The organism is Sphingomonas sp. R-74633 (assembly GCF_013416555.1).
GTDB lineage: Bacteria > Pseudomonadota > Alphaproteobacteria > Sphingomonadales > Sphingomonadaceae > Sphingomonas.
The window spans coordinates 54,928-111,009 of record NZ_JACCFG010000003.1 but is presented as its reverse complement, the minus strand read 5'-3'; the positions used below and the strand labels follow the sequence as shown (position 1 = coordinate 111,009).

The 56,082-nt window shown below is 67.2% G+C and carries 48 protein-coding genes (2 of these 48 cut by a window edge); 18 read left to right on the top strand and 30 right to left on the bottom strand.

From position 1 onward, the window contains the following. The 4 genes in view from HZY97_RS10610 to HZY97_RS10595 are tightly spaced (at most 44 nt apart) and all read left to right on the top strand, a layout consistent with a single transcriptional unit that may run on beyond the window. Positions 1 to 758, top strand: partial view of a hypothetical protein gene (locus HZY97_RS10610; RefSeq protein ID WP_180143388.1) — the 3' portion only. It extends 64 nt beyond the left edge of the window; only the last 758 of its 822 coding nucleotides appear in the window; the start codon falls outside the window, past its left edge; its stop codon occupies positions 756 to 758. 44 nt (positions 759 to 802) lie between these two features. Beyond that, positions 803 to 2,518, top strand: a complete 1,716-nt coding sequence (locus HZY97_RS10605; RefSeq protein WP_180143386.1) for a hypothetical protein — start codon at positions 803 to 805, stop codon at positions 2,516 to 2,518. Further along, positions 2,518 to 4,065 (top strand): hypothetical protein, encoded by a 1,548-nt coding sequence (locus tag HZY97_RS10600; RefSeq protein ID WP_180143384.1) that lies wholly within the window; start codon positions 2,518 to 2,520, stop codon positions 4,063 to 4,065. Before HZY97_RS10605 ends, HZY97_RS10600 begins: the two co-directional genes overlap by 1 nt. A 9-nt stretch (positions 4,066 to 4,074) precedes the next feature. Further along, complete coding sequence (locus HZY97_RS10595; RefSeq protein ID WP_257215003.1) at positions 4,075 to 5,853, top strand: hypothetical protein; 1,779 nt, start codon at positions 4,075 to 4,077, stop codon at positions 5,851 to 5,853. Here the strand turns inward: HZY97_RS10595 and HZY97_RS10590 are convergent. The 4 genes from HZY97_RS10590 to HZY97_RS10575 form a co-directional block, all read right to left on the bottom strand. Next, positions 5,850 to 6,989: a GNAT family N-acetyltransferase gene (locus tag HZY97_RS10590; RefSeq protein ID WP_180143382.1), complete on the bottom strand. Its 1,140-nt coding sequence runs from the start codon at positions 6,987 to 6,989 to the stop codon at positions 5,850 to 5,852. The genes HZY97_RS10595 and HZY97_RS10590 overlap by 4 nt on opposite strands. A 267-nt stretch (positions 6,990 to 7,256) precedes the next feature. Further along, a complete protein-coding gene (locus HZY97_RS10585; protein WP_180143380.1) occupies positions 7,257 to 8,528 on the bottom strand; it encodes a mechanosensitive ion channel family protein in 1,272 nt (423 codons plus the stop codon). Next, positions 8,525 to 9,724 (bottom strand): cystathionine beta-lyase, encoded by a 1,200-nt coding sequence (metC, locus tag HZY97_RS10580; RefSeq protein ID WP_180143378.1) that lies wholly within the window; start codon positions 9,722 to 9,724, stop codon positions 8,525 to 8,527. Before metC ends, HZY97_RS10585 begins: the two co-directional genes overlap by 4 nt. Further along, positions 9,721 to 10,545 carry a sulfurtransferase gene (locus tag HZY97_RS10575; protein WP_180143376.1) on the bottom strand — a complete coding sequence of 275 codons (825 nt, stop codon included), beginning with the start codon at positions 10,543 to 10,545 and terminating at the stop codon, positions 9,721 to 9,723. Before HZY97_RS10575 ends, metC begins: the two co-directional genes overlap by 4 nt. A gap of 54 nt (positions 10,546 to 10,599) precedes the next feature. Here HZY97_RS10575 and queF point away from each other — a divergent pair, with 54 nt between their 5' ends. From queF to HZY97_RS10560, 3 genes are all read left to right on the top strand, one after another. Continuing rightward, positions 10,600 to 11,046, top strand: a complete 447-nt coding sequence (gene queF / locus HZY97_RS10570) for a preQ(1) synthase (RefSeq protein ID WP_180143374.1) — start codon at positions 10,600 to 10,602, stop codon at positions 11,044 to 11,046. Positions 11,047 to 11,191: 145 nt separating this feature from the next. Then, a complete protein-coding gene (locus tag HZY97_RS10565; protein ID WP_180143372.1) occupies positions 11,192 to 13,453 on the top strand; it encodes a glycosyltransferase family 4 protein in 2,262 nt (753 codons plus the stop codon). Between the two features lie 40 nt (positions 13,454 to 13,493). Continuing rightward, the gene (locus HZY97_RS10560; protein ID WP_180143370.1) at positions 13,494 to 14,777 is read left to right on the top strand and encodes a glycoside hydrolase family 130 protein; all 1,284 of its coding nucleotides are present in this window, start codon (positions 13,494 to 13,496) and stop codon (positions 14,775 to 14,777) included. Between the two features lie 33 nt (positions 14,778 to 14,810). Here HZY97_RS10560 and HZY97_RS10555 read toward each other — a convergent pair whose 3' ends face one another. Further along, positions 14,811 to 16,838, bottom strand: a complete 2,028-nt coding sequence (locus HZY97_RS10555; protein WP_257215002.1) for an OPT family oligopeptide transporter — start codon at positions 16,836 to 16,838, stop codon at positions 14,811 to 14,813. Positions 16,839 to 17,041: 203 nt separating this feature from the next. Here HZY97_RS10555 and HZY97_RS10550 point away from each other — a divergent pair, with 203 nt between their 5' ends. From HZY97_RS10550 to HZY97_RS10540, 3 genes are all read left to right on the top strand, one after another. Beyond that, positions 17,042 to 17,374, top strand: a complete 333-nt coding sequence (locus tag HZY97_RS10550) for a helix-turn-helix transcriptional regulator (RefSeq protein ID WP_180143368.1) — start codon at positions 17,042 to 17,044, stop codon at positions 17,372 to 17,374. Continuing rightward, on the top strand, positions 17,371 to 17,799 hold the full coding sequence (locus HZY97_RS10545) for an SRPBCC domain-containing protein (RefSeq protein ID WP_180143366.1): 429 nt from the start codon (positions 17,371 to 17,373) through the stop codon (positions 17,797 to 17,799). The genes HZY97_RS10550 and HZY97_RS10545 overlap by 4 nt, the downstream gene beginning before the upstream one ends. Before the next feature lie 144 nt (positions 17,800 to 17,943). Further along, positions 17,944 to 19,038 carry an AI-2E family transporter gene (locus HZY97_RS10540; RefSeq protein WP_180143364.1) on the top strand — a complete coding sequence of 365 codons (1,095 nt, stop codon included), beginning with the start codon at positions 17,944 to 17,946 and terminating at the stop codon, positions 19,036 to 19,038. Here the strand turns inward: HZY97_RS10540 and HZY97_RS10535 are convergent. The 4 genes from HZY97_RS10535 to hflK form a co-directional block, all read right to left on the bottom strand. Further along, positions 18,997 to 20,664 carry a helicase HerA-like domain-containing protein gene (locus HZY97_RS10535; RefSeq protein ID WP_180143362.1) on the bottom strand — a complete coding sequence of 556 codons (1,668 nt, stop codon included), beginning with the start codon at positions 20,662 to 20,664 and terminating at the stop codon, positions 18,997 to 18,999. The genes HZY97_RS10540 and HZY97_RS10535 overlap by 42 nt on opposite strands. A 72-nt stretch (positions 20,665 to 20,736) precedes the next feature. Next, a complete protein-coding gene (locus HZY97_RS10530) occupies positions 20,737 to 22,233 on the bottom strand; it encodes a Do family serine endopeptidase (protein ID WP_180143360.1) in 1,497 nt (498 codons plus the stop codon). Positions 22,234 to 22,328: 95 nt separating this feature from the next. Further along, positions 22,329 to 23,180 carry a protease modulator HflC gene (hflC, locus tag HZY97_RS10525; RefSeq protein WP_180143358.1) on the bottom strand — a complete coding sequence of 284 codons (852 nt, stop codon included), beginning with the start codon at positions 23,178 to 23,180 and terminating at the stop codon, positions 22,329 to 22,331. Beyond that, positions 23,177 to 24,298, bottom strand: coding sequence for a protease modulator HflK (gene hflK, locus HZY97_RS10520; RefSeq protein WP_257215001.1), 1,122 nt, complete (start codon positions 24,296 to 24,298; stop codon positions 23,177 to 23,179). Before hflK ends, hflC begins: the two co-directional genes overlap by 4 nt. 277 nt (positions 24,299 to 24,575) lie before the next feature. On the opposite strand from hflK, the gene HZY97_RS10515 reads away from it, so the two are divergent. Next, positions 24,576 to 25,334, top strand: a complete 759-nt coding sequence (locus HZY97_RS10515) for an Mrp/NBP35 family ATP-binding protein (RefSeq protein ID WP_257215042.1) — start codon at positions 24,576 to 24,578, stop codon at positions 25,332 to 25,334. A 94-nt stretch (positions 25,335 to 25,428) separates the two neighbouring features. Beyond that, positions 25,429 to 25,857 carry a CoA-binding protein gene (locus tag HZY97_RS10510; RefSeq protein WP_180143352.1) on the top strand — a complete coding sequence of 143 codons (429 nt, stop codon included), beginning with the start codon at positions 25,429 to 25,431 and terminating at the stop codon, positions 25,855 to 25,857. Here HZY97_RS10510 and HZY97_RS10505 read toward each other — a convergent pair. Then, positions 25,842 to 27,428: a winged helix-turn-helix domain-containing protein gene (locus tag HZY97_RS10505; protein WP_180143350.1), complete on the bottom strand. Its 1,587-nt coding sequence runs from the start codon at positions 27,426 to 27,428 to the stop codon at positions 25,842 to 25,844. The two genes, HZY97_RS10510 and HZY97_RS10505, sit on opposite strands and share 16 nt — an antisense overlap. 163 nt (positions 27,429 to 27,591) lie before the next feature. Between HZY97_RS10505 and HZY97_RS10500 the strand changes: the two genes are divergently transcribed. Further along, entirely contained in the window at positions 27,592 to 27,867 is a 276-nt protein-coding gene (locus HZY97_RS10500) for a UrcA family protein (protein WP_180143348.1), read from the top strand. Positions 27,868 to 27,916: 49 nt separating this feature from the next. Here HZY97_RS10500 and HZY97_RS10495 read toward each other — a convergent pair whose 3' ends face one another. The 4 genes from HZY97_RS10495 to HZY97_RS10480 are packed head-to-tail and all read right to left on the bottom strand — an operon-like array spanning position 27,917 to position 31,330. Next, entirely contained in the window at positions 27,917 to 29,026 is a 1,110-nt protein-coding gene (locus tag HZY97_RS10495) for a class V aminotransferase (protein ID WP_180143346.1), read from the bottom strand. After that, positions 29,023 to 29,787, bottom strand: a complete 765-nt coding sequence (locus tag HZY97_RS10490) for a tryptophan 2,3-dioxygenase (RefSeq protein WP_180143344.1) — start codon at positions 29,785 to 29,787, stop codon at positions 29,023 to 29,025. Before HZY97_RS10490 ends, HZY97_RS10495 begins: the two co-directional genes overlap by 4 nt. A 56-nt stretch (positions 29,788 to 29,843) precedes the next feature. Then, positions 29,844 to 30,662 carry a 2,3,4,5-tetrahydropyridine-2,6-dicarboxylate N-succinyltransferase gene (gene dapD / locus HZY97_RS10485; protein ID WP_180143342.1) on the bottom strand — a complete coding sequence of 273 codons (819 nt, stop codon included), beginning with the start codon at positions 30,660 to 30,662 and terminating at the stop codon, positions 29,844 to 29,846. After that, positions 30,659 to 31,330: a pyrimidine 5'-nucleotidase gene (locus HZY97_RS10480; RefSeq protein ID WP_180143340.1), complete on the bottom strand. Its 672-nt coding sequence runs from the start codon at positions 31,328 to 31,330 to the stop codon at positions 30,659 to 30,661. The genes dapD and HZY97_RS10480 overlap by 4 nt, the downstream gene beginning before the upstream one ends. A gap of 119 nt (positions 31,331 to 31,449) precedes the next feature. Between HZY97_RS10480 and HZY97_RS10475 the strand changes: the two genes are divergently transcribed. Further along, positions 31,450 to 32,439, top strand: a complete 990-nt coding sequence (locus HZY97_RS10475) for an LLM class flavin-dependent oxidoreductase (RefSeq protein ID WP_180143338.1) — start codon at positions 31,450 to 31,452, stop codon at positions 32,437 to 32,439. A gap of 57 nt (positions 32,440 to 32,496) precedes the next feature. Here the strand turns inward: HZY97_RS10475 and HZY97_RS10470 are convergent, their stop codons facing one another. The 4 genes from HZY97_RS10470 to HZY97_RS10455 all read right to left on the bottom strand — a co-directional run bounded on the left by HZY97_RS10470 (position 32,497) and on the right by HZY97_RS10455 (position 35,774). Then, the gene (locus HZY97_RS10470; RefSeq protein WP_180143336.1) at positions 32,497 to 33,102 is read right to left on the bottom strand and encodes a hypothetical protein; all 606 of its coding nucleotides are present in this window, start codon (positions 33,100 to 33,102) and stop codon (positions 32,497 to 32,499) included. Positions 33,103 to 33,323: 221 nt separating this feature from the next. Then, positions 33,324 to 34,631, bottom strand: coding sequence for a HAMP domain-containing sensor histidine kinase (locus HZY97_RS10465; protein ID WP_180144480.1), 1,308 nt, complete (start codon positions 34,629 to 34,631; stop codon positions 33,324 to 33,326). A gap of 157 nt (positions 34,632 to 34,788) precedes the next feature. Then, positions 34,789 to 35,457 (bottom strand): response regulator transcription factor, encoded by a 669-nt coding sequence (locus HZY97_RS10460; RefSeq protein ID WP_180143335.1) that lies wholly within the window; start codon positions 35,455 to 35,457, stop codon positions 34,789 to 34,791. A gap of 20 nt (positions 35,458 to 35,477) precedes the next feature. Further along, positions 35,478 to 35,774: a hypothetical protein gene (locus tag HZY97_RS10455; protein ID WP_257215000.1), complete on the bottom strand. Its 297-nt coding sequence runs from the start codon at positions 35,772 to 35,774 to the stop codon at positions 35,478 to 35,480. A gap of 109 nt (positions 35,775 to 35,883) precedes the next feature. Between HZY97_RS10455 and HZY97_RS10450 the strand changes: the two genes are divergently transcribed. Next, positions 35,884 to 37,662: an ABC-F family ATP-binding cassette domain-containing protein gene (locus HZY97_RS10450; RefSeq protein ID WP_180143331.1), complete on the top strand. Its 1,779-nt coding sequence runs from the start codon at positions 35,884 to 35,886 to the stop codon at positions 37,660 to 37,662. Here HZY97_RS10450 and HZY97_RS10445 read toward each other — a convergent pair. The 7 genes from HZY97_RS10445 to HZY97_RS10415 all read right to left on the bottom strand — a co-directional run bounded on the left by HZY97_RS10445 (position 37,659) and on the right by HZY97_RS10415 (position 47,116). Next, complete coding sequence (locus HZY97_RS10445; protein ID WP_180143329.1) at positions 37,659 to 38,675, bottom strand: sensor histidine kinase; 1,017 nt, start codon at positions 38,673 to 38,675, stop codon at positions 37,659 to 37,661. The genes HZY97_RS10450 and HZY97_RS10445 overlap by 4 nt on opposite strands. A 72-nt stretch (positions 38,676 to 38,747) precedes the next feature. Further along, complete coding sequence (locus HZY97_RS10440; protein WP_180143326.1) at positions 38,748 to 39,560, bottom strand: ATP-binding protein; 813 nt, start codon at positions 39,558 to 39,560, stop codon at positions 38,748 to 38,750. Beyond that, on the bottom strand, positions 39,557 to 40,141 hold the full coding sequence (locus HZY97_RS10435) for a hypothetical protein (protein ID WP_180143324.1): 585 nt from the start codon (positions 40,139 to 40,141) through the stop codon (positions 39,557 to 39,559). The genes HZY97_RS10440 and HZY97_RS10435 overlap by 4 nt, the downstream gene beginning before the upstream one ends. Before the next feature lie 85 nt (positions 40,142 to 40,226). Continuing rightward, positions 40,227 to 42,308, bottom strand: coding sequence for a tetratricopeptide repeat protein (locus HZY97_RS10430; RefSeq protein WP_180143322.1), 2,082 nt, complete (start codon positions 42,306 to 42,308; stop codon positions 40,227 to 40,229). Beyond that, positions 42,292 to 43,662: a PEP-CTERM-box response regulator transcription factor gene (prsR, locus tag HZY97_RS10425; protein ID WP_180143320.1), complete on the bottom strand. Its 1,371-nt coding sequence runs from the start codon at positions 43,660 to 43,662 to the stop codon at positions 42,292 to 42,294. The genes HZY97_RS10430 and prsR overlap by 17 nt, the downstream gene beginning before the upstream one ends. After that, positions 43,659 to 45,728 carry an XrtA/PEP-CTERM system histidine kinase PrsK gene (gene prsK / locus HZY97_RS10420; RefSeq protein ID WP_180143318.1) on the bottom strand — a complete coding sequence of 690 codons (2,070 nt, stop codon included), beginning with the start codon at positions 45,726 to 45,728 and terminating at the stop codon, positions 43,659 to 43,661. Before prsK ends, prsR begins: the two co-directional genes overlap by 4 nt. Then, positions 45,728 to 47,116: a TIGR03013 family XrtA/PEP-CTERM system glycosyltransferase gene (locus HZY97_RS10415; RefSeq protein ID WP_180143316.1), complete on the bottom strand. Its 1,389-nt coding sequence runs from the start codon at positions 47,114 to 47,116 to the stop codon at positions 45,728 to 45,730. Before HZY97_RS10415 ends, prsK begins: the two co-directional genes overlap by 1 nt. A 160-nt stretch (positions 47,117 to 47,276) precedes the next feature. Between HZY97_RS10415 and HZY97_RS10410 the strand changes: the two genes are divergently transcribed. After that, positions 47,277 to 48,338 (top strand): mannose-1-phosphate guanylyltransferase/mannose-6-phosphate isomerase, encoded by a 1,062-nt coding sequence (locus tag HZY97_RS10410; protein WP_180143314.1) that lies wholly within the window; start codon positions 47,277 to 47,279, stop codon positions 48,336 to 48,338. Here the strand turns inward: HZY97_RS10410 and HZY97_RS10405 are convergent. After that, positions 48,310 to 49,425 (bottom strand): sulfotransferase, encoded by a 1,116-nt coding sequence (locus HZY97_RS10405; RefSeq protein ID WP_180143312.1) that lies wholly within the window; start codon positions 49,423 to 49,425, stop codon positions 48,310 to 48,312. The genes HZY97_RS10410 and HZY97_RS10405 overlap by 29 nt on opposite strands. Positions 49,426 to 49,474: 49 nt before the next feature. On the opposite strand from HZY97_RS10405, the gene HZY97_RS10400 reads away from it, so the two are divergent. Next, on the top strand, positions 49,475 to 50,062 hold the full coding sequence (locus tag HZY97_RS10400; protein WP_180143310.1) for an aspartyl/asparaginyl beta-hydroxylase domain-containing protein: 588 nt from the start codon (positions 49,475 to 49,477) through the stop codon (positions 50,060 to 50,062). A gap of 48 nt (positions 50,063 to 50,110) precedes the next feature. Here HZY97_RS10400 and pepF read toward each other — a convergent pair whose 3' ends face one another. The 4 genes from pepF to groES all read right to left on the bottom strand — a co-directional run bounded on the left by pepF (position 50,111) and on the right by groES (position 54,402). Beyond that, positions 50,111 to 51,970, bottom strand: coding sequence for an oligoendopeptidase F (gene pepF / locus HZY97_RS10395; protein WP_180143308.1), 1,860 nt, complete (start codon positions 51,968 to 51,970; stop codon positions 50,111 to 50,113). Between the two features lie 119 nt (positions 51,971 to 52,089). Then, positions 52,090 to 52,269: a hypothetical protein gene (locus tag HZY97_RS10390; protein ID WP_180143306.1), complete on the bottom strand. Its 180-nt coding sequence runs from the start codon at positions 52,267 to 52,269 to the stop codon at positions 52,090 to 52,092. 143 nt (positions 52,270 to 52,412) lie between these two features. Then, entirely contained in the window at positions 52,413 to 54,056 is a 1,644-nt protein-coding gene (groL, locus tag HZY97_RS10385) for a chaperonin GroEL (RefSeq protein ID WP_180143304.1), read from the bottom strand. 58 nt (positions 54,057 to 54,114) lie between these two features. After that, positions 54,115 to 54,402 (bottom strand): co-chaperone GroES, encoded by a 288-nt coding sequence (groES, locus tag HZY97_RS10380; protein ID WP_180143302.1) that lies wholly within the window; start codon positions 54,400 to 54,402, stop codon positions 54,115 to 54,117. Positions 54,403 to 54,624: 222 nt separating this feature from the next. Here groES and sppA point away from each other — a divergent pair, with 222 nt between their 5' ends. Further along, positions 54,625 to 56,082, top strand: partial view of a signal peptide peptidase SppA gene (gene sppA, locus HZY97_RS10375; RefSeq protein WP_180143300.1) — the 5' portion only. The gene runs 435 nt beyond the window's last position; the window shows 1,458 of its 1,893 coding nt (coding positions 1-1,458); it begins with the start codon at positions 54,625 to 54,627; its stop codon lies beyond the right edge, outside the window.

Here is a 56,082-nt window from a genome sequence, read left to right as displayed (position 1 = left end):
CCCAGGTAAGCGACGAGCAGCGCTTCGTTGCGGACATGATCCGGCGGATCAAGCAGCGCCTTCCCGACGTCGATGTGGTGCGACGGGACGATCCGCTATCAATATTACTCAAGCGCAGCGGCCTGCCCGAAACCACTCTCAACTTCGGCAGCGTCTACCGTTTCTGCGGTCAGGTGTCGGCGCGGGAGTGCCGGAAAATGCGCGAAGAGTTTCTCGAAACCGTGCTTCGGGTACCGCCCATGCCAACCGCCGCGTCCCTGCGGATCGCCGTACGCGATGCCCAATATGTGCGACATGCATCCAAGATAGTTTCCGAGCCGATCGGCGAGGATCTGTTCGCGGTGCTGGTGTCCGATGCGCCCGACAGCATCGCCACCGTGACGCCGGATACGTTACCGGCGCTGGGGCTGACACGCGATCAGGCCTGGACGCGTGCCTGGCAGCAGACCCGGGCGGGACTCCCCGGACTGCCAGATGGTGCCTCACTCGCGCGAAGTGCCGTTTTCTACACTGAGCAGGACTATCTCGCGACTCTGCTGGCCGACACCCAGGCGTGGCGGGCTATCGATGATGCCGCTGGGCCGAGCCTGCTTGTAACGGTCGTCGCAGACAGTTCGGTCTTTATCGCACGTATGCCCGATGGGCCGGGGCTCGAGCAGTTCAAGCAGACGGTGCGTGAGGACTGCGCCAGCCAGCCGCGCTGCATCTCGCCCAATGTCTATCGCTTCCGGGAAGGCCGCTGGGTGATTTCGCGCTAGCACCGCCTAACGCGGGATTAACCAAACTGCCCTAGCGCGGGGCGATGGAAACGAGCCTGCCCCGGGAAGCATGGCGCGACCACTTGGTCGCGCTGCTGCTTGCTATGGGGCTTTGCCTCGCCTGGACGCTGCGCGGCTGGCATGATCTGGCGGCGCTGCGCCTGCCCGATACCGACGATATGGTGCGGCTCCAGCAGATCCGCGACTGGATCGCGGGGCAGGGGTTCGGCGACCTTGCTCAGCATCGCCTGGGTCCGCCGCCCGGGCTGGAAATGCACTGGTCGCGGCTGCCCGACCTGGTGCCCGCGGCAGTGATCGCCGCGCTCACACCATTGCTCGGCAGCCATGGCGCCGAGCTGACCGCATTGATCCTGTCGCCGGCCCTGCTTTTCCTTGCCGCGCTGCTGCTGACCGGTTCGATCGCCCGACGCCTTGGGGCTCCCGCAATAACGGCGGTTCTGCTCGCAGGGCTCGCTTATCCGGCGACCAGCCTGTTCCTGCCGGGGCGGATCGATCATCACGCGCTGCAGATGGTACTGCTCCTGCTGCTGGTGCGCGCTTTGCTCGGCGCCGGCACGCTGGTGGCCGGGATCGTCGCGGCGCTGGCGATGACTGCCTCGCTCGACATCGGGCTCGAGACCTTGCCGTTGCTTGCCGTCGGCGGTGCCGCGCTCGTGGCACTCTGGGTGGCCGACGCGTCCGGCAGCCGCGACCGGCTGCTCGGCTTCGGCCTTGCCCTGCCGCTTGCGCTTGCCGGGACGAGCGTCGTGCTGCGGAACAGTGGTTGGGCAGTGCCCGCCTGTGACGGTTTCACCGCCTTGTTCTGGCGCGCGGCACAATGCGCATCGCTCGCACTGCTGGGGCTTGCGCTGTTCGGCGCCGCCCGCGCGACGACGCTGCGCACCCGCGGGATTGCCAGCGGCATTGCGGGTATCGCCGGGCTGGCGACCGTGCTGCTGCTCGCACCGCAATGCCTTCATCCCTATGGCCAGGTCGATCCGCTGCTCGCGCGGCTATGGCTGGCCGAGGTGGGCGAGGCGCAGGCGCTGTTTGGTACCTCGCCCGCCACTGCGATTGCCTATGCCGGCCTGGCGGTGGTCGGGCTCGTCGCGACGTTCATTATCGCGTGGAAGCGCCGTGACGCGGGCTGGTGGATGCTGGCGGCGCTGATGCTCACTGCGCTGGCGATCACCTGCTTCCAGCTGCGCGGAGCCTATGCCGCGGCGTTGCTCGCGGCGCCCGGGCTGGCGGTGATGATCGGCGCGGCACGGGTGCGCGGCGCGCCTGCGCTCGCGGCCGCCTGGATCGTTTCCACCGGGATCCTCTATCCGATCGCCGCCACTGCGATCTTTCCGCCAAAGCCCGAGCCGGGGGCGAATTGCACCGCGCCCGACAGCCTCGCCCGTCTCGCAGCGCTGCCGCCGGGCCGCCTGCTCGCGCCGCTCGACCTGGGCGCCTACGCGCTCGCCGCCACGCCGCATGCGGTGCTGGCCGCACCCTATCACCGCAACAATCAGGGGAATCGTGCCATGATTGACTTCTTCCTGGGGCAGCCCGCGCAATCGGAAGCGATCGCGCGGCAATGGGGCATCGACTATGTCGCCTTTTGCGATGACGATCTCGATCGCTTCGCCAAGGCAGCGGCCGCGCCGCACAGCCTGGCCGAGACACTGCGCGCCGGCGCGGTGCCTGCCTGGCTGGTGCCCGTGAACACCGGCAGCGAAAACCCGCGCGTCTATCGGCTGGCATCGCGCCACTGATGGAGCAGGCGGCGCCAAGCTGGTGGGAGACGCGTTGGTTCGCGATTGTAGCGATCCTAGCCTCGTGCGTGCCGCTGCTCTGGCCGGCGCTGCCGCCGCTGATCGACCTGCCCGGCCATGTCGGCCGGTTCCGCGTGATGCTCGGAACCGATACGGACGTGCTGGGCCAATGGTATCACTTTCAATGGCGGCTGATCGGCAATCTGGGGGTCGATCTGCTCGTCGCGGGCATTGCGCCGTGGATCGGGCTGGAGCCGGCCGTGAAGTTGATCACGATCGCCATAGTGACGCTCTCGGCGGCCGGCATCCTGTGGATCGCACGCGAGATACATGGCCGGGCTACGCCCTTTGCGCTGTTCGCGCTGCCGCTCATCTATAATTACGCCTTCCATTTCGGCTTCCTCAATTTCGCGCTGGCGATGGCGCTGGCGCTCAATGGCTTTGCGCTATGGCTGCGGCTCGGCCGGCTGGGGCGCACGCATCTGCGCGCGGCGCTGTTCGTGCCGCTGGCGCTGCTCGTCTGGGGCGCGCACATCATGGGCTGGGGCGTGCTCGGGCTGATGGTCTTCGGCGCCGAGCTTGCGCTGCAGCGGCAAAAGGGCAGCCGATGGAGCGCGGCGGCGATGCGCGCCGCGCTTGCGTGCCTGCCGCTCGCCTTGCCTTTACTGCCGATGCTGCTCTGGCGGCCCGATGGCGGGGGCGGGATTACCGAACGCTTCTTCAGCCCGCGCAAAATCTCCTGGCTTGCGGCGTTCCTGCGCGATCGCTGGTGGCTGTTCGACTTCGGCGCGGCGGCATTGCTCTGGGGGCTGATTTACCGGAGCGCGCGCGACCGGCGCTATGGCCAGGCAGCGCCGATGGTCGCAGCCTGCCTCGTGCTCCTCGTCGCCTTCGTGTTGATCCCCTACAAGCTGTTCGGATCGGCCTATGCCGATATGCGGCTGGCGCCGTTCATCCTGCTCTGTGCGCTGCTCGCCATTCGCGTTGATCGGATCGGCGCCCGCGAACGGCAATGGCTGGCGATTGCCGGGCTCGCCTTCTTCGCCGCGCGCACCGCTGGCACGACGATCAGCTTCTGGCTGTACGATCGCGAATATGCGCGCCAGCTCGCCGCGCTCGATCATATTCCGCGCGGTGCGCGCGTCGTGAGCTTTGTCGGCGAGCATTGCATCGAGCCATGGGGCCTTGGCAGGCTCAATCATCTCCCGGCGATGGGACTGGTGCGCCGGGCGGCGTTTTCGAACGACCAATGGGAGCTTGCCGGGTCCGCGCTGCTCACCGTGAACGTGCCTGCGATGGGCGGATTTGCCATTGATCCGTCGGAGATGGTCCTCGCCGAACCGTGTGAAGGCAAGAAGGACCTGATCACGATCGACCAGTCGCTGCGCAGCTTTCCGCGCGATGCCTTCGACTATGTCTGGCTGATCGCGCCGCCCGCGTTCGACGCCCGGCTGCTCGCCGGCACGACGCGGGTTTGGCAGGACGGCGGCAGCGCGTTGTACAAGATTGACAGGAACCGCTTGTCGGCTGGCGCCCGCCCGCACTAGAAGGCCGGGATGGACAGGGGCGACGCGTTGCATTGGTGGCAGACACGATGGTTCGTGGCGCTCTGCACCTTCATTGCCATCATTCCGCTGCTCTGGCCGCAGATCCCGCCGCTGGTCGATCTGCCCGGGCACATGGGGCGCTACCGCGTCCAGTTCACCTATGACCAATATCCCTTCCTCCAGCAGTGGTACGATTTCCGCTGGAGCCTGATGGGCAATCTGGGTGTCGACCTGCTCGTCATCCCGCTCCATTATATCTTCGGGCTCGAGCTGGCAGTGAAGCTGGTGGTGATCTCGATCCCCGCCATGACCGTGGCGGGGATGTTGTGGATCGCCCGCGAAGTGCACGGCAAGATTCCGGCGACCGCGCTGATCGCCCTGCCGCTCGCCTATGCCTTCCCCTTCCATTTCGGCTTCGTCAATTTCGCGCTGTCGATGGCGTTCGCGCTGCTCGCCTTCGGCTGGTGGCTGCGGCTGGCGCGGCTGGGCAAGACCATGTTCCGGACGCTGGTGTTCGTGCCGATCTCGGTGCTGATCTGGATCTGCCATACCTATGGCTGGGGCCTGCTCGGCATCCTTGCCTTCTCGGCCGAACTGATCCGCCAGCACGACCTGCGCCGCAATCCGCACGTCCACTGGAAGCAGGACATCTGGGGCGGCTGGGTCCTTCCCTGGTTCTATGCCGGCCTGCAGTGCATCGTGCTCGCGCCGCCCGCGGTGATGATGGTGCTGTGGCGCTCGGGCGACCATGTCTCGGGCCAGACCTTCGACATGTTCAACTGGCGCGCCAAGATGCTGTGGATCACCCAGGTGTTCCGCGATCGCTGGCAGCTGTTCGACCTGGCTTCGGTGGGCGTGCTGTTCCTGCTGCTGTTCAAGGCGGTGCGCGACCCGAACATCCAATATTCGCGCAACCTGGCGCTGTCGGGCATCTTCCTGACGCTCGTCTACATCTTCCTGCCGCGCGTCGTGTTCGGATCGGCCTATGCCGATATGCGGCTGGTGCCGTTCCTGCTGGCGATCGGCATCCTCGCGATCCGGCCCAAGCCCGGCCTGTCGATCCGCGGCGCGGCGACGATGGCGGCGCTCGGCATGGCGTTCTTCTGCGTGCGCATCGCCGCGACGACGTGGAGCTTCGCGCTCTACAGCGGCACCTATGATCGTGAGCTCAAGGCGCTCGATCACCTGCCGCAGGGCGCGCGGCTGATCACCTTTGTCGGCGAGACCTGCCGCTACGAGTGGAAGCAGACCCGCCTCCAGCACGTCCCCGCGCTCGCGCTGGAGCGTAAGCTCGCCTATACCAACGATCAATGGTCGATGGCTGGCGGCCAGCTGCTCACCGTGCGCTACGAGGCCGCCAAGCGCTTCGCCCACGACCCCTCGCAGATCGTCACCGACGTGCAGTGCCCGCGCGAATATTGGCGCCCGGTTGCCTGGGCGCTCGTGCGCTTCCCGCGCGACGCCTTCGACTATGTCTGGATGATCGAGCCGCCGGCGTACAATCCGCGCTTCGAACAGGGGCTGATCCCGCTATGGCGCGACGGCGCGAGCGCGCTGTTCAAGATCGACCATAATGTCCCGGCGCCGGTGATCGAGCCGGGCGAGCTGCCGATCCCGCGCTGGGAGCGCGACATCATCCTGCGCGAAGGGCACCAGGGTGGCTCGAGCCTGCCCGATCCCGAGGCGAGCCCGGTGCCCGAGCCGATCGAATCGCCGGTGCCGATTGCGTCGCCGAGCCCGACGCCGTCACCGACCCCGACGAAGCACAAGCGCAGGCGCCACCACTAACCGCCGCGGCGGAAGGGCGTCAGCTCGCCGAGATATTCCTGTTCCTGCGCGACCGCCTCGCGCTCGCGCTCGAGATAGTCGGCGACGGCGCGGCGGAAGCCCGGATCGGGAAGATAGTGCGCCGACCAGGTCGTGACCGGCGCATAGCCGCGCGCCAGCTTGTGTTCCCCCTGCGCGCCGGCCTCGACACGCTTGAGGCCCCGTTCGATCGCGGCGTCGATCGCCTGGTAATAGCAGAGCTCGAAATGGAGGAAGGGCACTTCCTCGGTGCAGCCCCAATAGCGGCCATAAAGCGCATCGGCGCCGATCAGGTTGAGCGCCCCGGCGATCGGCACGCCGTCGCGCTCGGCGAAGATCAGCAACACCTGCTCGGCCATTTCCTGCCCGAGCAGCGAGAAGAACAGCCGGCTGAGATAGGGGCGGCCCCATTTGCGGCTGCCGGTGTCCTGGTAGAAGGCCCAGAAGGCGTCCCAATGCGCCTCGGTGATCGCGTTGCCGGTCAGGTGGCGGATCGTCAGCCCCTCGACCGCGGCGGCGCGTTCCTTGCGGATCGCCTTGCGCTTGCGGCTGGCGAGCGCGCCGAGGAATTCGTCGAACGCCGCATAGCCTTCATTCGCCCAGTGGAACTGGGTGCCGGCGCGGATCAGCCAGCCGGCCTGCTCGAACAGGGACAGCTGGTGGTCGTCGAGGAAGGTGACGTGCGCCGAGGACAGCCGGTTCTGCTCGGCCACCGCCTCGATCCCGGCGATCAGCGCGGGCGCCGTCGCGCCATCGCGCAGCAGCAGGCGCGGGCCGGGCACGGGGGTGAAGGGTACGGCGACCTGGAGCTTGGGATAATATTGCCCGCCCGCCTGCTCCCAGGCATCGGCCCAGGCGTGATCGAAGACATATTCGCCCTGGCTGTGGCTCTTGGCATAGGCAGGCGCGATCGCGGCGGGGCGGCCATCGGCATCGTCGATCACAATCGGCAGCGACTGCCAGCCGGCGCGCGCACTGACCGAGCCGGAGCGCTCGAGGATCGACAGGAAGGCGTGGCTGACAAAGGGATTGCGGCCATCGGTGCACGCATCCCAGTCGCCTGGCAGGATCGAGGCGACGCCGTTGGCGATGCGGGCGGTCACGGGAGAGGCAGGCACGGCCCCCAGATAGGGAGTCCGCCCCGCTTAGGGCAATGGCCTCGTCCTACAGCGCGACTCGATGGCGGCGTGCAAAGAACATGAAGTACACGCTGAAAGCCGGTTTTTGCGGCGCTTAGCTTGACACTGTTCGGGCAAACGGCGCGCATCTCGCAATTTTCTTGCGCGAGCGGGATCCTATTTTCCCAACAGATTCAAAGAGCGATCGGCGGCAAATCCGACCGCGAAAGCCAAACAGACGAAATCCAACATTGCAAGCGTCACGGCCTAGTCGTGCTTCGGTTCGCGCTGGGTGACGCGCACTTCGCGCTGCGGCACCGCCAGCGTGATGCCGTGCTCCTGGAACAGCAGCCACAGCCGGTTGAGCACGTCGCTTTTCACATTGCCGACGCCGCTTTCGGGATCGCTGATCCAAGTGAGGATCTCATGCTCGACGCCATTCTCGCCAAAGGCCGAGAGGCGGACATTGGTCGGCGGGTTGTTGAGCGCGCGCGGGCTTTCCTTGGCGGCGCGCAGCATCAGCGCCTGCGCGACCTTGAGATCGCAATCATAGGAGACGGTCACGGGGATGCGCACGCGGACGTTGCGATCGGTGTAGGACCAGTTCTCCACCTCCTGCGTCATCAGATTCTCGTTCGGAATCAGATGCTCCTTGCCGTCGCGCGTGACGACGCTGACCGCGCGGACGCCGATCTTGTTCACCCAGCCGAAGCTGTCCCCGACCACGATCACGTCGCCCGGCTTGATCGAGCGGTCCATCAGCAGGATGATTCCGGCGATCAGATTGCCGATCGTCTTCTGCAGGCCGAAGCCGATGGCGAGGCCGAAGGCGCCCGAAAAGACGGTGAAGGCGGTCAGGTCGATCTTGAGCAGGTCGATGCCGATGAAAAAGGCGGCGACCACGGCGGCGATGCTCGCCAGCTTCTGGAAGAGCAGCTTCTGCGTGGGATCGAACCCGCGCACGCCTTTGATCCACTGCGCCAGGATCCGGTTGACCAGCCGCACGCCGGCCATCAGCGCGAGGATCGTCAGGCCGATCGTGACGAGGGTGAGTAGCGTGAGTCGGCGCTGGCCGATCTCGATGCCGACGCGGTCGAGCGTCTGGCGCGTCGCCTCGAACCCGCCGATCGCGTGGCTGAAGATCGCGGCGAAGGCGAGCGTGCCCGCCGCCCAGGCGATCGAGCGGGGAATGCCGAGGCCGCGCAATATCGCCACGGTGACGCGGGCGACGGCGATGCCGGTGACGAAGCCGAGGAGCAGCTCGGAAAGCGGGTGCCAGTTCCACGCGTTGAGCAGGATGGCGAGCAGCAGCGCGGTGGTGCCGTGGCGAACGATCTCGCAGATCCGGCCACTGAACAGCTGGCCGTGCTCGATGTCGCGCATCCAGAAATCGGCGATGCGCGGGCCGAGCTTGCGCCCGGCCAGCCAGCCCAACGCGACGGCGACGGCAGCGAGCGCGACGGCGATGCCCGCTTCGGTGAGCTCGGGCGGCGAGGGGAGGTTGTGCCCTGCCAGCCAGTCACCGAAACGCTGCATCATCCCCGTGCTTCCCGAAATGCGGCGAGACCGCGTTCGAGATCGGCGATCAGGTCGTCCGCATCCTCAAGCCCGATCTGGAGGCGAATGGCGGGGCCTTCGGCCTCCCATTTGGTCGCGGTACGATAGCGTTCGGGATCGACCGGGATCGCCAGGCTCTCGAACCCGCCCCAGCTATAGCCGATGCCGAAATAGTCGAGCGCATCGATCAGCGCGGCGCGCGCCTTTTCGTCGCCGCCGTTGAGCACGAAGGAGAACAGGCCGGCGGGACCCTTGAAGTCGCGGTGGAAGATCTCGTGCCCCGGGCAATCGGGCAGCGCCGGGTGAAGCACCCGCGCCACTTCGGGGCGGGTCTTGAGCCATTCGGCGATCTTGAGCGCCGCGCGGCCATGCTGATCGAGGCGGATCGCCATTGTCCGGAGGCCGCGGGCGCCGAGCCAGGCATCGTCGGGGCTCGCGGTCTGGCCGAGCTGATAGGTCGCCGCGCGCAGCGCCTGATATTTGCCCTCAGCTGCGGTGACCGATCCCAGCATCACGTCGGAATGGCCGACGATGTACTTGGTTGCGGCGAGGATCGTGTAGTCGATCCCAAGCTCGATCGCCGGGAAGAGCAGGGGCGTCGCCCAGGTATTGTCGAGCACGGTGGCGATGCCGCGGTCTTTCGCCACCGCGACGATCGCCGGCACGTCCTGCACTTCGAAGGTCAGGCTGCCCGGGCTTTCGAGGAAGATCACCTTGGTATTGGGCTGGCACAGTGCCGCGATGCCGTCGCCGATCAGCGGGTCGTAATAGGTCGTCTCTATGCCCATCCGCTTGAGCATGCCATTGGCGAGGTTGCGGGTGGGGTCATAGGTGCTGTCGGGTATCAGCAGATGATCGCCGGGCGACAGCAAGGCAAGCAAAGTGGTGGCGATCGCCGCGACACCCGAGGGGTAGAGCAGGGTCGCCTCGGCGCCCGGCTCGAGCTCGGTCAGCGCATCGGCGAGCGACCATTGGGTCGGCGTGCCGCGGCGACCGTAGAACAGGCGATGGTGCGTGTCCGCCGCGCCGCTCGCGCGCAGATGCGCGACATTGTCATAGAGGATCGTCGAGGCGCGCCATACCGGCGGGTTGACGATGCCCTGCGTCCATTCCTTGCGCCGGCCCGCGGTAACGACCCTGGTCTTGTCCTGCTTCGGCTTGTCGGAAGTATCGCTCATGCCGGGCCCAATGCCTTGGCGGTCTCCGGACGGCTACCCCATTCGGTCCAGCTGCCGTCATAGAGCGCGGCTTCATTGTCGAGCAGATGCGCGCCGAACGCGAGGATCGCGGCGGTGATGCCCGATCCGCAGGTGGTGACCAAAGGCTGGCCGAGGTCGATGCCGCTTTCCTCGAACACCGCGCGGATATGGTCGGGGTGCTTCCAGGTGCCGTCGGGGTTGAAGAATTTCGGATAGGGAACGCTGCGCGAGCCCGGGATATGGCCGGCGGCGACTTCGGCGCGCGGGTCGGCTTCCGCGCCGGTGAAGCGCGCGGCGGATCGGGCATCGGCGATCTGGCCGGTCTCGGCCTTCATCTGGTCGAGCGTGCGGACGCGGGACTTGGGCGCGCGCGGTTCGAAGCTGCCCGGCTCGGCCTGGTGCGGGCCATTGTCGCAGAGGCGCCCTTCGGCCTTCCACTTGGCCATGCCGCCATCGAGCAGCGCGACATCGACGCCGGCGAGCCGCAGCACCCACCATGCGCGGCACGAGGTGTGGTGAGGACCATTGTCGTAGAGCACGATCGGCGTCTCGGTATCCGCACCCAATTGGCGCAGTCGCTCGGCGATCACCGCGACGGTCGGCACGGTCGAGGGGAGCGGGCTGGAGTCATCGACCAGCGAATCGAGATCGAGATAGCGCGCGCCGGCGATATGCTCGGCCTCGAACTCGGCGCGCGGGTCGCGCGGCGGCGATCCGGGGATCGTCGAAGTGTAGGTCGCGTCGAGCACGAGCACGTGCCCGGCGCCGGCGAGCCAATCGGTCGTTACGAGCGCGTCCATGGCTGTGTGTCCTAGGAGGATGCAAAGCGCATCGCAAATGCCTACATGGCGCGAATGGACGCCAAGCATCTCGGAAAAACCTCGACCCTTCCCGCCACACCGGAAGAGGCTGAGCTCGACTATGTGCCCAACCCCCGCAAGGGCACGCGCTACCTCATCCGCTTCGCGGCGCCTGAGTTCACCTCGCTCTGCCCGATCACCGGCCAGCCGGACTTCGCGCATCTGGTGATCGACTATGTGCCGGGCGATACGATCGTCGAATCCAAGTCGCTCAAGCTGTTCCTCGGTTCGTTCCGCAACCACGGCGCCTTCCATGAGGATTGCACGGTTGGCATCGGCCAGCGGCTGTTCGACGAGATGCAGCCCGAATGGCTCCGGATCGGCGGCTATTGGTATCCGCGCGGCGGCATCCCGATCGACGTCTTCTGGCAGTCCGGTGCGCCGCCCGAAGGTGTCTGGGTACCCGATCAGGGGGTCGCGGGATATCGCGGGCGCGGCTGAACGCCAGATTTACAACGAGTCGTCCGAGTCGAATCATGTTGCATTGCACCATGATGAAACCATATTGAAATCAGTGAGTTTGGAGAGACGAGCGGAGTCACCCACGCAATAGAGTATTGCGGCAGCGAAAGGAAAGATCGGCGCCATGAAAGCCCCGAACGTCCAACACATAGCGCTGATCGGTAACTTCCTGCCGCGCAAATGCGGCCTCGCGACCTACACCACGGATACCTATGCCGCGCTCAAGCAGCGCTACCCGGATCTTCGCGTCGACGTCTATGCGATGGACGACCATGTCGGGCGCTACGACTATCCTGCGGCGGTCACCCGCGCGATCCCGGAACAGGACCACGCCGCCTATCTCGATACCGCCCGCGAGATCGAGGCTTCGGGCGCTCAGGCGCTGTGGATCCAGCATGAGTACGGCATCTATGGCGGCCCGGCCGGCGAATATCTGATCGCGTTGCTCGACCGGATCACGATTCCCGTCATCGCGACGCTGCACACTGTGCTCGAAAACCCCAATGCCGATCAGCGCCGCGTGATGGAAGCGCTGCTGCGACGCGCCTCGCGCGTGATCGTGATGGCCGAGAAGGGCCGTGAGATGCTCAAGCGCGTGCACGGCGCGGACGACAAGAAGATCGTGATGATCCCGCACGGCGTGCCCGACCGCGCCTTCGCCGATCCCGAGGGCTATAAGCCGCTGTTCGGCTGGCAGGGGCGCGAAGTGATCCTCACCTTCGGGCTGCTCGCGCCGAGCAAGGGCATCGAGACGATGATCGAGGCGATGCCCGCGATCGCCGCCGAGCGTCCCGATGCGCTTTATGTGATCCTGGGCGCGACGCACCCCAATCTGGTCGCGAGCGAGGGCGAGGCCTATCGCGAGCGGCTCAAGGCGCTCACCGAAAAGCTGGGCGTGCCCAACAACGTCGCGTTCGTCGACGGGTTCGTCGAGCAGGACGAGCTGCTCGATTACCTCCAGGCGGCCGACGTCTATGCGACGCCCTATCCGAACCCCGCGCAGATCACCTCGGGCACGCTTTCCTATGCCGTGGCGGTAGGCAAGCCGGTGGTGTCGACGCCGTACATCCACGCCTCCGAGATCCTCGCCGACGATCACGGTGTGCTGGTACCGTTCAATGACAGCGCCGCCTTTGCCCGCGAGATCAGCCGGCTGCTCGGCGACAAGGATGCGCGGACCGCGCTGGCGGAGCGCGCCTATGCCCGCGGTCGCACGATGCTGTGGCCGCGCCTTGCCGAGACCGCGATGGCGGCGCTGACCGGTATCATCGCCACCAAGCCGCGCCGCTTTGCCCGGCCGGTCAAGGAACTGTCGCCGCTCAAGCCCGACATCGCCGCGGTCGAGCGGATGAGCGACGCGACCGGCATGCTCCAGCATTCGATCTATTCGGTGCCCGATCGCCGCCACGGCTATTGCATCGACGACAATGCCCGCGCGCTGATCCTGATGTCGAAGATCGAGGATCTCGACGAGACGCTGCGCGACAAGTGGACGAGCGTCTATGCCGCCTTCGTGCAATATGCCTGGAACCAGGACCTGCGCCGCTTCCGCAACTTCATGAACTTCGACCGCACCTGGTGCGAGGATGTCGGGTCCGAGGACTCGAACGGCCGCGCGCTCTGGGCGCTCGGTGTGACGGCGCGCGACGCCAGGGCGCTCAAGCATCGCGACTGGGCCTCGGCATTGTTCGACGCGACGGCGTCGATCGCGCTCGAACTGGGCAGCCCGCGGGCACGCGCCTTTGCGATGCTCGGCGCCGCAGCGATGCTCGATGCGCATCCGGGGCACACGCTCAGCCGCGAGATACTGACGCGCTTCGGTGAGGAGCTGATCGACCTGCTCGACAGCAACCGCCGGCCCGAGTGGAGCTGGTTCGAGATCGTGCTCGCCTATGACAATGCCCGGTTGCCCGAGGCGCTGCTGCGCGCCGGCGTGGCGCTTGGGCGGAGCGAGTTCACCAGTGTCGGGCTCGAGACGCTCGAATGGATCGTGGCGCAGCAGACCTCGCCCGAGGGCCGCTTCCGCGCCGTCGGCACCGAAAGCTTCGGCCGCGAATATGCCGCGCCGATGCAGTTCGACCAGCAGCCGCTCGAGGCGCAGGCGACGGTGGAGGCTTGTGCCGCCGCGCATCAGGCGACCGGCGACGAGCGCTGGATGGAGGAAGCGACCCGCGCCTATCGCTGGTATCTCGGCGGCAACGACCTCGAATTGCCGCTGGCTAGCGCGCAGGATGGCGGCTGTTTCGACGGGCTGATGCCGCACGGGCTCAACCGCAACCAGGGCGCTGAGTCCATTTTGGCGCTCCAACTGGCCAATTGCGCGATTTCGGCTCTTTCAAAGGCGACCGGAAACGTGGCAACACCGTTGCGAGCCGCCGTAGCGTAACGACTTTCGCGCCGGCGCGGGGACAATGGCTGGGAGCCGGATGCTCGATACTTTCAATCACGCACTACGCCTGCGGGCCGATCCGTCCCGTGTGGTGGTACGGCCGTTCCATATCGCCTGGGCATCGAACGGACAGGCGCCGAGCCGCACCGAGCGGCTGGTCGGCGAAGTCCTGGCGATGTCGCCCGGCGAGGCGCGGCAACAGCTCGAGATCGTGCTCAAGGATTTCGAGGCGCGCCACTGGCAGACGCGCCGCGTGTTCATGACGCGCTATGACGAGATCGAGGGCATGCTCGGGCTCGATGGCAGCGAGATCGGCGACGAGAAGCGCCAGCTGATCGGCGCCTATTTCTGCCACGAATACAGCTATGCCGCCGCCGCGCTGATGAACCCGAGCGCGGTGCCGCATTACGACCAGACCGGCATGCCGCCGGGGTCGCTGCGCATCCTGATGAGCCTGCGCGCGGTGGGTGAGGGGCACATCTCCTCGGTCGCCTTCCGCGAAGGCATCATCACCGACGGCAACGACCTGACGCTCGCCCCCGAGCCGCCCTTCGCCACCGCCGCGGATGCCCGGGAAGAGGATGAGGAGCACATCCCCGAGGGGCCGGTCACCGTCTATCGCCACCGCGATTCGACGCTGTCGGGCACGGTGATCTTCCCGATCACCAAGGCCCAGTCGAACGGCCTCGAGGACCTGCGCATCACCCATTTCCGCCACGAGGACGGGCAGGAAGAATGGATCGGCACCTACACCGCCTATAACGGCTCGGTGATCCAGTCCGAGCTGCTGCGCACCCGCGACTGGCGGACCTTCGATCTGGTGCCGATGTCGGGCGGTGCGAGCCGCAACAAGGGCATGGCGCTGTTCCCGCGCACCGTGAACGGCAAATACATGATGCTCGGCCGGCAGGACGGCGAGAACATCTTCCTCCATTCGTCCGACGACATTACCCATTGGGACAGCGGCGAACTGCTGATCAAGCCGAAATTCCCCTGGGAGCTCGTCCAGATGGGCAATTGCGGCCCGCCGATCGAGCTCGACGAAGGCTGGCTGATCCTCACCCACGGCGTCGGCGCGATGCGCAAATATTCGATCGGTGCGGCTTTGCTCGACAAGAACGACCCGTCCAAGGTCCTCGCCCGCTCGAGCGAGCCTTTGCTCGCCGCCGCCGACCAGGACCGCGAGGGCTATGTGCCCAACGTCGTCTACACCTGCGGCGCCATCAAGCATGGCGACAAGCTGTTCATCCCGTACGGCGTGGCGGACAGCTCGGTCGCCTTTGCCTTCGTGCCGATCAGCACGCTGCTCGCGCAGATGTGAGAGGCGGCGGGGCGCTCCCCGCCACCTTCCTGCTCAACGATAATTCGCTTCGCCGTCCGCGGCGGTCTCCGGACCTGTGCCGGTCGGCGTCGCACTGACCAGCTTGCGGGTCATCGCATAGGACAGCGCGATCAGCCCGAAGAACAGCAAAGGCGCGACCCACATCGCGATGCTCTCGAAGCTCGCGCCCATCACCGCGAGTGGCGCGTCGTTCGGCGGGATCGGCGAGTGGCGGTTGGCCCAGGCGAGGATGCCGGCATAGGCGACGCCGAACAGCGATTCGCCGACGATCAGGCCCGTCGCCGCGAGCACGCCCATCCGCTCGGCGAATTCGGGATTGGCCTGCCTCTTCGCCCAGCGATCGTAGAAATAGCCGATCACCGCGCCGACCGGGATCAGCAGCGTGAGGCCCATCGGCAGATAGATGCCCATGCCCACCGCAAGGGGAGGAAGCCGCATCTTGCCGGTCTTGCCGAGCAGCTCGTCGATCGCGATCACGCCGACGCCGATCAGCGCGCCGATGCCGATCAGATTCCAGTCGAGATCGCCGCCGAGCACGCCCTTGGCGATCGACGAGATCAGCGCCGCCTGCGGCGCCGCCAGCGCGTTCGGCCCGGCGCCGGGCATGCCGACAAAGCCGAGCGTGTCCTTGAGCAAGTCGAGCACGACGGGGATGGCGAGCGAGCCGAACACCACGCCGAGCACAAGTGCCAGCTGCTGCTTCCACGGCGTCGCGCCGACAAGCTGGCCGGTCTTGAGGTCCTGAAGATTGTCATTCGAGATCGTCGCGATCGAGAAGATGATCGCGGTGGTGAACAGCGCATAGGCGATCAGCGCATTGGTGCGCGCCGGATCGGCCTCATGCCCGAACACCGCGACGAGCAGCAGCGACGCGCCGAGCACGGCGAGGATGCCGACGCCCGAGACCGGCGAGTTCGACGCGCCGATCAGGCCGGCCATATAGCCGCAGATCGCCGCGATCAGCACGCCGACGATCAGGATATAGCCGAGCGAGCCGCCGATCACCGCGAGCGGGTGATCATGGACCGGGCCGCCGGCCGAGAAGTTCCAGAGCAGCCAGGCAATCGGCACCAGCGTCGCGATCGTGATCAACGCGACGATGCCGATCGGCATGTCGCGCTCGGTGATGTCGAGCGCCTGGCCGGCCTGGCGCGCGCGCGAGGCGGCAAGCGCCGAGCGCAGGCCGGAAAGGATCGGGCCGATGATCTTGAGCAGCGACCAGATCGCCGCCACGCCGATCGTGCCCGCGCCGATGAAGCGCACCTGGCCGCGGAAGGTGCCGCCGACCAGCGCGTCGACGCCGGCGGAAATGTCGCCGCCCGAGGCGAACCAAGGCACCAGCACGGTCCACGAGATCAGCATGCCGAAGAACATGGCGGCGCCGACCGAGATGCCGACGAGATGGCCGACGCCGATCAGCAGCATCGACCAGCTGGTCGACCAGCCGGTGGCGGTGCTGCCCACCGCGTAATTCTTGCCCGCCTCTTCGGCGACAAGCTTCATCTTGGCGAGTAGCGCGAACAGGCCCGAGAAGACCGTGCCGATGACGAGCGTGCGCAGGCCGGCTGAATTTTCCTTGTCGCCGGTGCCCGAGCCCGAGCCGACCTTGAGCACTTCGGCGGCGGCGACGCCTTCGGGATAGGGCAGGTCGGTGCCCGTCACGAGTGCGCGGCGCAGCGGCACCGAGAACATCACGCCGAGCACGCCGCCGGTGATGCACACCGCCACCGTGGTCCAGTAAGGGAAGCCCGACCACCAGCCGACCATGATCAGGCCGGGCAGCACGAACACGATCGCCGCGAGCGTGCCGGCGGCGGACGCGATCGTCTGGACGATGTTGTTCTCGAGGATTGTGCCGCTCTTGAACGCCTTGAGGATCGCCATCGAGACGACCGCGGCGGGGATCGAGGTGGCGAAGGTCAGGCCGACCTTGAGCCCGGCATAGACGTTCGCCGCGGTGAACAGGATCGTGATCAGCGCGCCGAGCAGGATGCCGCGCAGCGTGAGCTCGGCCATTGGGCGGGTGGGTTGGGTGCTCATCGCCTCAGATCTCCGCGCCGAAAGTCACGAAAGTCACGACACTCACGCGCGCGGGCGTGCCCGCGCGCGAAGGGGCTGGCGCGGCGGCGAGCTTGGTAAGGAATGCGTTGGTCATCGTTTGAGCCTGACATTGCGGGGCCGTGTAGGACAGCATTTTTTGCGCATGGGTTGCTTATGATAACTAATCGGTTATGAATTGGGGGATGGAGCCGATCCCCCATTCTGCCGCCGATGCGCTGTTCCGCGCGCTGGGCGATCCGACGCGGCGGACGCTGTTCGAGCGGCTGGCGCGATCCGAGCTGACGGTGCGGGCGCTGACCGACGGGGCGGGGATCTCGCAGCCGGCGGTGTCGAAGCATCTTGCGGTGCTGAAGGGCGCCGGGCTGGTGCTCGACCGGCCGCAGGGCCGCGAGACGCATTACCGCGCCAACCCCAAGGGGCTGGCGCCGTTGCTCGACTGGATGCGGCTGCACGAGACTTTATGGGCCGACAGCTTCGATCGGCTCGAGGATCTGCTGAAGAGGATGGATCAATGACCGAGACGCGCACGCTGGTGATGGAACGCGAATTCCCGCATCCGCCCGAGCGGCTGTGGCGCGCGGTCACCCAGCCGCATCTCATCGCCGAATGGCTGATGCCCAATGACTTCGCGCTCGAGCCCGGGCACCGCTTCACCCTGCAGAGCCAGGCCTTTCCGGGCTGGAGCGGGCGGATCGACTGCGAAGTGCATGAGATCGAGCCGGGGCGGCAGCTCTCCTATAGCTGGGATACCGGCGGCGGCGAGGAAGCGATGCCGCGCTTCGAATCGGTAGTGACGCTGACGCTCGAGCCGATGGCCGGCGGCACGCGGCTGCGGATGGAGCAGACGGGCTTCACCAACGACAACAACTATGGCGGCGCGCAGTTCGGTTGGGGCAAGTTCCTCGAGCGGCTGGAGGGCGTTGCGGCGGGGATGGCGTGATCTGCTCCCCGGCGAAAGCCGGGGCCCAGGGTCACGAGCGATGCGGATAAGAAACCCTGGGCCCCGGCCTTCGCCGGGGAACGGCTTTGGGGATGACGAAAAGGGGGGAGTTGAGGTCGTCGTTCTGCCTGCTACGCTCCCGCAATGATCACCCGAACCGAGACCGCGCAGCGCGCGGCACGCCTGGCGCTGGTTGGCGCACTGTTGCTCATTGGCCTGTGGATCGCGCATGGCTTCGTGCCGGCACTGCTCTGGGCGGTGGTGCTGACGATCGCGGTCGATCCGCTGCATCTGAAGCTGCGCGGCTGGCTGAAGGGCACCCACCGGATCGTCATCCCGCTGATCATCACTACGCTTGCGGCGCTGATCGTGCTGGTGCCGCTGGGCTTCGGCGTGACCCAGGCGCTGCGCGAGGCGCATGACATCACCAGCTGGATCACCATGGCGCAGGCGCAGGGTGTGCCGGTGCCTGACTGGGTGGGGAATTTGCCGCTCGGCAGCGAGGCGGTGCGCAACTGGTGGCAGACGCACCTCGCCCGGCCCGAGGATGCCGCCGAGCAGCTCCGCCTGCTCAGCGGCGGCGAATGGCTGACGCATTCGCGCGCGATCGGCGCCAATGTCGCGCACCGCGCGGTGGTGTTCGGCTTCACCTTGCTGACCCTGTTCTTCGTGCTGCGCGACCGCGATGCGCTACTGACGCAGGGGCGCGGCGCGGTGCTCAAGCTGTTCGGACCGACCGGCGAACGGGTGGGGACGCAGGCGATCCGTTCGGTGCGCGGCACGATCGACGGGCTGGTGCTGGTCGGGCTCGCAGTGGGCGCACTGATGGCTTTGGTCTATCTGATCGCGGGCGTGCCGCACCCGCTGCTGCTCGGCGCGGCGACCGCGATCGCGGCGATGATCCCGTTCGGCGCGCCGGTGATTTTCGCGATCGCCGCCCTGTTGCTGCTCGTGCAGGGATCGGTGGTCGGCGCGGTCGTGGTGGTGGCGATCGGCACGGCGATCATCTTCGTCGCCGACCATTTCATCCGCCCGGCGATGATCGGCGGCGCGACCCAGTTGCCGTTCCTCTGGGTGCTGATCGGCATATTGGGCGGGGTCGAGACGCTCGGCCTGCTCGGCCTGTTCATCGGCCCCGCCGTGATGGCGGTGCTGGTGATGCTGTGGCGGGAGTTCCTGATGGCGCCGCCGGCGGCATCACCGCCCCTTGAACAGGCCCCCGAGGACACCACGCACTAGCCCGCCGACCAGGCTGCCGCCGACGCCGCTCGACTTGCCGAAGATCGCCTTCGACACTTCGTTGGCGACGGCGCGGCCGGCCGCCGAGGAGGCGGAGCGGGTGGCGCCGGTGATCGCGCGGTTCCACGGGTTGTTTGCCGCCTCGCGTTCGGCGGCGCGCTGGGCCTGGGCATCCAGGCGCGCCTGGCGATCGGAATCGCGCTGCTCGGCGAGGCGCTGGCGCTCGGCTTCCTTGGCGAGGCGCGCGTCTTCCTTGGCTTGGGCGGCGGCGGCCTTGTCGGCTTCGGTCTTCGCGCTGGCCTCGGCGGCGGCGGCAGAGGCTTCGGCGGACTTGGCGGCGAGCAGCTCCTCGGCCGATTCGCGGTCGACAAGCGTGTCGTATTTGGCGCCGATCGCATCGGTCTCGATCAGGATCTTGCGCTCCTCGGGCGTGACCGGGCCGACGCGGGTGGCGGGCGGGCGGATCAGGCTGCGCTGCACGGGGCTGGGCGAGCCGTCGTCCTGGAGCAGCGAGACCAAGGCTTCGCCGACCTTGAGTTCGGTAATCACGGTGGCGACATCGACATCGGGATTGGCGCGGAAGGTGGTCGCGGCGGCCTTTACCGCGGCCTGGTCCTTGGGCGTGAAGGCCCGCAGCGCGTGCTGGACGCGGTTGCCGAGCTGGCCGGCGACGGTATCGGGCACGTCGATCGGGTTCTGCGTGATGAAATAGACGCCGACGCCCTTGGAGCGGATCAGGCGGACGACCTGCTCGATCTTCTCGAGCAACGCCTTGGGCGCGTCGTCGAACAGCAGATGCGCCTCGTCGAAGAAGAAGGCGAGCTTCGGCTTTTCGGGATCGCCGACTTCGGGAAGCGATTCGAACAAGGCGGAGAGCAGCCAGAGCAGGAAGGTGGCGTAGAGCTTGGGGCTGGCCATCAGCTTGTCGGCGGCAAGGATGTTGACGACGCCGCGGCCCTTGTCGTCGGTGCCGAGGAAGTCTTCCATCGACAAAGCGGGCTCGCCGAAGAAATTGGCGCCGCCCTGCGAGCGGAGCTGGAGCAAAGAGCGCTGGATCGCGCCGACCGATTGCTTCGAGACATTGCCATAGGTGGCGGTGAGCTCGTCGGCGCGCTCGGCGCAGTGGGCGAGCATCGACTGGAGGTCGTCGAGGTCGAGCAGCAGCAGCCCGTCCTTGTCGGCGACGGTGAAGGCGATGGTGAGCACGCCTTCCTGGACTTCGTTCAGGTCCATCAGCCGGGCGAGGAGCAGCGGGCCCATTTCGGAGATGGTGGTGCGGATTGGGTGGCCCTGCGCGCCGTAGAGGTCCCAGAACTGCACGGGCGTGTCGGCATAGGCCCAGTCGGTCAGGCCGATCTCGGCGGCGCGGGCGGCGAAGATCTCGTGCGTCCTGGCGGTGGGCGAGCCGGCCATGGCGAGGCCGGAGAGGTCGCCCTTCACATCGGCGACGAAACAGGGGACGCCGGCGTTCGACAGGCCTTCGATGATGCCCTGGATCGTCACGGTCTTGCCGGTGCCGGTGGCGCCCGCGATCAGCCCGTGGCGGTTGGCGCGCTTCAATACCAGCGATTGGGGATTGGCGCCGCCGGTGCCTGCGCCAACGAAAATGCCCGTCTCTCCCGCCATGTCCGACTCCTTGTTGGGAGACCGGGATAGAGGAGAAACGGGCATTCGTCAGCCCGATGCGGGGCGTGTTTCTTAGTTGATGCCGACCGAGACGAAGCGGCCGAGCGCGCGGCGCTGGACCCAGAGCAGCACGCTGGTCTTGCCGGCAGCCTTGGCCGCCGCGACCTGCTTGGCGACATCGGCGGCGCTGGAGACGGCGACGCGGTTGACCGTGGTGATCACGTCGCCGCGGGTCAGGCCCTTGCCCGCCGCATCGCTCGCCGGGTTCGCCTGGACCACGACCACGCCGGTGGTGTTCGGGTTGACGCCGACGCTCTGCGCGATCTGCGGCGTGAGCGGGGTGACCTGCACGCCGAGCGAGGCCGCGGCCATCGAATCGGTGTCGCCGTCGCCCGGGGTCGAGTTCTCGTCGTTCGGATCGAACTGGGCGAGCTGTTCTTCGGGCGGACGGGTGCCGACGGTGAGGCTCAGCGTCATCGGCTTGCCGTCACGGTAGAGCTCGAGCGGGATGCGGGTGCCCGGCTTCACGTTCGCGACGAGGTAGGACAACGTCTGATCGGGGGTGACGTCCTTGCCGTCGACCTTGACGATCACGTCGCCCTGCTTGAGCCCGGCCTTCTCCGCCGGCTGGTTCGGCTCGACGCGCGCGACGACGGTGCCGCGGCCCTTGGGCACGCCCAGGCCGTCGGCGATGTCGTCGGTAAGGTCCTGCATGCCGATGCCGAGATAGCCGCGGGCGATCTTGCCGCCCTTCATCAGCGTGTCTATCACCGGCTTGGCCTCTTCCGCGGGGATCGCGAAGCCGATGCCGACATTGCCGCCGGTGGGCGACAGGATCTGCGAGTTGATGCCGATCACATTGCCGTTGAGGTCGAACATCGGGCCGCCCGAATTGCCGCGGTTGATCGAGGCGTCGGTCTGGATGAAGCGGTCATAGGCGCCGCCCTGGCCGGTGACGCGGTGCACCGCCGAGATGATGCCGGCAGTGACCGAGCCGCCGAGGCCGAACGGGTTGCCGATCGCGACGACCCAGTCGCCGACGCGCGACGCGCCCGAATCGCCGAAGCGGACGAAGGGCAGGTTGGCGCCCTCAATCTTGAGCACGGCGAGATCCGACTGCGCGTCGTTGCCGATCAGCTTGGCCTTGAACTCGCGCTTGTCGGGCAGGGTGACGGTGATCGATTCGACCGTTGCGCCCTTGGCGCCCGCCGAGATGACGTGGTTGTTGGTCACGACATAGCCGTCGGCCGAGATGATGAAGCCCGAGCCGAGCGATTCGGCCTGGCGTGTGACCGGCTGGTTGCCGCCGCCGAACTGCTCGAACGGCGTGCCCGCGAAGGGATTGGCGTTCATCGTCACGCGCTGGGTGGTCGAGATGTTGACCACCGCCGGCTGCAGCTTGGCGACCATGTCGGCGAAGCTCATCGGCGCGCCGGCCTTGGGTGCGGACGCGTTGATCGTCCCCGGCTCGTTCTGCGCGGTCTGCGCACCGGCGGGCTGGTTGAGCGTCAGCGTCGCGGCGGCGCCGCTCAGCAGAAGGGCGGTAGTGAGGGCGTAGGCATAACGCACGATGAGTGTGTCCTCTCAGACGAAGAAAAAGCGTTCGGCGATGAGCTTTGCGCCGAAATGCTGAACGGCGATTGAATATGAACGGATCGAAAGGCTCATCGTTGCCCCATGAATTCCTTCAGATAGGAATTCTGCGGGGAGAGGATGATCGACGTTTCGCCCTTGGCCGGGTCGGTGTTCGTGAAGGTCAGCCGGTACGAACGCATCGCCCGCCAGAAATCATAGAAGTCGGCGTCCTTGCTGAATGCCTCGGCATAGATCTGCGCCGCCTTGGCATCCGCGGTGGCGCTGATGATCTTGGCATCCTTTGCGCCCTGCGCCTCGATCGTCTTGGCTTCCTGAAGACGCGCGGTGCGCATCCGCTCGAGCGCGCTGTCGAGCGGCGTGCCCGTCGGCAACTCGGTCTGCTTGATCCGCACATCGACGATCGACACGCCATATTGCGACGCCAGCTGCTGCAGCGAGTTCTGGATATTGTCCATCACTTCGGCGCGCTCGGGGCTGAGCAGGATCGCCGAGGGGCGCTTGCCGAGCTCGTTGCGCAGTGCCGAGCGGAACAGCGGCTGGAGCTGGTCGCGGGCGCGCTCCTCGGTACCGATGGTGACGACCATCTTGAGCGGATCGGTGACGCGGAAGCGCGCATAGGCATCGATCTGCAGGCGGAGCTGATCGGTGGAGAGCACTGGCTCATTGGGCAGATCGACCGAGAGCACGCGCTTGTCGACCCAGACGATCCGGTCGAAGAACGGAATGCGCAGGATCGGCCCGGCATGAGTGCGGCCGAATTGCTCGCCCGCGCGCCAGGCATTGACGACGCGGTGGGGTTTTTCGAGCCGCAGGATCACGGCCTGCTTGGTCTCGGGCACGATGGCGACGGTGCTCATCACCACGATGAGCGCGAGGATGACGCCGACGGCGATGCCGACGGGGCTGCGCAGCCAGGTCATTTCTGGTCTCCCTGCTGGGCCTTGCCCGCATCGGGGCGGAGCCCCGGCAGCGGCAGATAGGGGGTGACGCCGGGCGCCTCGACAATGGTCTTGTTGGTCTTTGCGAGCACCTGTTCCATCGTCTCGTAATAGAGACGGCGGCGGGTGACTTGCGGGGCGGCCTTGTACTGTTCGTAGATCTTGTCGAACTCGGCAGCCTCGCCCTCTGCGACAGCGATCACCTGCTGGGCATAGCCATTGGCGTTGTTGCGCGCGGCCGATGCGCCCTGCTGCGCGGCCTGGACCGCCTTGAACGCGTCATCGACCTGCTCGGGCGCGCTCGCCTTGGTCAGCGCGACGCTCTGGATGCGGATGCCCGAATGATATTCGTCGAGGATCTTCTGCATCGCGGCCTGGACATCGGCCGAGATACGGCCCTGGCCCTCGCCGATCGCCTCGGTGAGCGTGGTGGTGGCGATCACCGCGCGCATCGCGCTCTCGGCGGTGTCCTTCACCGTTTCCCGCGGATCCTTGATCTGGAAGGAATAATCGGTCGCGTCGGAAATATACCAGTTCACCGAATAAGCGAGGTCGACGATGTTCTGATCGCCGGTGAGCATCAGGTTCGGGCCGCTCTCGGGGAATTTCTCGGTGTTGACCGAGCCGACATCGACGATCTCGACGAGCTGGAACGGCGCCGGCAGGGTGAACTGGACGCCCGGGCTGAGCGTGCCCGAATAGCGGCCGAGCGTCGTGACCACGCCGCGCTCGCGCGTGCCGATCGTGTGGAAGCTGGTGAAGATCACCCAGACGAGCAGCAGGCCGACCACGACCAGCGACCACAGCCGCGTGCCGCCCGGAGGCACCGGCAGACCGCCGCCGCCCATGCGTCGGAACAGGTCCTCGAACGGACCCCCGCCACCGCCGGAGCCGCTACCACCACTGCCACCGCCACCGCCGCGGGGGCGACGCCCCTCGGGCGGGAAGGACCAGGGATTGCGCGGGCCGCCCCCGGAACCGCCCTTGCCGTCGCCGGAGCCGCCGTTTCCGGAGCCGCCATTGTCTCCGCTGCCGCCAGAGCCCCAGGGGCTCTTCGGAGCCTCGTTGTGCCAGTTACCGGCTTTGCTCAGCCAGCTCATCAGGTTTGCCATCCAGCCTTTATAAGCAGGCGCGCGCGGATTTACAGTGGCGCGCGGCGATTGTGCGCCTATCTGCCACGCGATGACCGATAGTGAAGCCCTGCAAGCCGCGCTCGCCCCCATCGCAGCCGGCCGCGCCACTGCCCGTATCGAGGGCAAGCGCGCCAATATCGTCCTGGACGTGACCGGCCTGGCCGAAACCACCCGCGAGGAGCTGGAGGCCGATATTCGCGCCGCCGCCGGTGCGGTGCCCGGAATCGAGGAAGTGCGCGTGCTGATGACCAGCGAGCGCCGCACCCGCAAGCTGATCGCCGTGGCGAGCGGCAAGGGCGGCGTGGGCAAGTCGACGATCGCGGCCAATCTGGCGATCGCGCTGCATAAGGCCGGGCGCAAGGTCGGGCTGGTCGATGCCGATATCTACGGCCCGTCGCAGCCGCGATTGCTGGGCGTCGAGGGCATAAGGCCGCAGGCGCGCGAGAAGACGCTGCTGCCGGTGGCGACGACGTTCGGCGTGCCGATGCTCTCGATGGGCGGGCTCGTCGCCGAGGGGCAGGCGATCGCTTGGCGCGGGCCGATGGCGGGCGGCGCGCTCGGCCAGCTGGTCGATGCCGATTGGGGCGATGCCGAGCTGCTGGTGCTCGATCTGCCGCCGGGCACGGGCGACGTACAGCTCACCATGATCCAGAAGCACAAGCCGGCGGGTGCAGTGATCGTCTCGACCCCGCAGGACCTGGCGCTGATCGACGCGACGCGCGCGATCGACCTGTTCAACAAGGCGGGCATTCCGGTGATCGGGCTGATCGAGAATATGTCGGGCTATGCCTGCCCGCATTGCGGCGAGGTCTCCGATCCGTTCGGCGCGGGCGGCGCCGAGGCGGCGGCGGCGAAGCTGGGGATCCCCTTCCTCGGCCGCGTGCCGCTGGAGATGGCGATTCGGGCGGCCTCCGATGCGGGCGAGCCGCCGGCGGCGGGGAACGGGCCCGCGGCGGAATTGTTTGCCGGATTGGCGAAGCAAGTGGACGACTGGCTCAAATAGCCGTCATCCCGGCAAAAGCCGGGATCTCAGGCGATGGCGGGACAAGAGCCGCACGAGATCCCGGCTTTCGCCGGGATGACGAATGGAGGTTGGCATGCCTTTGACGAAGGACGAGGACATCAAGGCGCTGCTCGAGAGCGTGCGCACCATTGCATTGGTCGGCGCGTCCGACCGGCCCGACCGGCCGAGCTACGGCGTGATGGAGTTCCTGCAGCGGCAGGGATACCGGGTGATCCCGGTCAACCCGCAGATCACCGGCGAGCATGTGCACGGCGAGTTCGTGTTCCGCGAGCTCAGCCAGATCGGCATGGCCGTAGACATGGTCGACATCTTCCGCCGGCCCCAAGCCGCGGGCGAGGCGGTGGATGCGGCGATCGCCGCAGGCGCCAAGGCGGTGTGGATGCAGCTCGGCGTGATCAACGAAGAGGCTGCGGCACGCGCCGAGGCGGCGGGGCTCAAGGTGGTGATGGACCGCTGCCCGGCGATCGAGATCCCGCGGCTGGGGATTCAGCCGGTCGCCTGATAGTCGGGCCGGACGCCCGCATCCTTCCAATATTGAACCAGCCCGAGCTCGCCGGCGAGGCGCGCAAACCGCGGATCGGCGCGCATCGGCGCGGTCGGCGGCAGGAACAGCATGTGCGTCCGCCGGGCGTTGCGCCGCGTGTAGGTGCCCTGCTCGGTCGAGAAGCGCAGTTCGCCCGGATCGAAGCCGCGCGCGAAATAATAGGCGTCGGCGACCGCGAAGGCTTCGTCCACGCGCCCCAGCGCGGCAAGGAACTGCATCCCGTTCTCGGCAAAGCCGGCGCCGCGATGCGCGCCTTCGAGCGAGATCGCCACCGCGGCGTCGATATCGCGCGGCGCCCGGCTCAGCATCGCGCGGGCGACGACCAGCACCTGCTCGAAATTCCACTCGGGAATGCCGGTGGGGCGCGTGCCGTGATTCTCGCCGAGTGCGATCGCCTCGCGAACACGGCCGGTGTACATCAGCAGATAGAAACGCGTGAACCACACCGCGAAATGGGTGGGGAACAGCGCCACAGCGTCGTCCATTGCCTTGTCGGCCTCATCGGGACGGCCCGCCGCCCACAACGTCTGGACATGCGTATAGGCGAGCCCGGGATTGGGCGGGTTACGTTTCCAGATCCCGTCGATCAGATTGGCGGACTCGGCGCAGCGGCCGACGCCGAGCATCACGCCGGCCAGCGAGCTGATCAGCATGTCGTTATGCGGATGGCTGGCGAGGCTGGTGCGCAGACCGCGTTCCGCGATCGTCCAGTTGCCGAGCACCGGCTTGTTCAGCCCGTCGGCGGCGCGGGCATAGGCATTGCCCGGATCGAGCGCGAGGGCGCGGCGGCGCGCCTCGGCGGCGCGGGCGCGCATGTCCGCCTCATATTGCTGCGGCCGGCCGACCGCTGCCGCCGAATAGGACAGCGCCAGCAATCCCCAGCCATCGGCATAATCGGGGCGCAGGCTCACCACGCGGCGCAGCAGCCCGATCGCCTGGTTGCCGCCTTCGACCGTGCCCTGCGTCATCGCCATCTGTGCCTGGATCATTAGTGGCGCGACGTCGGCGGGCGGCTTGTCGGTGCGGGCGGGGTCCGAAGCGACGAAATTGCGCCAGGTATAGAGCCCGCCGCCCACCGTGACGACTGCGAGCCCTGCGCCGGCGAGCATCGCGCGGCGATCGAGGCGGAGGCGGTGTGCCTCGGCCTGTGCTTTGGCGAGCGGACTGTCGGGCGCGGGAACGGGCGTGCCGGCCTGGTCCTCGCGGAGCAGCCGGTAGCCGACCTTGGTGATCGTCTCGATCCGGAAGGCACCCTGGCCGATCCCCTCGGCAGCGCGGCGCAGGCGCGAGACGACGCGGTTGATCGCGTCCTCGCCGACGACGCGGCCTTCCCAGCAGCTGCGCGTCAGGTCGTCGCGGCTGACGATGCCGCCGTCGGCCCGGGCGAGCGCGACGAGCACCTGCATGACGCGGGGCTCGAGCACTTCTTCGCTGCCGTCGATGCGGGCAAGCTGGCGAAGCGCCGGGCGCACCTCGAGCGTGCCCAGCTGAAACGGCGCTTCATGCGCAAGATCGATGCGGCCCTCCACGGCCCTCCCATCCCTGCAAATCGCTCCCGGCGCCACCCTATCGGCGAATCATCGGCATTTCATCAGCTCTTCATCGGTTCCTCATCCTCTCCGCCCGGCGGCGTTCGGACGATCAATGGGCATCCCGGCACGGTGCCGGAATTCCTCGGAAAGGAGCCACGACATGACCAAGTTCATCGCCGCTTTTGCGGCCGCCACCCTGATCGCCACCCCGGCCCTGGCCGAGGAGCGGACTGTCTTCGTCAGCCACACCGATCTCGATCTGAAGACCGATGCCGGCCGCAACGCGCTCAACCGCCGCTTGGCCGCTGCGACCGAACAGGTCTGCGGCTCCTATTCGAATGTGGCTGCGGACGAGCTCGATACGGTCAAGAGCTGCCGGGCCAAGGTCCAGCGCGACGTCGCGCGCCAGCTGCAGGTGCAGTTCGCCCGGCGCTGAGTTTCCTTACGGCCGGGTGCGCTGGCGCATTGCCGCCCGGCCGCTTTTTCTAGCGCAGATAGGAGAGCGCCTCGATCAGCTGCCGCACGTCGCGGGCGTCCTGATAGAGGCCGAAGCCGATGCGGAGCACATCGCCGCGGACATCGGTGATCACATCCTCGGCCTCGAGCTCGGCCTTCCAGCGCCGGGCGTTGGGCGAGCGGAGCGCGAGGAAGCGGGCGGGGCTGTTCGGGTTGAGCAGCTCGGCGGGGATCGGAAGCGCGGCGAGCAGTTGCGCGCGCAGGGTGTCGACATGGGCGGCGATGGTCGCGGTGGTCAGCCCCTCCTCGCGCAGCATGTCGCGGACCGCGACGAAGCGGTAGATGCCCGAAGGGTCGAAGGTCGCGCCGAGGAAGCGGCGCGCGTCGGGGGCGTAGCCGATGCTGCCGGGTGGCAGCGCGAGGTCCTCGAACTCGGCGTACCAACCGGTGATCTCCGGGCGCGGGCCGAAGCCCGGGGGCGCGTGGAGGAACGCGCAGCCTTCGCCGGCCATCGCATATTTATAGCCGCCGGCGAGGTAGAAGACCTTGTCCGCCACTGCCGACAGGTCGGTCTCCATCGCCATGAAGGCGTGATAGCCGTCGATCACCACCCACGGGCCTTCGGGGCTGGCCAGTGCAGCAAGCTCGGCGATCTGGTCAAACACATGGCCGGTGCCGAACTGGACCTGGCTGACGAAGATCAGGTCGTGCGCGCCCGCTTTGGCGCGGGCGACGATCTGGTCGAGCGGCACGCGTTCCACGCTGGCGCTGCCCGCTTCCTCCCAGCGCATCGACTGGCGGCGGAAGCTGTGGAACTCGCCGTCGCTGGCGAGGATGCGCAAGCGGCCGGGCCGCGCCGAGGCGATGCGGAGCAGCAGCTCGTGCGTGTTGGGCGCGAAGACGATCGTGTCGGGATCGGGGAGCCTGAGCTCGGCGACGACATGATGCTGCGCGGCGGGCCAGATCTCGCCCATCACCCGCTCCCATTTGCGGTCGGCGAGTCGGACTCCGTCTTCCCAGGCGGCGATCTGGCCGATGTACGAGGCGTCGGGCCAGAGGTGGTGCGAATGCGCGGCGAAGTGCAGCCGCTCGGGGGCGGCGGCCAGCGCGCGCTGGAAGAGGTGCTTGTAGCTGGTCACAGCTGGGTCCGCAGCGTCCACAATTCGGGGAAAGCGCGCTTGGACAGCGTCGATTCGAGATAGGGCACGCCGGGGGTGCCGCCGGTACCGGGCTTCATGCCGATGACGCGGCTGACGGTGATGACATGCTTGTGCCGCCAGGTGGCGAGCGCATCGTCGATGTCGACGAGCTTCTCGGCGAGCTGGTAGAGTTCCCACCAGCGCGCGGTGTCGCGATAGACTTCGGCCCAGGCATCCTCGACCGCCTTGCTCGGCACATAAGGTGCCGACCAGTCGCGCTTTAGCGCTTCTTCGGGGACCGCGAAGCCGGCACGGGCGAGCGCGGCATTGGCTTCGTCCCACAGGCTCGGCAGCACCGCCATTTCGGTGGTGAGCGGCCCCGGCACGCCGCCGCCGCGCAGGCCGAGCATCGTCTCGACCGCGCGGAACTGGTCCGACTGGAAGCCCGAGCTTGAGCCCAGCACTTCGCGGAAGCGGGTGTAATCGCTCGGCGTCATCGTCGCGAGCACGTCCCAGCTCAGCGTCATCACCGCCTGGATGCGGCTGACCCGCGCGAGCGACTTGTACGCCTCGACGGGCTTGTCGGCGCGGACCAGCTCAAGCGCCGTCCGCAGCTCGGCGATCATCTGCTTGAGCCAGAGCTCCTTGGTCTGGTGGATGATGATGAACAGCAGTTCGTCATGCCGGTCCGACAGCGGATGCTGCGCGGTGAGCAGCTGGTCGAGCGCGAGATAGCGGCCATAGGTCATGCTTTCGGTCATGACCCCTCCCTAGCTATCTCGCGGCCCCGACAAAAGCCGTAACGACGGAAACTATCCTAGTCGCGCAGCAGCTCGTTGATCCCGGTCTTCGAGCGGGTCTGCGCGTCGACGGTCTTGACGATGACGGCGCAGTAGAGGCCCGGCTTGCCGGCCTCGCCCGGAATCGTGCCGGGCACGACCACCGAATAGGGCGGGACATGGCCGCGATGGACCTCGCCGGTGGCGCGGTCGATGATCTTGGTCGAGGCGCCGAGATAGACGCCCATCGACAGCACCGCGCCCTCGCCGACGCGCACGCCCTCGGCCACTTCGGCGCGCGCGCCGATGAACGCGCCGTCGCCGATGATGACGGGGTCGGCCTGGAGCGGCTCGAGCACGCCGCCGATGCCGACGCCGCCCGAGAGATGGACATTCTTGCCGATCTGCGCGCAGCTGCCGACGGTCGCCCAGCCGTCGACCATCGTGCCTTCGCCGACATAGGCGCCGATGTTGACGAAGCTCGGCATCAGCACCGCGCCCTTGCTGATATGCGCACCGTGGCGGACGATCGAGCCGGGCACGGCGCGGAAGCCCGCCTCACGGAACGCGGTCTCACCCCAGCCGGCGAACTTCGAGGGCACCTTGTCGAACCAGGCGCCGCCGCCCGGGCCTTCCATCACGACATTGTCATTGAGGCGGAAGCTGAGCAGCACGGCCTTCTTCAGCCACTGGTTGACCTGCCAGCCGCCGTCGACGGGCTCGGCGACGCGCGCCGCGCCGCGGTCGAGCAGGTTCAGTGCCTCGGCCACTGCCTCGCGCACGGCGCCTTCGGTGCCGAAGCCCAGATTCGCGCGGTCTTCCCAGGCGGCGTCGATGGTCGTCTGCAGGTCGGTCATGCGGAAGTCTCCAGGATGTCGTGGAGCCAGGCTCCGAGGTCGGTGATGCTATAGTCGATGAAGCTGCGGTCGGCGTCGCCGGGCACCTGCTCCGAGCCGTTGTCGATCCACACCGTGGTCATGCCGATCGCCTTGGCCGGCGCGAGGTTGCGCGCCATGTCCTCGACGAACAGGCTCTCTTTGGGATCGAGGCCATAGGCGTCGCACAGGCCCTGATAGGCGAGCGGGTCGGGCTTGGGGCGGTACGCCGTGGCGTGGACGTCGTGGATCGCCTCGAAGGTCGCGCCGAGGCCGAGCTTGTCGAGCACCTTCGCCGCATAGGGCGCATCGCCATTGGTGAAGACCAGCTTGCGGCCGGGCAGCTTCGCCAGCGCCTCGACCAGAGCCTCGTTCACTTCGAGCACGCTCATGTCGACGTCATGGACGTCGGCCAGATAATGGTGCGGGTCGGTGCCGTGCTCGGCCATCAGACCGGCGAGCGTGGTGCCATGCGCGTGGAAATAGCCCTTCTGGACCTTATGCGCTTCCTCGGCGCTGAGGTTGAGCAGCGTCTGGACATACTGCCCGATCCGCGCATCGATCATCGCGAACAGGTTCGCGCTCACCGGGTAGAGCGTGTTGTCCAGATCGAAGATCCAGTTGCGGACGTGCGACAGGGCTGGGTTCATGGGCGGGCGGCTAGCCCGAGGCGGCCGGGGTATCAAGCAACTGTTTCTTCGTCGCGGCTTTCGCCGGCGCGACGAAAACTATCTGGCGGACGGCAAGGGGCCTCCCCATCTGCCCCTCCATGACCGCTTATTCGCTGCTCGACCTCGTTCCCATCATCCAGGGCGGGAACGCTTCTCAAGCCCTCGCCAACGCCGCCGATCTCGCTGCCCATGTCGAGGGGCTTGGCTTCACCCGCTATTGGGTGGCCGAGCATCACGGGATGGAGGGCATCGCCAGCGCCGCCACCGCCGTGGTGATCGCGCATGTCGGCCAGGCGACCTCGACGATTCGCGTGGGCGCGGGCGGGATCATGCTGCCCAATCATTCGCCGCTGCAGGTCGCCGAGCAGTTCGGCACGCTCGACGCGCTGTTCCCCGGCCGCGTCGATCTGGGGCTGGGCCGTGCGCCGGGATCGGACCAGCGGGTTTCCGCCGCGATCCGCCGGGGCCTGGACAGCGACGGCAACGAGTTTCCGCGCGATGTGGCGGAGCTGCAGAGCTATTTCGCCGATGACGGCCGCACCGGCATCCGCGCGACGCCGGGGGCAGGGGCGAAGGTCGATCTGTGGATCCTCGGATCGAGCCTGTTCGGCGCGCAGCTCGCGGCGATGCTCGGGCTGCCCTATGCCTTTGCCTCGCATTTCGCGCCGGGGCTGCTCGACGAGGCGATCGATGTCTATCGCCGTAATTTCCGCCCGTCGGACGTGCTGGACAAGCCGCATCTGATGCTGGGCTTCAACGTGTTCGCCGCGGATACCGATGCGGAGGCCGAATATCTCGCCAGCTCGCAGCAACAGGCGTTCGTCGCGATCCGCACTACCGGCAAGGGCATCCAGCTGCCGCCGCCGGTTAAAGGCTATCGCGAGAGCCTGGGCGGGCACGGCAATGCGATGCTCGATCAGGTGCTTTCGGCGAGCGCGGTGGGCGGGCCCGAGAAGATTCGCGCCCAGCTTGCCGCCTTCATTGCGCGCACCGGCGCCGACGAGCTGATGCTCACCAGCGCGATGTTCGATCCCGAAGCACGCAAGAAGAGCCTCACCCTCGCCGCCGAGGCGATGCGCGGGCTGTAACGCTAACGCGGCGCCGTTCCCCCCGGAACGGCGCCGCGCCGGCGCCAGGCGCAGGGATCAAGCGTTGGTGTTGATCACCAGGCCCGTCGCCGAACTGCCGTTGCTGGTCGTGCCGGCATTGCTGCCATAGGTGGCGCTGTTCGAAGCCGCGGCGCTGCGCAGCTTCTCGAGGAACGCCGTCATCGCATCGAGCTGACGCGTCGCGGCGGCGCTGATCTGGGTATCGGTGTCGGCCGTGTCGTCGGTGGTGGAATCGGCATCATTGGCGGGCGGCGGGGCGTGATGCCCGCCATGCGCGCGGTGTGGACCCTGGCTGCCCTGCACCGGCTGGGCGGCATCGCTCCCGCTCGTATCGCCGTCCTGCTTGCCGGCGGCGTCGGGACCCTGGGCGAAGAAGCTCTTGAGCTCGGCGGCCTGATCGTCGGTCAGTGCGCCGCTTTCGACCTGCTTGTCGATCAGCCCGTCGATCTTGTCCTTCATGTCGCCCGGCTTGCCGCCGCGCGTGTCGCCCGAGGCGAGGCTCGAATCGATCGTGTCGAGCGCGGAGCTCAGCGCATCCTGATCATCGCTGCTGATGCTGCCCGCCGATGCCGCCGCTGATATCCGGGCGTCCATCTGCGCGCGCGGATCGGGCCGCGGCATCATCGAGGAAATGGAAGTCATGTCGGTTCCCTTTGCGTCTACAATCCCCGATTGGAGTTTAGCATAAATCAGCTAATATATTGTAAACGAAAGATAATGTTCCACGTGCGGGAGTATGGGCGACGCCAGCCCCAGAACCGGCGCCGCCCGCGACCCGACGGATAAAAGAGGGCAATCCGCGAGCTCATGCCCGGTTTGCGTCCCGTTCATCGCATCAGAATTTCAGTTTGTTGCAGGTTAACTCAGTTCGCCGCGGGGAGGCGCAGGCGGACGAGCAGGCCGCCAAGGTCCTCGCTCTCCTCGAGGCTGACAGTGCCGTCATAGATCTCGGCGACGTCGCGCACGATGGCGAGGCCCAGGCCGGTGCCGGGCTTACCGCTGTCGAGCCGCACGCCGCGATCGAAGATGCGGATACGGTCCGCCTCGGGGATACCGCGGCCATCGTCCTCGACCAGCACCTCGACGAAGCCGGCCTCGACGCGCGCGGTGATGAACACACTGCCGCCGCCGTACTTGGCGGCATTCTCGACGAGGTTGCCGAGCAGATCGTCGAGATCCTGGCGCTCGATATGCGCAACCAGGTCCTTCTGGCCGTCGATATCGATGCGGACATTGGGATAGAGCCGCGCGACGGCGCGCTCGACTGCCTCGATCGAGGGCCATACCGCCGCGCGGCTGTGCGCCGAGCCGCGGCGGCCGACGGCGCGGGCGCGGGCGAGGTGGTGGTCGATCTGGCGGCGCATCGTGCGCGCCTCGCGGATTACCGCGGCGTCGAGATCGTCCTGGCCGGCGGCAGCGGCGTTCATGATCACGCTGAGCGGCGTCTTGAGCGCGTGCGCCAGGTTGCCGGCGTGGCGGCGCGCTTCCTCCGCCTGGCGGTCATTATGCTCGACCAGCGCGTTCAGCTCCTCGACCAGCGGCGCGACTTCGGCGGGCAGCTTGCCTTCGACGCGCGTCGATTCGCCGGCGCGCAACCGGGCAATCTCCTGGCGGACGCGGCGCAGCGGCAACAGGCCGAACCAGGTCTGCAGTGCGACCATGATGATGAGCCCCAGGCCGAGCAGCACGAAGCTGCGCACGAGCGTGCGGCGCAGCGTGGCGATCTGCGCGTCGAGCGTGTCGCGGCTGATCGCGACCTGGAAGCGCCAGCGGACGTCCGAGCCGGGCAGCTTGGCATCACGCTCGGCGATGCGCAGCACCTGGTCGGGGATCTCGCGGCTGTCATAGACATGGACATCGTCGTCGCGATGCTGGCGGTTCGCGATCAGATAGCGGTTGAACAGCGAGCGCGAGATATAGGGCGTGTGGCCGGTGCCGCTGATCTGCCAATAGGCGCCCGAATTATATTCGAGGAAGCGCTGATCGGCGAGCTCGCGATTGTTCATCACCTCGCCATTGGGATCGATCTCGGCAGTGAAGATCATCGCCTTGATCAGATAGTCGAGCTGGTCGTCGAAATTCTTGGTGACGGTGCTGACCAGCACGCGATCGAGTGCCACCCCGCCGCCGACGAGCAGCAGCATGATCCAGGCGGTGGCGACCAGCAGCATGCGCCGGCTGACCGACCCGGTGGAGCGGGTATAGTGGCGCGGCGGCGGATCGAGCTGACGGGCATATTCCGCCTCGAGTGCTTCCGCCGTCTCCGCCTTTGTGGGGAACAGGCGTTGGCGCAGCCCGCCTAGAGTCTGGGCGAGCGTTGCCATTGCCTCAGGCGTCGGCCGGCTCTTCCAGGCTGTAGCCCAGGCCGCGGATGGTGGTGATCACGTCGGCGCCCAGCTTCTTGCGGATGCGGGTGACGAAGACTTCGATCGTGTTCGAATCGCGATCGAAATCCTGATCGTAGATATGCTCGATCAGCTCGGTGCGGCTGACGACCTTGCCCTTGTGATGGAGCAGGTAGGACAGGAGCTTATATTCCTGCGCGGTGAGCTTCACCGGCTCGCCGGCCTTGGTGACCTTGCCCGAGCGGGTGTCGAGGCGGATGTCGCCCGCGATCAGCTCGGCCGAGGCGTTGCCCGAGGCGCGACGGATCAGCGCGCGCAGGCGGGCGATCAGCTCTTCGGTCTGGAACGGCTTGGCGACATAGTCGTCGGCGCCGGCATCGAGGCCTGCGACCTTGTCCGACCAGCTGTCACGCGCGGTGAGCACGAGCACCGGGGTGGTCTTGCCTTCCTTGCGCCAGCGATCGAGCACGGTCAGCCCGTCGATCTCGGGCAGGCCGAGATCGAGGATGATCGCGTCATATTGCTCGTTGGAGCCGAGATAGAGGCCCTCCTCGCCATCGGTGGCAAGATCGACGGCGTACCCTGCACCTTCCAGCGCATTGCGGAGCTGCTGCCCCAGGTTCGGCTCATCCTCGACGATCAGAAGTCGCATGTCTTTCCCCTCGCCGGGCCCTAATTGCCCGTTTTGCGGACGATGTTGCCGGTGCGGCCATCGACGTCCACCCAGATCACCGATCCATTGCGCAGGAACTTCAGCGTGTAAACTTCCGTCGCAGGATCATAGTCGAAACCGAGATATTGCGCCCCGGGCACGCGCGGAACGACGCGGCGCTCGATCTCGCGGACCGAGAGCGGCGGTGACTTGGGCCGGGGAGCGTCCTGATGGCGGTCCGGTTGCGCAACGGCAGTTCCGGCAGGCGCGAACGCCGCCAGACAGGCGCAAAGGATGGGCGTCACCAGCATCTTCATGGCAGATGGCATAGGGTCCGGGCATTGAATAGCCCCTGAACGTCCCCGTCAGGCGGCTGTAACCTGCTGGAAACTTGCCGGGGCCGGGATCGGTCCCTAGGTGGCGCGCATGGCTGCACCTGTTCTCGCTTTTGAAAATCTCGGTCTCGTCCAGGGTCATGGCTGGCTGTTCCGCGGGCTCGACCTCTATATCGGCGAGCGCGACCGGCTGGCGCTGATCGGCCGCAACGGCGCGGGCAAGACCACGCTGCTCAAATTGATCGCCGGGACGATCGACAGCGACGAAGGGCGCCGCACGATCGTTCCGGGCACGCATGTCGTGCTGCTCGAGCAGGAGCCGCGGATGCTCGGCTGCGCGACGCTGCTCGACTATGTCCTGTCGGGCAACGATGCGCCGCCGCGCTACGAGGCCGAGGCGATTGCCGACCAGCTCGGCATCGACCTGTCGCGTGAGGCCGCCACCGCCTCGGGCGGCGAGCGCCGCCGTGCCGCGATCGCGCGTGCGCTGGCGCAGAACCCCGATGTGCTGCTGCTCGACGAGCCGACCAACCATCTCGACCTCGCCGCTATCGAGTGGCTCGAGGACTGGCTGAGCCGCTTCTCCGGCGCGTTCATCGTGATCAGCCACGACCGTACGTTTCTCACGCGGCTGACCCGCTCGACGCTGTGGCTCGACCGCGGTTCGATCCGCCGTGCCGAGATCGGCTTTGGCGGGTTCGAGGCGTGGACCGAACAGGTCTATGCCGAGGAGGAGCGCAACGCGCAGCGGCTCGATGCCAAGCTCAAGATCGAGGAGCACTGGCTCCAGCGCGGCGTCACCGGGCGGCGGCGGCGCAACCAGGGGCGGCTCGAGAAGCTGAAGGAAATGCGCGCCACCCGCGCCGCGATGATGGGGCCACAGGGCGCCGCTAATCTCGTCACTGCCGCGGACAGCACCAACACCAAGGTGGTGATCGACGCCAAGCACGTCACCAAGAAGTTCGGCGACCGCACGATCATCAAGGACCTGACCTTCCGGGTGACGCGCGGCGACCGGATCGGCATTGTCGGCGCGAATGGCGCGGGCAAGTCGACGCTGCTCAAGCTGCTCACCGGCGAGATCCAGCCCGACGAGGGCAGCGTGAAGCTCGCCAAGACGCTCGACGGCGTGATCATCGACCAGCAGCGCAGCCTGATGGACCCCGCCAAGACGGTGCGCGACGTGCTGGCCGACGGCGGCGACTGGATCGAGGTGCTGGGCAACAAGAAGCACGTCCATGGCTATCTCAAGGAGTTCCTGTTCGACCCGAGCATCGCCGAGGCGAAGATCGGCACGCTGTCGGGCGGCGAGCGCTCGCGACTGTTGCTGGCGCGCGAATTCGCCCGGCATTCGAACCTGCTGGTGCTCGACGAGCCGACCAACGATCTCGACCTCGAGACGCTCGACCTGCTGCAGGAAGTGATCGCCGATTATGAAGGCACGGTGCTGATCGTCAGCCACGACCGCGACTTCCTCGATCGCACGGTGACGGTGACGCTAGGGCTTGACGGTTCGGGTACGGTCGACGTCGTGGTCGGCGGCTATGCCGATTGGGAAGCCAAGCGCCGGCCCAAGGTCGAGGCGAAGAAGGCTGCCCCCAAGGCAGCACCGGCGGTGGAAGCGCCGAAGAAGGTCACCAAGCTCAGTTACAAGGACCAGCGCGACTATGATCTGCTGCCCAAGCGGATCGAGGAGATCGAGGGGCAGATCGCCAAGGACGAAGCCACGCTGGCCGACCCGGACCTGTATGTGAAGGATCCGAAGAAGTTCGCGGCGCTGATGGACGGAATCGCCAGGCTGCGCGACGAGAAGGATACCGCCGAGATGCGCTGGCTCGAGCTGGCGGAGATGGTCGAGGCGCTGGGCTAAGCCTCCAGCGCCACCGTCACGCAGGTCCCGTCGAGCCCGGTCTCGGTGCTTGCCGTGCCGCGCGCCTGGCGGACGAATCCTTCGATCAGCCGCTGGCCGAGCCCGCCCTCCTTGCCGCGCGGCTTCACCTCGGGCACGCCGACGCCGTCGTCGCGCACAATCAGCGTCCAGCCGGGCGTGGCGCTTGCGAAGCGCACCTCGATCCGCCCGCCCTCGCGCCCGGCAAAGGCGTGCTTGGCGGCGTTGGTGACGAGCTCGTTGACGATCAGCCCGATCGAGACGGCGCGGTCGCGCGGGATCGCGGCATGGTCGCAGGTGCAATCGAGCGTGATCGCGCCGCGCAGGAACAGCGCCTCGGCCAGCGCGGCGCACAGCTCCTCCAAATAGGTCGCCATATCGACTTCGCCGGGCGAGACCGCGTCGCCGCGATAGAGGTGGCGGTGCGCGCGGGCGATGCTCTCCACCCGGTTGAGCGCAGTGGACAGCGCCTCGGTCGTTTCGCCTTCCCTGGCGCGGCGGCGCTGCATGTCGAGCAAGGCGGCGACCAAAGTGAAGTTGTTCTTCACCCGGTGGTCAAACTCCTCGAGGAACAGGTCGCGCTCGGCCAGTTCGCGGTCGCGCTCGGCAGCGGCGCGGCGCACGGCGCGGCGGAACAGCTCGGCGATGACCAGCACGGCGGTATAGTTGATTGCCGCAAGGATCAGCCGCCCGGCATCGTCCGTCGACTTGAGCAGGAAGCTATGCTGCACCGGCAGCACGAAATACCAGCTGTGGAGCAGGAGGAGGATTCCGGCGAGCAGCCCGGCGCGCCACCTGCCGAACAGCGTGGCAAGCAGGATCGCGGGGAAGCCGAGCGAGAAGGGGCCTGCGGCGGGCGAGATGCTGTCGATCACCGCGCGCAGCCCCAGCGCAATTCCGGTCACGAACAGCCCGAAGCCCAGCTGCACCGCGAGCGCGCCGCGGCCGTTCGGCGCAAGCCGGTCGGCAAGATCGGTTTCGCCTATTCGCCCCATGCCCCGAGCAGGCAATGGCCGCCGCCGAGAGTCAAGCATCCGACCCGGTCTTTTTAACCTGGATTAGCGCTTTTACAGGTTTCGGCCCGATCTTCCTGCCAGATCAACCACATATTGCCAGGCGACACGCCCCGAACGGCTGCCGCGCCGGGTCGCCCAGCCGATTGCGTCCACGGGATCGAAGTCCAGCCCATGCGCCTCGGCATAGGCGCGGACGATGTCGACATAGGTGTCCTGGTCGACGACGTGGAAGCCGAGGCTGAGCCCGAAGCGATCGGCCAGCGCCAGCCCGTCATCGGCCGAATCACGCGGATTGATCGCGCTCGCCTGCTCGGCGATGTCGCGCGTGACGAGGTGGCGGCGGTTTGAGGTGACAAGCAGCCGCGCATTGTTCGGCCGCGCCTCCGCCCCGCCCTGGAGCAGCGAGCGCAACGCCCGGGCATCGCCGACACCGTCGAAGCCGAGATCGTCGAGGAAGACGGCGAAGGGGCGATCGGTGGTACCGAGCAGGCCGAATAGCTCGGGCAAAGTATCGAGCTGGGTGGTGACCGCCTCGACCAAGGCGAGGCGTCCGCCCTGCGCCTGCACCGCGGCGACCGCGCTCTTCACCAGCGCCGACTTGCCGGTGCCGCGCGCGCCCCATAGCAGCACGTCCTGCGCGGCATGGCCTTCGGAGAGGCGGGTGAGGTTGCCGACCAGCGCCTCGCGCTGGCTGTCGACGCCGCGCAGGATGTCGATTGGTAGCGGATCGAACACGCGCGCCGGCGCCAGCCCGTGCCCGCGCCAGACATAGGCCGGATGCGCCTCGAGATCGGCCGGCGGGGGTGGGGGCGGAGCGAGGCGATCGAGCGCGTCGGCGATACGGGAGAGAAGCGCGTCGTTCATTCGTGGAAGCCGAACTCGCGCACGACAAAGGCATAAACCTCGGGCAGCTTCTTGCGGACATTGTCGCGTGTGAAGGGCGGTCGCGCCGCGCGGCCATGGATCACCGTGCTCGCGGTCATCGCGAGGAATTCGTTCGGGTTGGTCAGCATATAGGCCTTGGCCGGGAAGTCGCCGCTCGCCTTGGCTGCGTCGTACAAGCGCACCAGCTCGGGGTTCTGCGCGCGGCCCGGAATGCGATCATAGGTCCAGCGGTGGATCAGCTCGTGGAGCAGCACCGGGTTGTCCGAGGGGTGGACGCGGCGCGCGAGAAAGGTGCGCAGGCCGGCGCGGGAAATGTCCTCGGGATCCTCGTTGATGATGATCCGCTGGGCGCGGAAGAAGGCCATGACTTCGGGCGAGACCTGCACCGCTTCGACCAGATCGATCTGCTGCTCGATCGACTTGACGATGTCGGCGGCGGGCATCTCGCCCTGCCAGTCGATCACATGGCCGCGATAGGTGGTTTCGACCGTGGCCGGGGCGGCTGCGCTCAGTGCGACGCAGGCGATCGCGGCGAATGGCGGCATCAACAGGCTGCGCATGGCTCCCCTTCGTGTCTGGCTTCACGGCCGCGCTAGGAGCGGTTCGTTGCGGCCAGATTGCGGGGGAAGCGGGGGCGGCGCAACCCTAGCCGTTCGCCAGCGCCTGCGCCTCGGCGCGCTCGGGGAAGCCCGGATCGGCGAGCGCCGCCTGGGCGTGGACCTTCGCCTCCGCCTTGCGGCCGAGCGCGGCATAGACCTGCGCCAGGTGCCAGCGCAGCCCCGGATGCTTCGGCGCGAGGATCACCGCTTTTTGCAGCAGCTCGAGAGCGCCTTCCTTGTCACCGCCCTTGAACAGCGCCCAGCCATAGGCGTCGGCCACCGCCGGGTTGGCGGGGGAAAGGCCATAGGCGGCCTCGCCGAAATCGACCGCGGTGCCGGTCTCGCCCGCGCCGGTATAGGCGGCGGCAAGCTCGGCGTTGAGCGCGGCGTCGCCGTCGCCGATCATCGTGCGGATGTCTTCGAGCGAGTCAATTGCCGCGTCATAGTCGGCGGCGGCGAGCTGCCAGTGGGCCGATAGGCGCAAGGCGGCGATGTCGGTGGGGTTCTGCGAGAGGAACAGCGCGAGCGCGTTGGCCGCGTCCTCGCGGCGGCCCGACCGGTCGAGCGCCTCGATCAGGCGGAGCATGGTCGGTTCGTCGAAGCGCAGATCGGCGGCTTTCTGGTACGGCGCGACGGCCTCGCCGGGGCGGCCTAGCAGCATCAGCATGTCGCCGAGCACGAGCTGCGCGCCGGGCGCGCCGGGGTTCTTGGCCGCAATGTCCTGCGCCTTGGCGAGCGCGGCGCCCTTGTCGCCGCCGGTGACCAGCGCGCGGATCAGCGGGACGATCGCGTCGGGATCGCCGGGCTTCTGCGCGGCGTCGGCGGCGAGGGTGGCGGTGCTGTCATCGGCGCTGAACGCCGTCGAGACTCCCACCCCGGGAGCGGAAGCGCGGTCGAGATAGCGCGATGCCTGGTCGCGGTCGCCGATCCGCTCGAAGCCGCGGGCGACGAGGGTCAACGCATAGCTGTCGGCATCGGCGCGGGCGACGACGGGGCGCAGCATGTCGATCGCGTTGCGCGCGCGATCGGTGCGCAGCAGCGCGACGGCGAGCAGCTTGCGCGCGGTGATGTTCATCGGCTGCATGCCGACCAGGTCGGTCAGCTTCTCGATCGCCTGCTCATAATCGCCCTTTTCGAGGTCGAGCGTGCCGCCGAGAAGGATCACGCCGGGCAGGTCGTTGATCGCGCCGCCGGCCTTGTCGAGGATCGCGCGGGCCAGGTCGAAATTGCCGGCGCGCGCGGCGATCACGGCCTGGAGATAGAGTGCCTGCGGGCTGCCCGGGCGGGCATCCAATGCACGACGCGTGGCGGCGACGGCATCGACGGTGCGGCCGGCATCGCCCAAGGTCGCGGCGTATTCGATCAGCGCGTCGTGGCGGGCGGGATCACGCTTGAGTGCCTGCTCGAACCAGGGAAGTGCGGCGACCAGCCCATATTGGCTGCGCACGACTTCGCCGCGCAGGATCAGCGCGTCGACGCTGCCGGGGGCGAGCTTGACCGCGCGGTCCGAGGCTTCGGCGGCACCGAGCAGGTCGCCGGCAGTAAAGCGGAAGCGGCCGGTGTCGGTCCACACGCCGGCATCGTCGGGCGCGAGGTGGCGGGCTTCGTCGAGCGCGGCCTGGGCACCGGCGAAATCGCTCGCGGCGGTGAGTGCGCGGGCGCGGATGCGCAGGCCATAGACATGCTGCTTGGCGGGTGCCTTGTCGGCTTCGGCGGGGGCCTTGTCGGTCTTGCCCTGGAGCGCCCAGGCCTCGGCGCGCCACTGCGGCACTGCCTTGGGATCATAGCCGGCATCGACGGCGCGCTGGATCTCGCCTTCGGCTGCCACGCCTTCATGGAGCGCGAGCAGGGCGCGGGCGAGGACGATATGCGCATCTTCATTGTCCGGATCACCGCGCACCGCCTCGGCGGCCAAGTCGCGGGCGCCGGTGGCGTTGTCGGCCTTGAGCAAAGCGTCGGCGCGAGTAGTCGCCTCGGCGGCGTCGGCCTTGCTCATCTTGCCGGGCGCCATCGTGAACCAGCCGATCAGCACGATGCACAGCACCGCGAGCGCGCCGCCGATCACCAGCAGTCCACGCAGGCCGAAGCCCGAGGATTTCGAACGGGAGCGCTTACGGCTGGAGGTCATAGGCCTTCATCAGATCGTAGAGGGTGGGGCGGCTGATGCCGAGCAGGCGGGCGGTGCCCGAGATATTGCCTTCGGCACGGGCGAGCGCGTGACGGATCGCCTTGCGATCGGCGAGCTCGCGCGCGGCCTTGAGGTTGATCGGCTCGATCTCGGCCTGGGCGCCCAGGTCGAGATCGCTGGCCGAGACGTGCTTGCCGTCCGCCATGATCGCCGCGCGCTTCACGCGGTTCTCGAGCTCGCGGACATTGCCCGGCCAGCCCCAGCCATCGATCGCGGCAAGCGCGTCGGGGGCGAAGCTGCGCGCAGTGGTGTTCATCTGCGCAGCGTATTTCTGGAGGAAATGGCGCGCGAGCAGGCCTGCGTCGCCGGGGCGTTCGGCCAGGCTCGGGATGCGCACGACGATTTCCGCGAGGCGGTAATAGAGATCCTCGCGGAAGCGGTTTTCCGCGACCATCGCGTCGATGTCCTGGTGCGTCGCGCAGACGATGCGCGTGTCGACCGGGATTGCCTGACGCCCGCCGACGCGCTCGATCACGCGCTCCTGGAGGAAGCGCAGCAGCTTGACCTGGAGCGGCAGCGGCACGTCACCGATTTCGTCGAGGAACAGCGTGCCACCATGGGCGAGCTCGATCTTGCCCTCGGTGGTCTTCACCGCGCCAGTGAAGGCGCCCTTTTCGTGGCCGAATAGCTCCGATTCGAGCAAGGTCTCGGGGATCGCCGCGCAGTTGATCGCGACGAAGCGGCCCTTGCGCCCACTCTTGTCGTGCAGCCCGCGGGCGAGCAGCTCCTTGCCGGTGCCGCTGGCGCCGAGCAGCATTACCGAGACATCGGCGCTGGCGACACGCTCGATCGTGCGAGTGACCTTGAGCATCTCGGGGGCGCCGGTGAGCATGCCGCCGAGCACCGCGCCGGCCTCGACCCGCTCGGCGAGCCGGCGGTTCTCCGCCTCGAGCGCGTGGACGTGGAAGGCGCGGGCGACGATCAGGCCAAGCGCGTCGATGTCGATCGGCTTCTGGTAGAAGTCCCAGGCGCCGAGCGCGATCGCGCGCAGCATCGATTCATGCGCGCCGTGGCCGGAGGCGACGATCACCTTGGTATCGGGGCGCAGCGACAGGATCGTCTCGAGCGTCGCAAAGCCTTCGGTGGTGCCGTCGGGATCGGGCGGCAGGCCGAGATCGAGCGTGACCACCGGCGGCTCCTCGGCGCGCAGCACGGTGATCGCTTCCTCGCGGGTGGAGGCGGTGAAGATCTCATAGCCGTCATAGGCCCAGCGCAATTGCCGCTGAAGCCCGGCATCGTCCTCGACGATAAGCAGCGTCGGCAGGTCCTTGGGAAGCGGTGCTGCGGAGCTCATGCGGCGTGCCCCCAATTGTCGTTCGGCGCGCCGAGATCGGCGGGGTGCGCGGCCTTGAGGATCACGCGGAAGCGCGTGCCCTTGCCTTCGCGCGAGGTGACTTCGATGCGGCCCTCCATGGCATGGGCGAGCTGGCGCGCCTCGAACGCGCCGATGCCGAAGCCGCCGTCCTTCGACGAGACGAACGGCTTGAACAGCTTGTCGCGGATGAAGGCCGGCGACATGCCGATGCCCTGGTCGATCACGTCGATCGCAACACGCTCGCCATCGGCCGAGACCGACAGGGTGACCGGCTCATGCGTCGGGCTCGCCTCGATCGCGTTCTGGACGAGATGGCCGAGCAGCTGCTCGAGGCTGGCCGGATCGGCATGGGCGATGGCGCTGCGCACGCCACTGGTGACCACCGGGTGCTGGCCCTTGCGCTGCCCCGCTACCCGCTCGATCAAGGCGACGATCTCGATCGCGTGCGGCGCTTCGCTGCGGCCGCGATGGTTCTGCGAGAGACGGGCGAGCAGCGCGTTCATCCGCTCGGCGCTGTTGTGCAGCGTCGCGACCATGTCGGCGCGGAACTCGGGATTGTCGGCGTGGCGCTCGGCGTTGCGGGCGGTCAGGGTCAGCTGGCTCACCAGGTTCTTGATGTCGTGAAGGATGAAGGCGAAGCGGCGGTTGAACTCGTCGAAGCGCTGCGCCTCGGCCAGCGCGTCCTGCGCGCGGGATTCGGCGAGATAGGATGCGGCCTGGCGTCCGGCGACCTTGAGCAGGTCGAAATCCTCCCAGTCGAGCGCGCGGTCGAGCGGCGGGCGGGCGAGCAGGATCGCGCCGGTCAGCTCGGTGTGATGTGGCAGCGGCACCAGCACCCAGGCGGTGTGCAGATCGAGCATCCATTGCGGCACCGCGGGCGCGTCGAGATGGTCTTCCTTGCGGCGCACTGCGTCGAGTTCGACGATGCGGCCGGTATCGTGGAGATGGCGGGCAAGCGCTTCATCGCTGGCGATGGGGAGCGTCGCGCTGTCCCAGTTCCAGCTCGCGCCGACGCCGAGCCCGCTCGCATCGGGCACGAGCAGCACGCCGGCCGGGCTCTCGGTCAGATCGGCCACGGCCTTGACGATACGCTCGTCGAGCCCGGCGCCGCCTTGGGGCGTGCCCAGCGTCTCGGTGAAGCGCATCCATTCAGTGCGATAATCATAGCGGTGGCGGAAGAGGTGCTTGGCAAGCTTTACCTTCAGCCACGCGCGCAGCCAGCTGTTCGCCACCAAAGTGAGGATCGCAGCGGTGGAGCCGAGCACGAAGGCGGTCTGCAGAATGCGGGCATTGGTGCCGCCCACCGCGGCTATGGCCGATGTGGCGAGCGCCAGCAGCGCGAAATAGGCACCGATCGCGACCAGCGAGAGCGACTGATAGGTGACGGCGCGCGACACTTCGATCTTCCAGTCGCCCTTGCGCTGGAGCGCGGCGCCGATCGCGAGCGCGACCGCCACATAAGCGATGCCGCGCACTACCAGCGGCTCGAACCGCCACTGCGCGGCGAGATAGGCGATGCCGTAAAGTGCGAATTCGGCGCACCAGATGCCCGCGAGCGCCAGCACCAGCGTGCGCAGCGGCCCGCCCGCGGCGGGGCTTAGCGCCGACCAGAGCGCCTGGACGAGCACCAGCGCGGCAACCGCGACCAGCATGCGCAACAGCACCGCGGCATTGGCGATCTGCGCGGCGATCTCGGCCGGGTTGGTATAGGAAATAAGCGTGAGGACGAGCGCGGCGATCTGCACCAGCGCGACGACGCCATAGACCGTGCCCAGCGCGATCGGCGGGCGCGTCTGCGCGTCGCGACGGTGGAGCATCAGCATGAAGCCGAGCCAGGCGAGATTGCGCAGGCTCTCGGCAAACCAGGTGGCGATGTCGGTCGATCCGATCCCGGCAATGGCGAGCGCCCAGAGCGCAGTCGCGGCAAGCGCGAAAGCGAGCGGGCGGCGCGGCAGCCCGGTCACGCCGGTGCGCCACGCCCAGAGCGCCAACGCTCCGAACAGCAGTGCGGCGAGCGCGTGCAGCCAGAGCAGCAACGCTGCCATCAGCGCGCGCCTTCGGGAAACAGCACGACGCGGATCGTCTGGAGCAGGATCAGCACGTCGAGGAAGGGCGAATAATTCTTCGCGTAATAAAGGTCGTATTCGAGCTTCTGGCGGCTGTCCTCGATCGAGGCGCCATAGGGATAGTTGATCTGCGCCCAACCGGTGATGCCGGGCTTCACCATGTGGCGCTCGGCATAATAAGGCAGCTTGGTCTCGAGATCCTCGACGAACTGGGGACGTTCGGGGCGCGGGCCGACAAAGCTCATCTCGCCCTTGAGCACGCTCCAGCATTGGGGCAGCTCGTCGATCCGGGTCTTGCGGATGAAGCGGCCGACGCGGGTGATGCGCGGATCATCCTTCTCGGCCCAGACGGCCTTGCCGTTCACTTCGGCGTCCTGGCGCATCGAACGGAGTTTGATGACGTCGAAGCCCGTGCCGTAGAGGCCAACACGGCGCTGGCGGTAAAAGGCCGGACCCTTGCTCTCCAGCTTCACGGCGACGGCGGTGAGCAGGATGATCGGCAGCATCAGCGCGAGCAGAACCGCGCTGGCGCCGATATCGAACAGCCGCTTGAACATGCTCGAGAACATGCGACCCGAGGAGAAACCGTCGGAGAAGATCAGCCAGCTCGGGTTGACGCTGTCGAGGTCGACGCGGCCGGTCTCGCGCTCGAGGAAGGTCGAGATTTCGTTGACGTGCACGCCGGTGGTCTTGATGCGCAGTAGGTCCTTAAGCGGCAACGCGTTGCGGCGCTCCTCCAATGCCAGGACGACTTCGCTGGCGTTGAGCACCACGACATGGTCGGCAAGGTTGTAGATTGCGTCGCGGGCGATCGCCTCGGGGATCTGGCGGTCGACTTCGCTCATCGCGACATAGCCGACCACGACGAAGCCGGCGCCGGGGGTCTTGGACAGGTCCTTGAGACGCTTGGCACGGGTGCCGGCGCCGAGCACGACGATGCGGCGTTTGAATGCCTGGCTGCCCAGCGCCTTGCCGAGCAGGATGCGCAGCGCGATCAGCGACGCGATCGAGCAGCCCATCGCGTAGAGCAGGTTCGAACGCCAGAAGCCGATCTCGGGGATCAGGAAATAGAGGACGCTGAGGCCGATCACGCCGAGCGAGATCGATACGATCAGCCGCGCGGTGGCGTAGCGCAGCGACTGGAGCGCATCGGCACCGTAGACGCCGACGGCAACCATCGCGACTTCGAGGAAAAGGGCATAGCTGACCAGCTGCGGCCAGCGCGTCGGGATCGGCGGCAGGCCGATGCCAAGCTGATGGGCGCGCAGCATCCAGCCAAGCTCGCCCGACACTGCCAGCAGCAGGATGTCGAGGAAGCCGAGCAGAAGCACCGCGTTGGGCACGTAATGCTTGAACAGCCGGATCATGCGCCTTGCTGTACGAGGCAAGTGTAAACAAATCCGACATGCCGCGTCAGGCCGAGTTTACGGAAAAATGTGTTTTCCGCCCGAAACCCGGGCGCGATCCATGTGTTTGACCGCCGGGGCAATTCGCCGCATTGCAATATAGTCAGGAGGTCCGAAGCTCATGCCGGATTCGCAGCCGATCGTCCCTGTCATCCTTTCGGGAGGGTCGGGCACGCGCCTGTGGCCGATGTCACGCGCCGAAAAGCCCAAACAGCTCCTGTCGCTCACCGCCGAAGAGACGATGCTCCAGCTCACCGCGCGGCGCGCTTCGGGTGAGCAGTTCGGCCGCTCGATCGTCGTCGCCAACGGGCATCATGCGGACATGGTCGAGGAGCAGCTCGCCGCTGCCGAGAACAGCGCGCAGGCGCTGATCCTCGAGCCTGTCGGACGCAACACGGCGCCGGCCATCGCGCTTGCCGCAATCGCGGCGGGCGGCGGCGCCGAGCCGTTGCTGGTGATGCCTTCGGACCATGTCATCACCGATGTCGAGGCGTTCCACGCCGCGATCCGGACAGCACTGCCTCTGGTGCAGGAGGGCTGGCTGATCACCTTCGGCATCACCCCCGATTCGCCTGAGACCGGCTATGGCTGGCTCAAGGTAGGCGAGGCGCTGGCCGAGGGCGTCCACCGCGTTGAGCGCTTCGTCGAGAAGCCGCCGCGCGAGGCGGCCGAGGCGATGCTCGCGGCAGGCGGGCACACCTGGAACGGCGGCATCTTCCTGTTCCGGGCCGATGCGTTTCTGGGCGCGCTGGCGAGCTATGCGCCCGACATCCTCCATGCCGCGCAGCAGGCGATGGAGAAGGGTAAGCGTGACGGTGCCCGGATCTGGCCCGATGCCGATAGTTTCGCCGCCAGCCCGTCGGACTCGATCGACTATGCCGTGATGGAAAAGGCGCCGCGCGTCGCGGTGGTGCCGGTTACGATGGGCTGGAGCGATGTCGGCAGCTGGGACGCGCTCCACGCGATCAGCCATGCCGATGCCGGCGGCAATGTCGTGCGCGGCGACGCCGTGGTGATCGAATCGACCAATTGCCTGGTTCGCGCCGAAGCGGGCAAGCGGGTGGCGCTGGTCGGCGTCGAGGACCTGATTGTGGTCGCGTCGGGAGACGACATCCTGGTGCTGCCGCGCGGGCGCAGTCAGGAAGTGAAAAAGATCATCGAGGCGATGCAGAAGAAAGGCTGAGCGCGGCCCGGACGCGTGCCGCCGCGGCATGCTGGTCCGGCCTGGCTTCGCGCTGCTTCGCCTCCCCGTCGGGCTGGAAGCCGGTATCGGGCTCCTTCGAATTCCGCCTGGCGGCCGCGTCCATCGTAGCGCGCTCGTCCGGGGTCGGCGTCAGCCCGAAATGCGGCAGGATCCGCGTGAAGAAGGCCTGGGGCAGCTCGGTATAGTCGAGGAGCAGCCCGCCGTCGGCTGCCTGGGCGATGGCGGGTTCGCAGATCCGCTCGAGCACCCGCGCGATATACTCTGCCTCGGGTAGGGTCGCGTCGTCGGGTTCCAAGCCGAACCAATCGAGCGGGATCAGGCCGGGCACGGTCTGGAAGCCGCGCTCGCGCCGGTGCGACACCAGCACCTCGACCGGATCGCGGTGGAGGAAGATCCAGGGCACTTGCGGGAAGGCGCGGCGCAGCAGCGGCAGCGCGCGTGTGTGCCAGCTGTCGAGCTTGACGAACAGCCGGTCGGCGCCGCGGCTCCAAGCATAGACGAGCGCGCGCAGTGCCTCGACCTGAAGTTCGGGATCGTCGAAGGGCGCGCGGATCAGGCCGTCGAGCAGCTGGGGTTCCGAAAGCGCGAAATGGCCGGGCACGGCGCCGAGCATCTGGGCAACCAACGTCGAGCCGCAGCGCGACATGTGGAAGACGAACCCCGAGGGCGCGAAGCCGGGATCGCGCGGCGCGTCGATCAGCGTGTCGAGCGTGGTGCGGACCCGCAGCACGCGATTGAGCGGGCGCGCGGCGGCTTCGGTGAGCGAGATGTCGAAGAAAGAACGGTTGGGCGCTACCCCGGCGAAGTGAAGCCAGTCGATCGTGAGGTCCGGCCCCAGCTTTGCGGGCAGCCAGCCGGCGGGCGGGCAGCTGTCGAGCAGCAGCGGCGCCGGCCGCGGCGTATCGTCGAGCATCGCGGGCGTAAGTGCGATCCCACGCGCATTTGCCCAGTCCATTGCCATCCTGGCGAAACGCGGCGTCTCGATCGGCTCGGCCAGAAGTTGTGCCGCCGCCGGATCGGCGAGCAGCGCGGCATGAAAGGCGGCAAGGGGCGACGTTGCATTCATGGGCGGGTGGGATAGGCTCGCGGGAGGCAAGGAAGGGGCCGAGGCTAATATGGCGACCGCGCAGGTGCAATCGGTGCTGCCCGACCGGATAAGGCTGCCGTTCGCCTTCGATCCCGCGCCGCTGGCCGCGGACATCGCCGCGCTCGAACGCGGGGACTTCACTACGCATTTCGTGAAGCAGAATTTCGAAGGCGACTGGAGCGTGCTGCCGCTGCGTGCCTCCGCCAGCGCAAAGCATCCCATCCAGATGATCTATTCGGCGCCGGGCGAAGTCGATTTCGTCGATACGCCGTGGCGGGCGCAGATGCCGGCGCTATCGGCGGTGATCGACGCGTTCGAATGCCCGGCGCGATCGGTGCGGCTGATGCGGCTCGCTGCCGGGTCGGTGATCAAGGAGCATGAGGATCTGGACCTCGACGTCGCCGATGGCTTCGCGCGGATCCATGTGCCGATCGTAACCAATGCGGACGTCGATTTCCGGCTGAACGGCAAACGCGTGACGATGGCGCCGGGCGAGGCCTGGTATCTGCGCCTCGCCGATCCGCACAGCGTGGTGAATGGCGGCGAGACGGCGCGGGTGCATCTGGTGCTCGACCTGGTCGTCAACGACTGGCTGTTGCACCAGCTGGGCGGGTGAGCGCCCGATAGTCCCTCCCCCGCCAAAAAACGGGAGAGGGACACGAGGTCAGCCGATCAGCGCTTCGGCCTGGTCGAGCACATTCTTGAAGTCGGCGACGAGCGCCTGGTACGGGGCCGGGCTCGCCATATCGAGACCGGCGCGCTTCAGTATCTCGGTCGGATAGTCCGATCCGCCCGCCTTCAGCACCGACAGATAATTGTCGCGCTCCTTTGCGCCGCCCTTGAGGATCGACTGGGCGAAGAAGGTCGCCGCCGAGATGCAGGTGGCGTATTGGTAGACGTAGAAGCTGTTGTAGAAGTGCGGGATATAGGCCCACTCGTTCGAATATTCGGGCTCGAGGATCATGTTCGGCCCGTGATAGGTGCGCAGCAGTTCGCCATAGACCTTGGTGAAGCGCGCGCCCGACAGACCTTCGCCCGCTTCCGCCATGTCGTGCGCCTTGAGCTCGAACTCGGCGAACATGGTCTGGCGGTAGAAGGTGCCGCGATAATTCTCCATCTGCTGGCCGAGATAGAAGAGCTTCTCTTCCTTGGTCTTGGCGTTCTTGAGCAGATGGGCGACGAGCAGCTGCTCGTTGCAGGTCGACGCGATCTCGGCGAGGAAGATCGGGTAGTCGGCCTTGTCGTAGACTTGGGTCGAATTGGCGAGCAGCGAGTGGAGCGCATGGCCCCATTCGTGCGCATAGGTGCTCATCCCGTCATATTTGTCGCTCAGGTTGAGCAGCAGATACGGGTGCACGTCGAACGCGCCGGGATTCATATAGGCGCCCGGGCGCTTGCCCTCGCGGGGCCAGGGATCCATCCACTTGGCCGCGGTCGCCTTGGCGATGCGCGCCTGATAGTCGGGGCCGAGCGGCTTCACTGCTTCCAGGGTCGTCGCGCGCATCTGGTCGAGCGTATAGCTGCGGTCCATCGACACGAGCGACGGATAGATGTCGTAATAGCCGATGTCCGGCAGCTTGAGCATCTTGCGGCGCAGCTCGAAATAGCGGTGGAGCTGGGGAAGGCCCTTGTTCGCTTCGGCGACCAGCGTGCGATACACCGCCTCGGGCACATTGTTGCCCGAGAGTGCACGGGCCAGCGAGGTCGGGTATTTGCGCGCCTTGGCGTAGAAGATGTCGCCGCGCACCTTGGCGCCATAGGTCGCGCCGAACGAGCTCTGGAATTTGCCGTGCGCGGTCCAGAAGGCGCTGAACACCGCCTTGCGGTCCTCGCGGTTGGGGGCGTCGCGGTTGAGCGAATAGCCCTGCGAATCGAGGCGGACCGCCTTGCCGGTTGACAGCGTGATCGTCGGCCAGGGAATGTCCGACGAGCGCAGTTGGCCGGAGATTTCGCCCGGCGCGCCGAGCGGCGAGCTGGCGCTGGCGAGGATCGATTCGCCTTCGGGGCTGAGCGTGTGCTCGGCCTGGCGCAGCGTATCGGCGAGCGCGAAGTCGAAGCGGGTGCGCAGCGTCTCGCTGGCGGCCAGGAAGGCGTCGATCTTTGCCTTGCCCAGCGTCAGCAGCTCGGGCGAGGCCCAGGACGTCGCTTCGCCGAACGCAGTGTAGAGGTCGCGGGCCTGGGCGAGCTTCTCCTGATAGGCGGAGACGCGGACATCCTCGTCGCCCTTCAGGCTGGCATAGGTGTAGATGCGGCTGATCGTGCGGCCGAGGTCGGACTGGGCGACCATCGCTTCGGCCAGCACAGCGGCGCTCTCGCCGAGCCGGCCCTTGTACTTGGCGACGCCGGGGATGGCGGCGAGCGCCTGCTTGCGGGCGGCATCCCAGGCGGCGTCGTTCGGATACAGCTCGGTCAGGTCCCACATCGCGGTGGTCATCTTGGTCTCCTGCGCCCAGGCGGGCAGCGCGGCGGCAAGCGGCGCGAGCGCGGCAACGCCCAGAGCCTGGCGGCGAGTGATTTCGGTCATCAGTTCATTCCCCGAGAACGCGCCTGTAGGCCCGGCGCTGTTGTGGATGCGCCAGTCTGTCGCGGTTTCGGGGTAGAGGGAAGCGCGATTGTCGCCCTAGGCGGGCGATCGCGACGAGTTCAGCGGGCGCCCTTGGGCGTGACGATCCAGTCCCGCTTGGCGCGGCGGGTCATGTGGATGCCGCAATAGCGGCACCGGCTGATATATTTTTCGGCCTCGCCGACGCGCTGCGCGTGCTTTTCCGAACGCTCATGCTTGCCGCCGATGCATCGCACCCGCCCACCAATCCAACCGAACACGCGACCCATCCTTTATTTCGACCCGTCGCACGTTATTTCCGGATGATTTCCAACTGGTCAACGGGAACTGGCTTCAATCTGCCGCAAAAAAAGAAAGGGCCGGGATCGCTCCCGGCCCTTCTTTTTCGTGCAGGTGCGCGGACTTAGAAGTCCATGCCGCCCATGCCACCCATGCCGCCACCCATCGGGGGCATGGCTGCCTTGTCTTCCGGAAGCTCGCTCACCGCCGCTTCGGTGGTGATGAGCAGACCGGCGACCGAGGCCGCATCCTGAAGCGCGGTGCGGACGACCTTGGTCGGGTCGATCACGCCGGCGGTGACCAGGTTCTCGTACACGTCGGTCGCGGCGTTGAAGCCGAGCGACGAGTCGTTGCCGTCGATCAGCTTGCCCGCGACAACGGCGCCGTCATGACCGGCATTCTGCGCGATCTGCTTGAGCGGCGCGGTGATCGCCTTGCGGATGATGTCGATACCGCGGGTCTGGTCGTCATTCGCGCCCTTCAGGCCGTCGAGGGCCTTGGTGGCATAGAGCAGCGCCGTGCCGCCGCCGGGGACGATGCCTTCTTCAACGGCTGCGCGGGTTGCGTGCAGCGCGTCGTCGACGCGGTCCTTGCGCTCCTTGACCTCGACCTCGGTGGCACCGCCGACCTTGATCACGGCCACGCCGCCGGCGAGCTTGGCGAGACGCTCCTGGAGCTTCTCACGGTCATAGTCGCTGGTGGTGACTTCGATCTGCTGGCGGATCGCTTCGGTGCGGCCCTTGATCGCATCGGCTTCACCGGCGCCATCGACGATGGTGGTGTTGTCCTTGTCGATCGTGACGCGCTTGGCGGTGCCGAGCATGCCGAGGGTAACGCTCTCGAGCTTGATGCCGAGATCTTCCGAGACGACTTCGCCCTTGGTCAGGATCGCGATGTCCTCGAGCATCGCCTTGCGGCGATCGCCGAAGCCCGGTGCCTTGACGGCTGCGACCTTGAGGCCGCCGCGGAGCTTGTTGACGACGAGCGTGGCCAGGGCCTCGCCTTCGATGTCCTCGGCGATGATCAGCAGCGGACGGCCCGACTGGACGACGGCTTCCAGGATCGGGAGCATCGCCTGCAGGTTCGACAGCTTCTTCTCGTGGATCAGGATGTACGGATCGGCGAGCTCGACCGACATCTTCTCCGGGTTGGTGATGAAGTAGGGCGACAGATAGCCGCGGTCGAACTGCATGCCCTCGACGACGTCGAGCTCGAAATCGAGACCCTTCGCCTCTTCGACGGTGATCACGCCTTCCTTGCCGACCTTGTCCATCGCCTCGGCGATCTTCTCGCCGACTTCCTTGTCGCCGTTCGCCGAGATGATGCCGACCTGGGCAACTTCCGACGAGCCCGAGACGGGCTTCGAGCGCGCCTTGACGTCCTCGACGACCTTGAGGACGGCGAGATCGATGCCGCGCTTCAGGTCCATCGGGTTCATGCCGGCGGCGACCGACTTCATGCCCTCGCGGACAATCGCCTGCGCCAGAACGGTGGCGGTGGTGGTGCCGTCGCCTGCCGTGTCGTTCGCCTTCGAGGCGACTTCACGGATCATCTGCGCGCCCATGTTCTCGAACTTGTCCTTGAGTTCGATTTCCTTGGCGACGGTGACGCCGTCCTTGGTGATGCGCGGAGCGCCGAAGCTCTTTTCGATCACGACGTTGCGGCCCTTCGGGCCCAGCGTGACCTTGACTGCATCGGCGAGGGTGTCGACGCCGCGCAGAATGCGCTCGCGGGCGTCACGGCCGAATTTTACGTCCTTGGCTGCCATGTGGCTGACCTTTCAAAACTGGGAAAATGTTGAATCCGTTGACTCAGGTAAGCGCGTCTCAGCCGAGAATGCCGAGGATGTCGCTTTCCTTCATGATCAGCAGGTCCTCGCCGTTGACCTTGACCTCGGTGCCCGACCATTTGCCGAACAGGATGCGGTCGCCGGCCTTGACGTCGAGCGGAGTGACTTCGCCCTTCTCGTTCTTGGCGCCCGAACCGACGGAGACGACTTCGCCCTCCTGCGGCTTTTCCTGGGCGGTGTCCGGGATGATGATGCCGCCGGCGGTCTTCGCCTCGGCTTCGACGCGGCGAACGAGCACGCGGTCGTGCAACGGACGGAAGGTCATTGCGAGTAATCCTCTTTGCAATGGTGTCTATGGCTTTAGCACTCGGACTCACCGACTGCTAACGGAGCGGCATATGCGTATGGCCCGTGGCTGCGTCAACGGGGAGTCCGAACGGAATTTTCAAAGTCCGTCCCGGAGCTGTATTGTGCCGCTAATACGGGCGTTTACTCCATGCGGCATATCTAGTAGCCCGAATTCGCATTTCCATAGGAGAGCGGCGAAGTGAAGCTTGTCAAAGGCGCCTGGATGATCCTGGTCGGGATCAAGGACTTTCTGGTCCTGGTTTTCATGCTGCTGTTCTTCACGATGCTGTTCGCCGCGCTCTCGGCCAAGCCCAATCCGGCGGCGATTCGCGACGGCGCGCTGGTGGTGGCGCTCGACGGCACGCTGGTCGAACAGCCCGAGGAAGTCGATCCGTGGAGCAAGCTGGGCGGCGGCAGCGCCGTCAAGCAGCAGCGGCTCCGCGACGTGGTGCGCGCGCTCGACGCGGCGAAGACCGACAGTCATGTGAAGGCCGTGGTGCTCGATCTCGACCGCTTCATGGGCGGCTATCCGGCGGCGATCAGCGAAGTTGCAGCTGCCGTGGGCCGCGTGCGCGCGGGCGGCAAGCCGGTGCTCGCCTACGCCACCGCCTATACCGATGACAGCTATGCACTGGCCGCCAATGCCAGCGAAATCTGGGTGAACCCGCTGGGCGGCGCGATGTTCGCCGGACCGGGCGGCACCCGGCTCTATTACAAGGGTCTGATGGACAAGCTGGGCGTGACTGCGCACATCTACCGCGTCGGCAAGTTCAAGTCGGCGGTCGAGCCCTATATGCGCAACGACATGTCGCCCGAGGCCAAGGAAGCCGAGCTGGCGATCTACCAGCCGATCTGGGCGCAGTGGCAGGCGGAAATCGCCAAGGCACGGCCCAAGGCGAAGCTGGCCGATTATCTCGCCAAGCCCGCCGACACCGTGGTCGCGGCAAATGGCGACATTGCCAAGTCGAACCTGGCGCTGGGCATCGTCGACAAGCTGGGTGACCGCATGGCGTTCAGCAAGCGCGTTGCCGAGATCGCCGGTGCGCCGAGCGGCAAGCCCGTCGGCACGTTCAACCGGATCAAGCTTGACGACTTCATCGCCGCCAACCCGCTGCCGACCGGCGGCGACGCGATCGGGGTGATCACGATCGCCGGCGAGATCATCGACGGCAAGGCGGGCCCGGGCAAGGCAGCCGGCGACAGCGTGAGCGCGCTGCTGCTCAAGGGGCTGGCGACCAAGAACCTCAAGGCGCTGGTGGTGCGCGTCGACTCGCCGGGCGGCTCGGCGCTCGCTTCGGAGCAGATCCGCCAGGCGATCCTGCAGGCCAAGGCGCAGGGGCTGCCGGTGGTGGTCTCGATGGGCAGCCTGGCGGCCAGCGGCGGCTATTGGGTGTCGACCGGCGGAGACACGATCTTCGCCGAGCCCAACACGATCACCGGATCGATCGGCATCTTCGGTGTGATCCCGACTTTCGAGAAGACGCTCGCCAAGATCGGCGTGGGCGCGGACGGGGTGAAGACCACGCCTCTCAGCGGCCAGCCCGACATTTATGGCGGTACCAATGCCGAGACCGACCGCCTGCTCCAATCGGCGATCGAGGCGGGTTATGCGCGCTTCATCGGCGTCGTCTCGGCCGCGCGCAAGCTGACGCCCGAG

What these genes read in the sequence shown, in the direction of transcription:
- HZY97_RS10560 (WP_180143370.1), top strand. Translation starts at nt 13,494, where the DNA reads ATGCTCGATACTTTCAATCACGCACTACGCCTGCGGGCCGATCCGTCC.
- HZY97_RS10475 (WP_180143338.1), top strand. Translation starts at nt 31,450, where the DNA reads ATGACCGCTTATTCGCTGCTCGACCTCGTTCCCATCATCCAGGGCGGG.
- HZY97_RS10605 (WP_180143386.1), top strand. Translation starts at nt 803, where the DNA reads ATGGAAACGAGCCTGCCCCGGGAAGCATGGCGCGACCACTTGGTCGCG.
- hflK (WP_257215001.1), bottom strand. Translation starts at nt 24,298, where the DNA reads ATGAGCTGGCTGAGCAAAGCCGGTAACTGGCACAACGAGGCTCCGAAG.
- HZY97_RS10540 (WP_180143364.1), top strand. Translation starts at nt 17,944, where the DNA reads ATGATCACCCGAACCGAGACCGCGCAGCGCGCGGCACGCCTGGCGCTG.
- HZY97_RS10450 (WP_180143331.1), top strand. Translation starts at nt 35,884, where the DNA reads ATGGCTGCACCTGTTCTCGCTTTTGAAAATCTCGGTCTCGTCCAGGGT.
- HZY97_RS10435 (WP_180143324.1), bottom strand. Translation starts at nt 40,141, where the DNA reads ATGCGCAGCCTGTTGATGCCGCCATTCGCCGCGATCGCCTGCGTCGCA.
- HZY97_RS10465 (WP_180144480.1), bottom strand. Translation starts at nt 34,631, where the DNA reads ATGCTGCTGGTCGCCACCGCCTGGATCATGCTGCTGCTCGTCGGCGGC.
- HZY97_RS10410 (WP_180143314.1), top strand. Translation starts at nt 47,277, where the DNA reads ATGCCGGATTCGCAGCCGATCGTCCCTGTCATCCTTTCGGGAGGGTCG.
- HZY97_RS10480 (WP_180143340.1), bottom strand. Translation starts at nt 31,330, where the DNA reads ATGAACCCAGCCCTGTCGCACGTCCGCAACTGGATCTTCGATCTGGAC.
- groL (WP_180143304.1), bottom strand. Translation starts at nt 54,056, where the DNA reads ATGGCAGCCAAGGACGTAAAATTCGGCCGTGACGCCCGCGAGCGCATT.
- HZY97_RS10430 (WP_180143322.1), bottom strand. Translation starts at nt 42,308, where the DNA reads ATGACCTCCAGCCGTAAGCGCTCCCGTTCGAAATCCTCGGGCTTCGGC.
- HZY97_RS10600 (WP_180143384.1), top strand. Translation starts at nt 2,518, where the DNA reads ATGGAGCAGGCGGCGCCAAGCTGGTGGGAGACGCGTTGGTTCGCGATT.
- HZY97_RS10515 (WP_257215042.1), top strand. Translation starts at nt 24,576, where the DNA reads ATGACCAGCGAGCGCCGCACCCGCAAGCTGATCGCCGTGGCGAGCGGC.
- HZY97_RS10510 (WP_180143352.1), top strand. Translation starts at nt 25,429, where the DNA reads ATGCCTTTGACGAAGGACGAGGACATCAAGGCGCTGCTCGAGAGCGTG.
- HZY97_RS10490 (WP_180143344.1), bottom strand. Translation starts at nt 29,787, where the DNA reads ATGACCGAAAGCATGACCTATGGCCGCTATCTCGCGCTCGACCAGCTG.
- groES (WP_180143302.1), bottom strand. Translation starts at nt 54,402, where the DNA reads ATGACCTTCCGTCCGTTGCACGACCGCGTGCTCGTTCGCCGCGTCGAA.
- HZY97_RS10595 (WP_257215003.1), top strand. Translation starts at nt 4,075, where the DNA reads ATGGACAGGGGCGACGCGTTGCATTGGTGGCAGACACGATGGTTCGTG.
- HZY97_RS10500 (WP_180143348.1), top strand. Translation starts at nt 27,592, where the DNA reads ATGACCAAGTTCATCGCCGCTTTTGCGGCCGCCACCCTGATCGCCACC.
- HZY97_RS10445 (WP_180143329.1), bottom strand. Translation starts at nt 38,675, where the DNA reads ATGGGGCGAATAGGCGAAACCGATCTTGCCGACCGGCTTGCGCCGAAC.
- HZY97_RS10470 (WP_180143336.1), bottom strand. Translation starts at nt 33,102, where the DNA reads ATGACTTCCATTTCCTCGATGATGCCGCGGCCCGATCCGCGCGCGCAG.
- HZY97_RS10415 (WP_180143316.1), bottom strand. Translation starts at nt 47,116, where the DNA reads ATGATCCGGCTGTTCAAGCATTACGTGCCCAACGCGGTGCTTCTGCTC.
- hflC (WP_180143358.1), bottom strand. Translation starts at nt 23,180, where the DNA reads ATGACCTGGCTGCGCAGCCCCGTCGGCATCGCCGTCGGCGTCATCCTC.
- HZY97_RS10575 (WP_180143376.1), bottom strand. Translation starts at nt 10,545, where the DNA reads ATGGACGCGCTCGTAACGACCGATTGGCTCGCCGGCGCCGGGCACGTG.
- HZY97_RS10455 (WP_257215000.1), bottom strand. Translation starts at nt 35,774, where the DNA reads ATGAAGATGCTGGTGACGCCCATCCTTTGCGCCTGTCTGGCGGCGTTC.
- HZY97_RS10535 (WP_180143362.1), bottom strand. Translation starts at nt 20,664, where the DNA reads ATGGCGGGAGAGACGGGCATTTTCGTTGGCGCAGGCACCGGCGGCGCC.
- HZY97_RS10460 (WP_180143335.1), bottom strand. Translation starts at nt 35,457, where the DNA reads ATGCGACTTCTGATCGTCGAGGATGAGCCGAACCTGGGGCAGCAGCTC.
- prsK (WP_180143318.1), bottom strand. Translation starts at nt 45,728, where the DNA reads ATGGCAGCGTTGCTGCTCTGGCTGCACGCGCTCGCCGCACTGCTGTTC.
- HZY97_RS10400 (WP_180143310.1), top strand. Translation starts at nt 49,475, where the DNA reads ATGGCGACCGCGCAGGTGCAATCGGTGCTGCCCGACCGGATAAGGCTG.
- prsR (WP_180143320.1), bottom strand. Translation starts at nt 43,662, where the DNA reads ATGAGCTCCGCAGCACCGCTTCCCAAGGACCTGCCGACGCTGCTTATC.
- HZY97_RS10550 (WP_180143368.1), top strand. Translation starts at nt 17,042, where the DNA reads ATGGAGCCGATCCCCCATTCTGCCGCCGATGCGCTGTTCCGCGCGCTG.
- HZY97_RS10440 (WP_180143326.1), bottom strand. Translation starts at nt 39,560, where the DNA reads ATGAACGACGCGCTTCTCTCCCGTATCGCCGACGCGCTCGATCGCCTC.
- dapD (WP_180143342.1), bottom strand. Translation starts at nt 30,662, where the DNA reads ATGACCGACCTGCAGACGACCATCGACGCCGCCTGGGAAGACCGCGCG.
- queF (WP_180143374.1), top strand. Translation starts at nt 10,600, where the DNA reads ATGGACGCCAAGCATCTCGGAAAAACCTCGACCCTTCCCGCCACACCG.
- HZY97_RS10555 (WP_257215002.1), bottom strand. Translation starts at nt 16,838, where the DNA reads ATGAGCACCCAACCCACCCGCCCAATGGCCGAGCTCACGCTGCGCGGC.
- HZY97_RS10565 (WP_180143372.1), top strand. Translation starts at nt 11,192, where the DNA reads ATGAAAGCCCCGAACGTCCAACACATAGCGCTGATCGGTAACTTCCTG.
- metC (WP_180143378.1), bottom strand. Translation starts at nt 9,724, where the DNA reads ATGAGCGATACTTCCGACAAGCCGAAGCAGGACAAGACCAGGGTCGTT.
- pepF (WP_180143308.1), bottom strand. Translation starts at nt 51,970, where the DNA reads ATGACCGAAATCACTCGCCGCCAGGCTCTGGGCGTTGCCGCGCTCGCG.
- HZY97_RS10585 (WP_180143380.1), bottom strand. Translation starts at nt 8,528, where the DNA reads ATGATGCAGCGTTTCGGTGACTGGCTGGCAGGGCACAACCTCCCCTCG.
- HZY97_RS10545 (WP_180143366.1), top strand. Translation starts at nt 17,371, where the DNA reads ATGACCGAGACGCGCACGCTGGTGATGGAACGCGAATTCCCGCATCCG.
- HZY97_RS10405 (WP_180143312.1), bottom strand. Translation starts at nt 49,425, where the DNA reads ATGAATGCAACGTCGCCCCTTGCCGCCTTTCATGCCGCGCTGCTCGCC.